We start from the raw sequence: 44569 nt of genomic DNA on the forward strand, positions 1-44569 counted from the left end.
CCGGTGCCAAGCGGGACCGGACGCATGCCGGCGATCCGCTAAACCAGCCCTAAAGAATTTCGGTCTTGGCGATATGGATGCCAAAGCCTTCGAGGCCGACATAGTGGCGTTCGCGCGAGGCGATCAGGTTGATCGAGGAAATGCCCAGATCCTTCAAGATTTGCGCGCCCAGGCCGATCTCGCGCCATTCGCTTTCGCGGCGGCGCGCCTCTTCATGGTCCTCGCGGTCGCCGGCAGCCGGCCGGTTGCGCTCCTGATGGGCGACGCCGACGGAACCTTCGCGCAGATAGACGATGACGCCGCGCCGGCGCTCGCCCATCGATTTCATGATGCCGTCCAGCCTGTGGCCGGTGCCGAAAACGTCAGTCACAACATCCTCGGAATGCAGTCGCACGGGCACCTCCTCGCCGTCGCGGATGTCGCCGAAGACGATCGCCACATGGTGCATGGAATCCCAGGGCAGCGTGTAGGTGAACACCTGCGCCTTGCCGCCGGGCGTATCGATCTCCGAACAGGCGACACGCTCGACCAGCGTTTCCTTACGCTGGCGATAGGCGATGAGGTCGGCGACCGAAATCTGCTTCAAACCGTTCCTTTCTGCGAAGGCCTGCACCTGCAGGCCGCGCATCACGGTGCCGTCATCATTGACCAGCTCAGAAATGACACCGACCGGCGGCAGGCCGGCAAGCTTGCACAAATCGACCGCAGCCTCTGTATGGCCCGAACGCATCAGCACACCGCCTTCGCGCGCAATCAGCGGAAAGATGTGGCCGGGGCGGACGAAATCGGAGGCGCCGACATTGCCGTTGGCAAGGTTGCGCACGGTCAATGTGCGGTCGTCGGCCGAAATGCCCGTCGTGGTGCCGTGCTTGAAATCGACGCTGACGGTGAAGGCGGTGGTGTGGGCCGAGTCATTGTCGGCGACCATCGGCGACAGGTTGAGGCGCTTGGCCTCGTCGCGCGGCATCGGCGTGCAGACGATACCAGAGGTATTGCGGACGATGAACGCCATCTTTTCCGGCGTGCAATGGACGGCGGCGACGATCAGGTCGCCCTCGTTCTCGCGCCCGTCATCGTCCATGACGACGACAATCTCGCCGCGTTCGAAGGCGCGCAGGGCTTCGACGATCTTCTTCTGGTCGTAAGGCATGGACGCTCGCTTCGCTCGCGATAACAGGGGAGTAAGGCAGTAGGGCAGTAGGGCAGTAAGGAAAAGGAAAAAGTTTGGCGTCTCGGCGGGTCACGTAACCTACTGCCCTACTGCCCTACTGCCCTACTGCCTTCCCGTTTGTCCCCGATGACGCAGATAGTGATCGGCGATTGCGCAGGCAACCATCGCCTCGCCGATCGGCACGGCGCGGATGCCGACGCACGGATCGTGCCGGCCCTTAGTCATGATCTCGACGTCGTTGCCGTCCTTGTCGATCGACTTTCGCGGGGTCAGGATCGACGAGGTCGGCTTGACGGCGAAGCGCGCGACGATCGCCTGGCCGGTGGAGATGCCGCCGAGGATGCCGCCGGCATTGTTGGACAGGAAGACCGGCTTGCCGTCATTGCCGATACGCATCTCGTCGGCATTTTCTTCGCCGGTGATGCGGGCGGCCTCGAAGCCGTTGCCGATCTCGACACCCTTGACGGCATTGATCGACATCAAGCCCGAGGCAATGTCCTGGTCGAGCTTGGCGTAGATCGGTGCGCCCAGGCCTGCCGGAACGCCGTCGGCGACGATCTCGATTACCGCGCCGACCGAGGAACCCGCCTTGCGGATGCCGTCAAGATATGCGGTGAAGACGGCGACCGATGCCGGATCGGGCGTGAAGAATGGATTTTCGGCGTCGCCAACGAAATTCCAGTTCCAGTTGGCGCGGTCGATCGATTTTTCCCCCATCGACACCATTGCGCCGCGCACGATCATGCCGGGCACGACCTTGCGGGCCAAGGCTCCGGCCGCGACCCGCGCCGCTGTCTCGCGCGCCGAAGAACGGCCGCCGCCGCGATAGTCGCGCAGGCCGTATTTGGCATCGTAGGTGTAATCGGCATGACCAGGCCGGTACTGGCGGGCGATTTCGCCATAGTCCTTGGAGCGCTGGTCGACATTCTCGATCAGCATCGACACCGGCGTGCCGGTGGTGATCATGGTCTCGCCGTCGTCATCCAGGATGAAGCCGGACAGGATCTTGACCTCGTCGGGTTCGCGACGCTGCGTCACAAAACGCGATTGACCCGGGCGGCGCTTGTCGAGTTCGGCCTGGACCTCGGCGCGCGTGAAGCGGAGGCCGGGCGGACAGCCGTCGACGACGCAGCCGAGCGCTGGGCCATGGCTTTCGCCCCAGGTGGTGACACGGAAAAGATGGCCAAACGTATTGTGAGACATGAAACCAGCCCTGCCGGCACCGAGCCGGCTTAGCGCATGACCCCGAAAATCGGAGCGATTTTCGGGAAGGATCATGCGCAAAAACAAAAGTGCCACAGCGTCGTTTCTGCGTTAGGACGCGCGGCGCCGTAGCTGCGTTCTATTGGCGTTTTCCGCAGCGGTCAAACTGTGATCTGGCGGATTTAGTTTTGACACATTCGGTTGGTTTCTGCTTCCCTCGACCCGTCTGTTGAACACCGTCTGTTGAACACCCGCCGCCACCAAGCCGGCGCAATGATAAGAGGACGATGATGCGTATCCCGATCGGCGCCGTTGCCGCCATGTTGCTGATTTCCACCGCCGCCTTCGCCGGCCAGACCGAAGGCCTGATCAAAGAGATCGACAAGGAGACGTTGACGCTGACACTCGACGACGGCAAATCCTACAAGCTGAACGCCGAAACCGATCTCGAAGCGCTGAAACCCGGCATGGACATCGTGATTGCCTACGACGAGACAAACGGCGAGAACATCATCACCGACATGCAATTGCCGGATAGCGATTCAACCGAATAGACTCATTCAGTCTGGGCGGTGCTGGCTATTCTCGCGAGCAACGCGACCAGTTCCGGCCGCGATGGGTCTCGGTTTACGAAGACGGCTTTCAGGTGATTCCTGGCGGTTTCGTAAGTGACCCCCAAATCATCCGCGACGGTCTTCAACTCTGCGCCCGATGAAACCCGGCAGCCCAGTCTTGCCTCGGCTTGCGGCGTCCGGCTGGACTTAGCCTCTCACGGGGTGAAGCCGCTAAATTCGGACGGCAGGACTGCATTCTCACCAAATTCTAACCTGAATCTCTCGTATCCTTAATAGCGGGTCCTCTATGGTTGCTCCGTGCTGAAACGGCGTCGCGGCAATGTTGCGCCGATCTGCGCGAGCCATCCTGCACGGTGGCCTTCTCTGCCGCGAAGGGGGTATTCTTGAATCCGATCGGTTTCGGGTTCTCAACGCCGATGGACACCGATGGGCATCAGGTCTCGCATTCTTGTATTTCAGCTCATTGTCGTGGGGGCAGTCGTGATTATGGCGGCTATCGTCTACATCACCATTCGCTCGACAACCTACTACACACAGCGCGTGCAATGGGCCAACAACCAACTGGAAGCCGTCACCGCGCTTACGGTCAACGCCAACCGATATTCTGAGCAGATCGCCGAGTTCCTGTTAATTGGCGAACCGGAGCGTCCCGACTACGAGAGCGCCCGCGCCGAACTTGAGGCGGGATTCGAAAAGCTCGCGGAACTGACCAGGGGAGAAGCCGAGTTTCTCCTGGGCAGCAGCAAACAGGAGGAAGGCGGTGACGAGATCTTCCGCATCACGCGGATGCGCACGCTCTACGGAGAAATCGCCAAAGCCACGTCGGACGCAATCAATCTTCGCAACCAGGGGCGCCAGGAGGACGCGGTCAGGATTTTTCGCCGGGACATCGAGAATCGTTTCGACGCCGAGTTCGAAAACATCCTGGAAGCCGCGCGGCGCGACGAAGAGGAGGAGGTTGTGCGAACCGAACTGCAGGCAGAAGCACTGTGGCGACGCCTGACCTGGATGACGGCCGCGCTTGCATTGGCTGCTGTGGTTCTCTGCTTTGTCGCTGCTTTCCTTCTCGCCCGATCATTGATGCGCCCGATCAGCCTGCTGACCGAAGGCACGGAGGCGATCAGTCGTGGCGATCTCGACCACCGGATCGCGTTCGATGGCCGCGACGAACTTGGTGCGCTCGCCAAGCGGTTCAACGAAATGGCCACGCATCAGCAAGACCAGCGCGACCGGCTGCTCAATGCCAAAGCAGAACTCGAGCAGCAAGTTGCCGCACGGACCGCCGAGCTTGCCGCGGCGAACCAGCGGTTGACGGAGCTCGACCGGTTGCGCGTCCAGTTCCTCGCCGACATCAGCCATGAACTGCGCACTCCACTGACGGCGCTTCGCGGTGAAGCGGAAATTCCGCTGCGCCATGGCTCAAAGCCAGAGGCAGTGTACCGCGATGCGCTCGAACGGATTGTCACTCAGAGCCTGGAGATGGGACGCCTCGTCGACGATCTAGTTTTTCTTTCTCGTTCGGAAACCGATACAATACGCTTCGAGCCCCGCCGAACGGACCTCGTTACCATCGTTGCCGATGCGGTCCATGAGGGCGAAATCCTGGGGCGCGCCAAGGGCATCTCGATCAAGGCGGCCTACAGCACCCGTCCGGTCTGGATCACAGCCGACGCGCAGCGGCTCAAACAGGCTCTCGTGATAATTCTGGACAATGCCATAAAATATTCTCCGCGCGATCGCTCGGTGAACTTGAGCATGACCGTTATGGACGGGCATGCAGAGATTGCGATACGCGACAAGGGTTTGGGCATTCCGGCCGAGGAAATACCCAAGGTGTTCGAGCGATTTTACCGTGGCCGAAGCCCAAGGGCGTCGCGCCAACTTGGCAGTGGTCTCGGTCTGGCGATCGCGAAATGGCTCATCGAAAAGCATCGTGGCGAGATTGCGCTCACGAGCGAGGTCGGGTCTTTCACCGAGGTCGTGGTCCGGCTTCCACACGCCGACACAACCGCGTCTGCGGATGCGAACGCAGGTGCCGCCGTAGTCGTTCTGAAAAAGAGGCTGCGTGCAAAAACCGGCTCGGAATAAACAACGACCTCCTTCGTTTCATGGATTACGATTGTTGAGGCGGGAGCTTGGCGGAATGACCACGCCCACCGCGAGGCGGGGAATTCTCTGACTCCCCGCAATACGACCCCGGGGAGAAGGTGGTGTAAATGTCAAGGATTCTGCTGGTAGAGGACGACGATCGCATCGTCGGCTTCATCAAGCGAGGGCTCGAAGCCGAGGGTTACGTTGTCGACGTGACCGACAGTGGCGGGGATGCGCTGGCGATGGTACGGGAGACGCCATATGCGCTGATCGTTCTCGACCGAATGCTTCCAGGAATCGACGGCCTCGAAGTATGTCGCATGCTGCGGCGCGAGCAGCACCAGCATCTTGTCCTGATGCTCACGGCCAGAGACAGCCTGCAGGACAAGGTCGAAGGGCTGAAGGGGGGCGCCGACGACTACCTGACCAAACCTTTCGCCTTCGACGAGCTGATCGCGCGCATGGAGGCGCTGCTTCGCCGCGGCTCCAGCACAGGCACGGACCCAGTCCTCAGGGTTGGCGATCTGGCGCTTGATCCGGTCGGCAAGAAGGTCTGGCGCGGCGAACGCGAGATCAGCCTTACGGCCAAGGAATTCAGGCTTCTCGCGTATCTGATGTCGCACTCCGGCGCTGTGATCAGCAGAACCCGGCTGCTCAACAATGTTTGGGATCTGAGCTTCGACCCGGAAACGAAGGTGGTCGATGTCTACATTCGCTACCTTCGCAGCAAGATCGAAAGCGTGGACGAAAAGCCGCTCATAAAAACCGTGCGGGGCTTCGGCTACGTGATATCGGCCTGAAGCCAGCGGGTCACCTTCGTTTTCAGGAAATAGGCAGTTCTCTCACCAAGCTCTAACCTGATGCTTGCCATAGTCTAATCCTGGCCTTTCCGAAATCTAGCCGGACTCCCACGCTGGTTTAGCGCCGTGGTCATATGCTGCCTTATGAAGATACCGACCCACCCCGAATGCGTGCGGAGGCGGCTGACTTCGCCTGGTCCTCAAGAAACCGGAAACTTCGACGTGATTGAGACTGATCAATTCGGAAAGCAGCTTGTTGCATTTCTTCCGAACCTGCGCCGTTTTGCGATTTCCCTTTGCCGTTCCCGCGATCTTGCCGACGATCTGGTGCAAGCGGCTTGCGAACGCGCGCTTGCCAACACCGAGCGCTTTGAACCTGGAACCCGTTTTGATGCGTGGTTGTTCCGGATCCTGCGAAATTTATGGATTGACCACATCAGAAGGCAGCGCACGGCCGGGCCGCAGGAGGACATCGAGCAACGGCAGGACCTCGTCGGCGCCTGTGGCGAGCGAGATGTCGAAGCACGCTTTACCCTGAACAGCGTTGCCCAGGAGATCACCGATCTGCCGGACGATCAGCGCGAAATCATTCTCCTGGTCTGCGTCGAGGACCTTTCCTACAGGGAGGCGTCCGGCGTTCTCGGGATCCCGATCGGAACGGTGATGAGCCGGCTGGCGCGCGCCAGAAAGAATCTCGCCGAGGCAGTCGGAATAAATCCCGGCTTGCCACGTTCACCGGTCATGAAGGGCGAGAACAGAAATGATCAGACGCGAGTTTGCTGAAGAAACGCTCATGGCCTTTGCAGACGGCGAACTTGACGACGCGACTGCCGCAGCCATCGAGAAAGCCATGCAGCCGGATATCGCCAGCCGGGTCGCGCTGTTCCTAAAAACCCGCATTCAGGTCAAAGAGGCACTAATGCCGGTTCTCGATGAACCCGTTCCCGACCGGCTCAGCCAGTCCGTGCAGCGAATGATCGACGAGGCCAGGCGGCGCAGCGTTCCATCGCACGCCAGCGAGGCCGCGCGTGTCGTTGCCTTCAGGGCGAGGCACAATCAGGCAATGCCGCGCCCCCAGGGATCCTGGATCATGCCGCTGGCTGCTTCGCTGGTTGCAGTCGCTTTTGGGTTCGGCGGATATTTTTTTGGGCTTGGCATCCCAAACCAGCCGCATGGACTTGAGGTGGCAGGGCAGGACAGCCCTCTTTCAGAGGCGCTCGGGCAGGTGGCGTCCGGCGAAGAAACCGTGCTGGCAGGCTCCACCGACAGGATCCGTGCCGTAGCCACGTTTCGCGATGGAACGGGTTCCTTGTGCCGCGAATTCGAAATCGATTCCGCCAACCGCTCGACCGTCATATCCGTGGCGTGCCACTCGGATCATGGTTGGGCGGTGAGTTTTGCCGTCGTTGCGCCCGCACGCGATGGCGGATATGCACCGGCCTCGTCTACGGAAGCGCTCGATTCCTATCTCGCGGCAACCGGAGCGCATGAGCCTCTGTCACGGGAAGACGAGGCGGCGGCATTGAGATCGTTGGGCCCGTAGAAGGCGGGCCCGTGGGCATGCTTTTGGGCGACATGCATTAGAGCCAGGCCAGGCTTCGGCCCTCCAGCCTGAGCAAGCGATCGTGCGGCACATTCAGCCTGGCGGCTTCTTTCTCGGGCATCCCCAGCACCATGCGGAACAGGACGCGCACGACGCCGCCATGGGTCACGCAGACCGTCCGGCGGTCCAGCGCGTCGAACCACGGCTTTACCCGTTCGAGCAGCATTTGATAGCTTTCGGCGCCCTCGCCGGGCGGCAGGAAATTCCACTTGTCGAGGCGCCTCTCCCTGGCCGAGCCGAGATGCCGGGCCTCGAGTTCGGGAAAGGTGAAACCCTGCCAGTCGCCGAAGCTCATTTCGACAAGGCGGGGATCGGAGCGGTAAGCTTGGGGATCGAGTCCCATCGCCATGCGAATGCGTTCCATGGTCTCACGCGTTCGCCGCATCGGGCTGGCGACAAAATCGAAATCTTCGGGGTTTTGAACGAGTTCCGCCAGCCGACGGCCATTGCCGGTCGCCTGCTCGCGGCCGAGCGGGTTGAGATCGGTGTCGGCCTGTCCTTGCAGCCGGGACTCGGCGTTCCACACCGTCTGGCCATGGCGCGCGATGTAGACGAGCGGATACATCAGGTCATCCGGAGAGCGGCCGAGAGCAGGCGGGAGGGTATATTCCAGGCGGGTCTATTCCTTGACCGTCGAAATATCAGGCGCGTCGACCGCCTTCATGCCGACGACATGGTAGCCGGAATCGACATGGTGGATCTCGCCAGTGACGCCGCGTGAAAGGTTTGAAAGGAAATAGACCGCTGAATCGCCGACCTCCTCTTGCGTCACCGTCTGCTTTAGCGGCGAATTGTATTCGTTCCACTTCAAGATGTAGCGAAAATCGCCGATACCGGAGGCTGCCAGCGTCTTGATCGGACCGGCGGAGATGGCGTTGACGCGGATTTTCTTGGCGCCGAGGTCGACGGCCAGATAGCGCACGCTGGCTTCGAGCGCTGCCTTGGCAACACCCATGACGTTGTAGTGCGGCATCACTTTTTCCGCACCGTAATAAGTCAACGTCAGCAGCGAGCCGCCATCGGTCATCAGCGCCTCGGCGCGCTTGGCGATGGTGGTGAAGGAAAACACCGAAATGTCCATCGTGCGCAGGAAATTGTCGCGCGTCGTCTCGACATAGCGGCCTGTCAGCTCGTCCTTGTCGGAAAAGGCGATGGCGTGGACGAGGAAATCGAGCTTGCCCCAACGCTTGGCGATGTCGTCGAATACCGCATCGAGCGTTGTCGGATCGGTCACATCGCAATGGCCGGCGACATGGGCGTTGAGTTCCGCCGCCAGCGGCTCGACGCGCTTCTTGAACGCCTCGCCCTGATAGGTCAGCGCGATTTCGGCGCCATGGTCGACGCAGGCCTTGGCGATGCCATAGGCGATCGACCGATTGTTCGCGACGCCAAGGACAAGCCCGCGCTTGCCGGCCATAATGCCTTGTCCACCCGCCATGTGAGCGCTCTCCGCAAGATTTGGTGCTTCGTGAAGTGGCTATCGCACAGGCACAGAGCCCCTTCAAGCGCTCAAAACGGACAGTGCCCGCCCGGCTGACCTTCCGACCTGAGTATCGATTGCCTGGGCGAAGCGCTTGTGGCGCGCTCAAGCGAGAATTGACGAAAGACGCCACGCCATGTCGTGCAGCAGTTCTGCAAGTGTAGTTGTGCATCGAAGCGGTCACTCGATCCTGAAACGAGGCGCATCTGCCGGCGCGGACGCCAACAGGTCGCGAACAAGTTTCCTTGTCATGAATTCACCGGCGTCTTTCGCATCCGAGATGTCCATGGCGAACGCTCCCGGACCGCCGATCACGCTGGAGTGGAAATATTGCGCAAGTTCCGCATCCTGCGCCAGGACATCCGTTGATGGTAAAACCTTGCGCCAGCGCCGCGTCTTGCGAGGATTCTGTTCCGCCCGCGAAATTGTCGGTTCCGTTGGCGCAGATGTTCATGACCGCGCGATCCGTCGCGTGCGGCGATGACGTCAACAGGAGCGAAGCAAAGTCGATCGCCTCCGACATGTCTGTCAGACGATCGTGCATCGCCGCGGGATCAGCGTCGCCGTCCTGCTCCATATCGCCGCCTCCGTAATGGGTTTGGTCGATGAGCGTCACCGAAGCGAGCGCCTGAGACACGCGCGCGGCGTCCTCGGCCGAGCCGATGACGGTCCAGGGCACCAACAGGTCGAACTTGCCATCGCTTGACCATGTGAAGACGGCGAACCCGATCCGACGCCGCGGGCCGGCGGTGGCGGCGCGCAGGAAGTCGGGGTGGACGAGCGCCCGCACGAGCCCGGCCTGCTGGAGCCATTCCTCATATCGGCCGATCGAGTCCGATACGTCGATTGCTGTGACGACATTGGCGTCGGTACCCGGCACGACCGCGTTGGCCGCTGGCGAAGCGCCGCACAGGAAGACCATCAGTGGCAGGGCGAGGTGAAGGGCGCGCCAGCGGCAAGGTTTCGCCGGCATGGCAGGCTTCGACTTCACCTCCTGGTGTTCTGAACGACGCCGGAACCAGCGCGTTGGAACGGACGGAAACAGGTGCGACAGCATTGGCTCATCCCGGAATGATCCCGGGGGTAACGGGCCGGAGCCAAACTTATTCCTCCTGTTCGCGCGGCCGTTTCCGCAATTCGGTTATGTCCGCTTTGAGAATGGCAGGCTCGGATCCATTGCGTGAAGATCCGCATCACGCCCCAGCCCGCGGTAGAGGATGAACGCACAGCAACAGGCGACGGCAATCGACAGCATCTCGCCGCCGTCTTCCGCGTAGCCAACGAGCTTCGAGCCCGTCAGGAAGTGCAGCATGTCAACCACCACGGCAAAACCCACAAGACACGCGAACAGCAGCAAAAACACCGATCCGAGGGCTTGTTGCCTCGGTCTGCTTTGCCAGAATGACCACAACAGCGGCGCCAGCAGGCCGAGCGCGACCGCCGACCAGGTGATGATTTCCCCGGTGTCGCGAGCCCGCATGCCCGGCAGCGAAACGAGGTCGAATGTCGCTGCCAGCAGCAGGCCGCCGCGCTCATGGAAACGGGTGGCGTCGTCGAGCGTCACAAAACTGAAATCAGGGACCAGGCAAGAAATATATGCTCCCTGGTTCGAAGCCAGACGCCGAACAGAAACAGGGCGCAAAGCGCGGCCTGCCCGTAGTTGAACATCTCGGGCAGCGATCCATCCCTGCTGATGTTGAGACGCGCTGGCAGATCATAGTGTGAAATTCCAACAGATCGAAGCGCCTCGATCGCGAATGGAACGATGATGACGAGGATATTCAGGCATATCACTATCAGCGCGAAAACCCTGCTGAGCCTGTCGTTTCGATACATCGCCCGGATTTCCCCGAACGCATTTTCCAAACTCGATAACGCATGACCCAGCAATCCGACGCGCTCCTTCGTTGCTATTCGTTTGACGGCAATTTCGTTAGTCGACCAAGAGGTCCAGATTGCGGCGGGACGTGCTCCTGGACCGCCCGTCGACGTTCAGCCCGCCCGGCTGAGTTCGGTCCGGCATGGCATGGAAAACGGGGCGGCCGCGGGTTTATTCCGCCCGAGCAAAAGAAAACGCTCTCGGCGACGAGCGATTGACCCGCCTGGCGCAAGCCGGCCACGTTGCGGGCGGGCGTTCGCCATCGAGCGATGTCGCGGAATGCGGCTGAGCCCTGCAGTCGAAAAAGACGGACAGGTGAGAGACAGGAGCGTTTGCGGCGCGCGCCGTTGACGCGCCAGGCTAGCGTTTGTGGTTGCGCATCAACGCTTCGAGATCGCTGTCGCCACCCTCAGGCAGCATCAGCCGCACATGCGCGTAGAGATCGCCGTGACCGCCGACTTTTTCCGGCAGGCCCCTGCCCTTCAGCCGCAGGACCTTGTCCGAGCTCGACCAGGCGGGAACATTGACTGCAACCTTGCCGGTCGGCGTTTCGACCGCCACCTTGGCACCGAGCACGGCATCCGCCAGCGCAATCGGCAGGTCGGCGTGGAGGTCGCGGCCTTCGACACGGTAGCGCGGATGCCGCCGGAAGCGGATCTTGACCAGCGCATCGCCCGGTTGCCCCGGCCCTTGCTCACCCTGTCCTTTCAGCCGGATGGTCTGGCCGTCCTCGACATAGGCTGGAAGCTTGACGGCGACCTTGCGCCCGTCGGGAAACATCGCCGTTACCTTCTCGGCAGTCGCCGCTTCTTCGATGGTGATGTCGAGCGTCACGTTCAGGTCGGCGCCGGACGGCGCCTGCCGGCCGGCACCCATGCCGGCGCCGCGAGAGAAAGTCTCGCCGAAAATCTGGCTGAAGATGTCGCTGCTGCCGTCGAACGGATCGCCGCTCGGACGGCCTGAGCGAAACTCGAAACGCGAGCCGCCCGGCCCTTGCTGCCGGCGAAAACCGGCGAACGGATCGGCGCCGCCGGCGGCGCCCTCGAAGCCTTGAAAGCGCGGCTTGCCCTCGGCATCGATCTCGCCGCGATCGAAAGCCGCACGGTTCTTCTCGTCGCCAACGATCTCGTAAGCCTGGTTGGCCGCGGCAAACCGCTCCTTCGCCTTGGGATCCGGATTCTGGTCCGGATGATACTCCTTGGCGAGTTTGCGGTACGCCGATTTTATGTCCTTGGCCGATGCGTTCTTGGCAACGCCCAGCACCTCATAGGGGTCGCGCATGCTTCCTGTCCCGGAGAAGGAGTGAGTCCACGATTGCCATCTATATGCGCTCGCATAGGAAGAAATTCCAGTAGCGCGGTCATATGATGGCGGAAAATCAGAGCGCTTTGAAGTCCTGCATCCGCCAGGCGCCGGCGCCGGCCAGGCACACCTCACCCTTGAACAGGGCGACGCCGTCGAAGCTTTCGCGTGAGGCGGTGAAGCGGCGGCAAAGCTGGCCGTTGTCCCTGGACTCCACCAGTTCGGTGATCGAGCCGCGCGAACCGGTATCGGAATTCGCCCACGGAACGGCCTGCCCGCCAAGTTCCTGGATATCGGCTGAAGACACCGCGTTGCGGATCGTCGCCTGGTCCGAGGCGCGATCCTGGTCGATCGGCAAGGCAGAGGCAGGCGTGCTGCTGGTCAGGATCGTACGGTCGACCTCCGCCTGCTCCAAACTGAAGCCGCCGGCACCGCAGGCGGCAAGCGGCAAGGCGACCAGCACAATCGCGGCCGCCTTGACCGCAGCCTGGGCCCTGGCCGAAGCAATAAGGCGCCATTGCCTGCTGTCAAAAAGTTGCGCGATGCGCGACAATCGGCAATCTCCCCCGGCCGGCAATAGAATTTGGAAAACTATGAGCGAAACTGAGTTAACAAGCGGTGACTTTGCCGAGGCTGCCGAGCCATTCCGCCTGTTTGCCGCATGGCTTGACGACGCGACGAAGAGCGAGATCAACGATCCCAACAGCGTGGCGCTGGCGACCGTCGACGCCGAGGGCATGCCGAACGTGCGGATGGTGCTGCTCAAGGGGTTCGATGAAAGCGGATTTGTGTTCTACACGAATTTCGAGAGCGCCAAGGGCCGCGAGATTCTTGGCAGCATGAAGGCGGCGATGTGCTTTCACTGGAAATCGCTGCGCCGGCAGGTGCGTGCGCGGGGGCCGGTGGAGATCGTTACCGATGTGGAAGCGGACGCGTATTACGCGACGCGTCCGCGCGGCAGCCGCATCGGGGCATGGGCGTCGAAACAGTCGCGGCCGATGGAGAGCCGTTTCGCACTGGAAAAAGCCGTTGCCGAATACACGGCGCGCCATGCGATCGGCGAGATCCCACGGCCGAAACACTGGTCGGGTTTCCGCATCGTGCCGCAGACCATCGAGTTCTGGCACGACCGGCCTTTCCGGCTGCACGATCGCATTGTCTTCTCGCGCAACGCTGAGGGCGGCTGGGACAAGACAAGGCTTTATCCCTGAGCGGGTGGTCCATCAAGCGGCTTCACCAAGGGGGCCTGGGCAATCCTTGCCGAACCACCTTGGTAAACCGCGCCCAGACCAGCCTCAAGACTCTCCTGCCTCCGCCTTGCGAAGCGCTGCCGCCCGCCGTCCAGCAAAATGGATTTCGGCGTCGGCGTCTTCAACGTCCGGCCGCGTATCCTCGAGCGCCTGCTGAACTTTGCGTCACTGTTGCTGACAAGTTCGAGCGGCAAGGCGCCCTCATTGGCGGTGCGCGTCAACAAGATACGGACGGCACCGGAACCGTGAGCCCCATGTTTTCCAGAACCGCCGTGGCGCGTTCCTTCACCTCAGCGTCAATTCGGGTCTGGACCAGTGCGTGAGACGGCATGGCAGTCTCCTTCTCTCTAGCAGACAATGTGATGCATTTGCATGACACATTCCAGGCTCTTGGTCGGCGCGTCTAGGTCCTCTGCACAGTGGTTTTGACAGGTTGCGCCGATCGGCAGCGACCGTCGACAATTCCTCTCAGCCAATTTCAGTGGCAATCGCAAACCTCTAGGATTGGCTGAAACATCCCTCCCTTCGTCATCCCAGGGCAAAGCTAGGAGCGAAGCGACGCGGCGCAGACCCTGGGATGACGAAGACGTGGTGGGAACTAATAGTCCAGCTATCCCTTCTTCCTGGTCATGAAGGCCATCAAGGCAGCGCGGGCCTCGTCGGATTTGAGCCGCTCGCGAAAATGCTCGCTTTCCTGGCCGATGCGGGCAACGAGGTCTTCACGCGAGGCGCGCATCAAGTCACGCGCGATCTTCAGCGCCTGCGGCGGCTTGGCCGCAACCTGCCCGGCAGCGGCAAGCACGGCGGCTTCGAGTTCGTTCTCCTCGACCACTGCGTAGATCAGTCCGGCGGCTTTCGCCCGCTCGGCCGAAAAGCCTTCGCCGAGGCCAAGCAGCGCGAAGGCGCCTTGCCGGCCGAGAATCTGCGGCGCAAGCAGGCTCGACCCGGCCTCGGGGACCAGTCCGAGATCGACGAAGGGCGTGCGGAATAGTGTGCGCGGCGTGGCGAAGGTCAGGTCGCAGTGCAGGTTGAGCGTGGTGCCGATGCCGACCGCGATGCCGTCGACGCCGGAGATCATCGGCTTTTCCGTCCTGGCAAGCGCCATCAGGAAATCCCAGACTTCGGTGCCGCCCTCGCCGCCGGTGGCGACGACCATGAAATCGGCAAGGTCATTGCCGGACGAGAAGGCGCCTGGAACACCGAGGAAGACATGGACGCGGATCGCCGGATCGGCGTCGCCCTCGGCAAGGGCTTTGGACATTGTTGCATACATGGCCCGCGTCAAGGCGTTCTTCTTGTCCGGACGGTTGATGCGGATGATCTGGATGGCGCCCTGGCGCTCGACGAGGATGTGGTCTGTCACGGGTGATCCTTTGTGAAACGCCGGGCTTTTGTGAAACGTCAACCTGGTGGCTGTCAGGCAGAAATCAGTGTCTGGCCGGCAGTGGCAAGGCTGTCGGCGCCGCCGATGACACGCTCCTTCAGCGCGCCCGCCTCGCCAAGCAGGTTTTCGGCGTAAAAACGGCAAACGGCGATGCGGCTTTGATCGGCAAGCGCGCCGCGCGCCAGATAGGCGCCGCCCGCCGCCAGCGAGATCAGCCGCAGATACGGCGTCGCGCCGGCCAGCGCCGCGTCCGAGCGGCCGTCGGCGAGCAGCCCCTGCAGGAAGCGCGTCGCCTGGCTGAGATCATCGAGCGCCTGGTCGAGGCCATCGGCGGTGCGGCCAAAACCTTGAAGGTTCGAGGTCCGCGCTTGATTGGCGACGGCTTTCAGTTCGGCGATGTAGCCATGCACATGCTCGCCGCCGCCAAGCGGCAGCTTGCGCGCCACCAGGTCTATCGCCTGGATGCCATTGGTGCCTTCGTAGATCGGCGCGATGCGCGCGTCGCGATAAAGTGCTGCCGAACCGGTCTCCTCGATGTATCCCATGCCGCCATGAACCTGCAGCCCGAGCGAGGCGACCTCGACGCCGACATCGGTGGAAAAGGCCTTGGCCAGCGGCGTCAGCAGATTGGCGCGCTCCTGCCAATGGACGGCTTCATCGCCGACGGATACGCGCGCATGGTCGATGGCGTGCGCGCAGCAATAGCTGATGGCGCGCGCAATCTGGGTCAGCGCCTTCATGGTCAGAAGATTGCGCTGCACGTCGGGGTGATGGACGATCGGCGCCATGCCGCTGCCATCATAGCTCGCGGCTTTGCCTTGCCGGCGGTCATTGGCGTAGGCGAGCGCCTTCTGCGTGGCCGTTTCGGCGACCGCAACACCCTGCATCCCGACGGCGAGCCGCGCATTGTTCATCATGGTGAACATGCAGGCGAGGCCCTTGTTTTCCTCGCCGATCAGCCAGCCGATCGCGCCGGGGGCGGTCCCTTCGAAACCGTCGCCATAGATCATGGTGCAGGTCGGCGAGGCGTGGATGCCCAGTTTGTGCTCCAGCCCGGAGCAGAAGACGTCGTTGCGTGCGCCAAGCGCGCCATCGTCGCCGATCAGGAATTTCGGCACCAGGAACAGCGAAAGGCCGCGCGTGCCGGCCGGCGCGTCCGGCAGCCGCGCCAGCACGAGATGGACGATGTTGTCGGTAAGATCGTGCTCGCCATAGGTGATGAAAATCTTCTGGCCGAAGATGCGGTAGGTGCCGTCGCCGGCCGGCTCGGCGCGGGCGCGCAAGGCATTCAGATCCGAGCCCGCCTGCGGCTCGGTCAGGTTCATCGTGCCCGTCCATTCGCCCGAGACGAGCTTTTCCAGGTATTTGGCCTTCAGCGCCGGTGAAGCATGCTTGTCGAGCGCTTCGACCGCGCCCATGGTCAGCGTCGGGCCAATACCGAAGGCCATGGCGGCGGAGTTCCACATTTCGAGCGCGGCGACGCCCAGCATGGTAGGCAGCGCCTGGCCGCCGAATTCCTCCGGCGCGGACAGCGCGTTCCAGCCGCCGTCGATCCAGCGGTGATAAAGTTCCTTCCAGCCGGGCGGCATGGTGACGGCAGCGCCGCTCAGCACCGCGCCTTGTTCATCGCCGATCTTGTAGAGCGGCGCGACCTCTTCGCTGGCAAAGCGGCCGGCTTCCACCAGAATGGCGTCGACGAGATCTTCGCCAAGGTCGCCAAAGGTGCCGGCGTCAAGCGCCGGCTTCAGGCCCGCCACATGCTTTAGCGTGAAGGCGATTTCCTCGACTGGTGCCCGGTACATGCCGCTCCTCCTCCGTCCGGCAGGGAAACTTAATATCCGTGCCGACACAAAACCATTCGCTTTTGGGTCGCCTCCCCGCCTTCTTTTTACGTAAACGTCAAATTTTGTCACGCAGATTTTGCAATTGGAACTGTTCACGCTAAAATCGGCAAAAAGCCGGACAACTCGACCGGCGACAGCTCAAGAATACCGGATCGGACCGCCCGTGCTCGCCAGACCTGACGCTTATCGCTGCATCGAGTGCGGCCTGCCCTATCGAGCGGCAGGTTTTTGGCACCATCGGGGCAAGATCGAGGACGGCGCCGCCTATTGGTCGGATCGCGGCATCCTGTGTTCGCCGCAATGCTCGCTGGCCCATCACCGCAAGCGCCAGGCTGAGGGGACGCTGCCGCAAGCGCCGGCGCCCGACCCGTTCCACCCGCTCGCCCTCCGTTGATGACCAGCAAAGCCATCCCCGGCACGATTGCGGCGGTCGCCGCGAACCGCCGAAAGTATTTCCTTAACCATGGCGGTTCAGGATCAGGCTTTGGCCAGCAAGGATCTGCTGTTTGAAGCCGCCGGCACACCCTCTTCGCCGCCTAGGACTCCTCGCCGTCGCGACCGTGATGGCAATGGCGTTGGCGCCGGCACAAGCCTCGGACTTCTCCGCGCCCTGGAAGAAGACCGACCGGGCGCTGGTGATCGACGCCTACGAATACAATCCCATCGATTGGGCCGAGCTTGCCACCGACAAGCGCATCGTCGGCTTCATCAACAAGGCCTCCGACGGGATGCCACCAGCGTATTTCTGTTTCGGCGACGAGACCGCGACGCGGCTCTGCAAGGCGCTGTGGAAGCGCCATGCGGTGGCACAGGAACTGTTCCAGACGCGCAAGGTGGTGGCCAAGGCGCTCGGCCTGAAATGGGGTGCTTACCATCTCGCCCGCCCGGGCAACCCCGTCGGACAGGCCAACAATTTCATCAATTTCGCGAGACCTGGTCCGGACGACCTGCTCGCCCTCGACATCGAGGATGACGACCCGACGAAATGGATGTCGCTCGAGGATGCAGAGGAGTTCGTGCGACATGTGCATCGGCGGATTGGCCGTTTTCCGGTGCTCTACACCAACGGCAAGACCGCCAAGCACATCGCCGACAACAGGTACAAATACCGGCTGCTGTCGCGGCTGCCGCTCTGGTATGCGCGCTACAAGCCCGACATCGGCGTGCATTTTCCGATGGGCAACTGGCAAGGCTACGCACTCTGGCAGTTTTCGGCAAAAGCCAATTGCGGCCGGTTCCGCTGCCCCTATCGGGTGGCTGGCACGCCGAACGACATCGATGTCAATGTCGCACCGATGGATGCCGCCGCCCTGCGCGCGCAATGGCCGTTCGGCGGCCTGATCGACGCGCAGCCGGATTACCTCGCCTGGATACCGCTGCCTCTCTCGCGGGCGGCCGGCCTTGCCGGCAATGTCACCCTTACCTATGCGACCGTGGCGCCGCCGCCGAGCTTCACCGAAATGGTCGCCATGTTCAGCGCGGGCTGGGCCAAGTTCCGCGGCAGCTTGCAAATGCCTGCCGTAGGGACAGCGCTGCGTCTTCCGCGCCGGATCGCCGACTATCTGGGGTGGCTGCGAAAGGAAAAGCCCTCCGCATCGGCCGTTGAAGCCGCGCCCACCGATCCGGTCAGCACTGCGTCGACCGAGTTGGATCGTCGCCCCCGTTAATCTTGCCTCGCTGATCTTGCCCCCGCTAATCTTGCCCCCGCTAAATCTTGTACGTCAGCGCGCCTGCTCGCGGGCCACGGCCTGCCAGCCGATGTCGCGGCGGCAAAAACCTTGCGGCCAATCGATCCGATCGAGCGCCGCGTAGACTCGTCGCTGCGCCTCGCCGACCGTGCCGCCGGTCGCCGTGACACCGAGCACACGGCCGCCATTGGCGACCAGCGCGCCGCTGTCGATGGCGGTGCCGGCATGAAAGATCTCGACGCCTTCGCCCGCGGCCTGTTCGACGCCGCGGATGACCGAGCCCTTTTCCGGCGTGCCGGGGTAACCCCTTGCCGCCATCACGACGGTGAGCGCCGCCTCGTTGCGCCAGCGCACTGAGGTATGTGCAAGCTGGCCGTCGGCGGCAGCGTTGAGCAGGACCAGGAGATCGTCCTTCAGCCGCATCATCAGCACCTGGCATTCCGGATCGCCGAAACGGGTGTTGTATTCGATCAGCTTCGGCCCATCGCCTGATATCATCAGCCCGGCAAACAGCACGCCGGAAAACGGCGCGCCAAGCTCGGCCATGCCGCGCATGGTCGGCTCGATGATCTCGCGCATGGTGCGGTCGATCATCTCCGGGGTCATCACCGGGGCCGGCGAATAGGCCCCCATGCCGCCGGTGTTCGGACCGACGTCGCCGTCACCGAGGCGCTTGTGGTCCTGCGCGGTGCCGAATGGCAGCGCGGTGACGCCGTCGCACAGGCAAAAGAAGCTCGCCTCCTCGCCGGTGAGAAACTCCTCGACGACCACCTCCGCGCCGGCCTGTCCGAAGGACCCGTCGAAACAGGCATCGAGCGCTGCCAGCGCCTCGGCCAAATTCATGGCGACGGTAACGCCCTTGCCGGCGGCGAGGCCGTCGGCCTTGATGACGATCGGCGCGCCCGTCTTTTCGACATGGGCCCTGGCCGACGCCAGATCGCCGAAGCGGCCATATGCGGCGGTCGGGATGTCGTATTTCGCACAGAGATCCTTGGTGAAACCCTTAGAACCTTCCAGCCGCGCCGCCGCCCTGGACGGGCCGAAGACGCGAATGTTTTCAGCGCGGAGGTCGTCGGCAATGCCGGCGACCAGCGGCCCTTCCGGCCCGACCACGACGAGGTCGATCTTTTCCTCCGTGCAGAACCGGGCCACCGCCGCATGATCGGCAATGTCGAGCGTCACCAGTTCGGCTTCGCGGCCGATGCCGGGGTTGCCGGGCGCCGCGTAGAGCTTGGTCAGCAGCGGCGAGGCCGCGATCTTCCAGGCCAAAGCATGTTCGCGGCCGCCGGAGCCGATCAACAATACGCGCATGCCCAGGTCCCTTGCCATTCCACGATCAGAACTGCGCTATTGCGCCCCGTACGATGGGTCAAGACATTTGGAAGACTTTGAGCGCAATTCCACACGGGAACGTGGAATGGTTCGGCCCGCTTGACGCTTGACGGCGTTCGCCGCTGCTGCCACTTCAGCACAATGGAACCCATCCAGTCGAAAGCAGCCCAGGGCCGCGTCGCCGATGCGCCGAGCGGCCACTGGGTCTACCGCATCCTGCCACGCCTGACATGGCCCTATGCGCAGCTTGCCCGGTGGGACCGGCCGATCGGCTGGCAGTTGCTGCTGTGGCCATGCTGGTGGTCGGCAGCCCTTGCCGCGAGTGCCTATCCACGCCCTACTGATCCCCTGCTCTCGCTGCTGCCGGCGCCATGGTATCTCGTGCTGTTCCTGATCGGGGCCGTCGCCATGCGCGGCGCCGGCTGCACCTACAACGACCTGGTCGACCAGGACATCGACAACCAGGTGGAACGCACGCGCTCGCGGCCGCTGCCGGCGGGAAAGGTCACGCGCCGGCAGGCCTGGGCGTTTCTCTTGATCCAGGCACTGATTGGACTCGCCGTGCTTCTGCAGTTCAACAGCTTTGCCGTCCTGCTCGGCATCTGCTCGCTCGCCGTCGTCGCCATCTACCCGTTCATGAAGCGATTTACCAATTGGCCGCAACTGGTTCTCGGCCTTGCCTTTTCCTGGGGTGCTCTGATGGGATGGGCGGTCGAGTTCGGCGATCTCGATGGCCCGGCCGTCATGCTCTATATCGGCTCGATCCTGTGGGTGATCGGCTACGACACGATCTATGCGCATCAGGACAAGGAAGACGACGCCATCGTCGGCGCGCGCTCGACCGCACGCCTGTTCGGCGACAACACCAAGACCTGGCTCGTCGGGTTTTATGGCGGAGCGCTGGTCTGCTTCGCCATCGCCTTCGCGGCGGCGCAGGCGCCGGTGCCGGCGCTGGCCGGGCTGGTCGCGGCCGGCGCCCATATGGCGCGGCAGATCACCGTGCTCGACATCGACGATCCCGACCAGTGCATGCTTCTGTTCAGGTCGAACAACCAGGTCGGCTGGCTGGTCTTCCTCGGCCTGATCGGCGGTGCGTTGTGGGTGGCGCTGAAGCCGCTGGTGTAGCGGCTTTTTTCCTTCTCCCCTTGTGGGGCCCGAAGGGCGGGCGAGGCCCGTGACTCGCCCCGGGCGGTGGATCGGCGCGTAGCGCCGAGACGGTTGGAGGGTGTTGGAACAAATGAGGCGTTCGCGTTTCCTGGAACACCCCTCATCCGGCCGCGGAGCCTGTCCTCGGGCTTGCCGGAGGCAAGACTCATGGGCGGCCACCTTCTCCCCTGTGGGCCCCCTTGTGGGAGAAGGGAAAGCGCTCGCTCTATTCGTCGCGCGAAATAATTTCCTGGCCGCCGATCACCAGCCTGAGGCCGAGGGCGCCGGCCCTGCGGCGGGCGAGGAAGCGCGGACGACGCATGGTCGAAAGCCGACCCCTGCGACGGTCCTGCGCGGGTAATGTCTTGATGGCGACGCCAAGCGATTCCTCCAGGGTGCGGGCGATGCCGTCGGATTCGATCAGAAGCATCGGCAGACGGTAGGCATCGGCCCAGGCGCGCCAGTCGGCGGCGACATCCTCGAGATCGTCGGCCACCAGCAGCGGCACCGAAAGCATCGGATCATTGTGCAGAAGTTCCAGCGTCACCGTGACATTGCCGTCCGGGTCCTCCATTGCGCGGGCTGCCACGCCACGAAACGCATTGGCGGGCAGAGCGATGAACGCCGGCAGGCCGCTCATCTCCAGCACGCGGCGAATGACGGCGCCACGATGGTCGATGGTGAAGGTAACGTCGCCATAGTCGTCGCGCGTCGCGTAGCTCACCACCTGCGGCAGGCGGAGTGGGTCGAGGCGCATATTGCGCCCAGCCCAGACTGGCTTCAGTCCAGTGTTCATATCGTGCCTTTCCTGTCTCTCCTGAGAGCCGGTCTTCCGGTTCTCCGGGCCGGTTTTTCCAGCCTCGTTGTGGGGAAACATTAGCGCGGGCTTCTTATCGCAGCGCTTAAGAAAGTCGGTTAAATTTTGCTGATCTCGAGGCGATGGTTATCGGAATGCAACCATTCACAAGACGGCGAAAGGATCAGATAACCTTACCGGGATTCATGATGCCGGCCGGGTCGAAGGCCGTCTTCACCCTGCGCATCAGTTCGATCGCCATCGGCGGCGCTGTCGCGATCAATTCATCCCGCTTCAGCTGGCCGATGCCGTGCTCGGCCGAGATCGAGCCGTGAAGGCTGCGCACGACATCGTGCACGGCCTTGTTCATGGCGTGATAGAGCCGGAGAAACGCTTCGTCATCGCCGCCGACCGGCCGGGAGATGTTGTAATGCAGATTGCCGTCGCCCATGTGGCCGAAACACACCTCGCGCGCACCGGGGCTGACCGACTGAACGGCGCCGGCTGCCTTTTCGATGAACTGCGGGATGGCCGCCACCGGCACAGAAATGTCGTGCTTGATCGAGGCGCCTTCGGGCTTCTGCGCCTCGGGCAGCAGCTCGCGGAAATTCCAGAAGGCATCGCCCTGCGCGATGCTCGCCGCAATCACGGCATCGCCGACGATCTCCTGCCCGAGGCCGGCTGAGAGCACCTCCTCGATGAGGGCCTTCGCGTCCTCAGCCGAGCGACCGGAAGAGATCTGCATCAGCACATACCATGGCCAATCCCCGGACAGCGGCCGCACGACGCCTGGCGCGTGCAGCAGCGTAAAATCGTAGGGCCTCTGGCCGATCAGCTCGAAAGCAGTGAGTGCGGCACCGGCGCGATCCATCGCCAGGCTGAACAGGGACAGTGCCGCCTCAGGTGACGATAGGCCGGCAAAGGCCACCTCGCGCCCCTTGGGCTTTGGGAAAAGCTTGAGCACGGCGGCGGTGATGACGCCGAGCGTGCCTTCCGCACCGATGAACAGGTTTTTTAGATCGTAACCGGTGTTGTCCTTCTTCAGCTTGCGCAGATCGTCGAACACCTCACCGGTCGGCAGCACCACCTCGACGCCGAGGCACAGCTCGCGCGCATTGCCATAAGCGAGAACGCCGGTGCCGCCGGCATTGGAAGAGAGATTGCCGCCGATCTGGCAGGAGCCTTGCGCGGCAAGCGACAGCGGAAACAGCCGGTCGGCGGCATCGGCCGCTTCCTGCAGCGTCTGCAGGATGACTCCAGCCTCGACGGTGACCGTGTTGGACAGGACGTCGATCTCGCGGATACGGTTCAGCCGCGACAGTGACAGCACGATCTCGTGGCCGGACGCGTCCGGCACCTGCGCGCCGACCAGCCCGGTGTTGCCGCTTTGCGGCACGACCGGCGTTCCCGTCTCGGTTGCCAGCTGCATTATGCGGCTGACCTCGTCGACGCTGCCGGGCCTCAGCACCAGCGCCGTCCGGCCATGCCACAGACCGCGCCTCTCCGTGAGGTAAGGCGCGATATCCTGCTGGTCGCGAAGCGCATATTTGTCACCGACGATTGCCGCAAAGCGGTCGATGAGGGCGGGGTCGATATCCCTTGAGATGTCGTTCATGGATGGGAAACTATGGTGCTCAATCGATCTTGTCACGAGGGGCGGCGGCACGCGAAAGCCGGTCGTTGATCGCCTCGCCCAGCCCGTCGGAGGGGATCGGCTCGACGGCGATTGTCTTGGCGCCGCTGCGATCGAGATCCTGCATATGGGCAAAGAGGTTGGCCGCGGCCTCGCGCAGGTCGCCGGTCGCTGACAGGTTGCGCAAGGCGGCGGCGCCTTGCCAGCCTTCGGCGCGGCGCGGGCCGAACGCCAGCAAGGCTTCGCCCTTTGCGACTTTTGCGGCGTTGACCCGCACCGCAGCACCCGGCGCGTAATGCGAGGCGAGCATGCCCGGCGCCTCGATGCCCGCCGCGCCGCGCCGCAGCTTCATGCCGGCGGCCGCTTCGATCTCTTCGGCGGCAATGCCGCCCGGCCGCAGCAGCCGCAGCTTTCCGCCCTCTATCTTCACGATTGTCGATTCGACCCCGACCGACGTCGCGCCGCCATCGACCACCAGCTTGATTTTTGGACCGAGATCGGCGGCCACGGCCTCGGCCGTCGTTGCGCTGATCCTGCCTGAGGAATTGGCGCTGGGCGCTGCAAGCGGGCGTCCGAGCCTGGCGATCAGCTGGCCGCCAAAGCCTTTCGGCATGCGCAGCGCGACCGTATCGAGCCCGGCGGTGACCAGCGGATGAATGCCGTTGCCGGGCCGCTGCGGCAGCACCAGCGTCAGCGGTCCCGGCCAGAATGTCTGCGCCAGCCTTTTCGACACGGGATCGAACAGCGCGATGCGCTCAGCCATCGCCAGCTCGGCGACATGGGCGATCAGCGGATTGAAGCGCGGCCGGCCCTTGACCTCGAAGATGCGCGCCACGCCAACGCCATTGGTGGCATCGGCGGCCAGCCCGTAGACGGTTTCGGTCGGAATGGCGACGACATCGCCGCCTTCGAGCAGCGCCAGCGCCCGCTCCATCGCTTCGCCGGCGGCAAGTATCTCAGCCACTCTCATCACCTCACAGATGTGGGTGCGTAATACGGTGACGTTCACGGGGCAAGTCCGGGCGGAAGCGAATTGCCAATCGCTAAAATGCCAGCTTTCCTGGCAAGCCCGCATCAATTCCCGGACGCTATGGTGCCGGCCTGTTGGGCAAGGGGAACTATTATGGTCTGGGTGCGTATTTTGGGGGCGCTTGGCCTCACTCTGGCGGCGGGCACAGCACAGGCTTCGTCCTTCGTTGTTCCCGGTGCACCATCCTCGACCCCGTCCGTCATCAGGCTCGGTGCGCCTGAGCCGGCGAAGGTGGCTGGCAACTCCTCGACGCCATCGATCGTGGCGCTCGGCGAACCAGTGCCCGATGTCACCTATGAAAAAGTTTCTGCGATCCCGAGCCAGCCCGAGCCCAAGCATGATTTCACGCAAAGCCCGATGATCATTCGCGGCGGCATCGTCGGTGACGCCTTCACAAAGCCGGCGCCCAGCCCCGCACCTGCTGCGGCAACTGCTGCCGCAGCACCTGCGGCGGCCACGAAATCCGACAAAAAAACAACGGCAACGAACAGCCCGCCCGAGCCCGCAGCGCCGCAACCAACGCCCATCCCCGAGATCGACCAGGCCAGATAGAAGTTCGCGGGACGCTCGCCTGAACTGCCAAGCCTCAGCCGGCGATCTTCGAGAAATCTGCGACCTGGTCGGTCGCTGCCCGGATGCGCGCCAGCAACGCCAGGCGGTTGGCGCGCACGGCCTGGTCCTCATCATTCACAAGAACACGTTCGAAGAATGAATCAACCGGTTCACGCAACGCGCTAAGCGCCAGCATGGCGGCGGAAAAGTCTTCGTTGTGAATCGCTTGGCCGGCTTCCATCTCGGCCTGGTTCACCGCGGCAAACAGCGATTTCTCGGCATCTTCCCGGAATAGAGCCGGCTCAACATTTTCGGCGATCGTCGTTTTCTTCTTCTCTTCGGCGGCCAGAATGTTGGCCGCGCGCTTGGTGCCGGCAAGCAGGTTCTTGCCGTCCTCGGTGTCGAGGAAGGTGCCAAGGGCTTTGACACGGCGGACGATTTGCAGGAGATCGTCGTTGGACCGCGAAGCCCCCTCATCCGGCCGCGCTGCGGCCACCTTCTCCCCGAGGGGAGAAGAGGTAGCCAACGCCGGTGCCAGCCTCTTCTCCCCAGCGGGGAGAAGGTGGCCCGAAGGGCCGGATGAGGGGGCAGCGCCACCGGCCAACACCGCATCTATCAAATCATGCCGCGCGCCCTGGTCGCGGAGATAGACCTTTAGGCGGTCGTGGAAGAAGGACAGGAGGTCGGCGCTAAAGGGCCGTCCGGATGCAAGATAGTTCGCCATCTGGTAAGCGCGGTCGAAGTGAGATGTCAGCGCAAGCCGGACACGATTCTCGACCAAAATCCTGATCACTCCCAGCGCCGCCCTCCTAAGCGCATAGGGGTCTTTTGACCCGGTCGGTTTTTCGTCAATCGCCCAGAACCCGACCAGCATGTCGAGCTTGTCGGCGAGCGCTACGGCCAAAGATACGGGATCGGTCGGCACGCGGTCGGACGGGCCCTGCGGCTTATAGTGCTCCTCGACGGCGGCGGCGACCGAGGGATGCTCTCCCTGCAGCAGCGCATATTTGCTGCCCATGGCGCCCTGCAATTCCGGGAACTCGCCGACTACCTCGGTGGTGAGGTCGGCCTTGGCCAGGACGGCAGCACGCTCGGCGCGCTCGCGGAGATATTTCTGCTCGACGTCCAGATCGTCGGCGGACAGAAGCTTGCCATCGAAGAAATTCGGCTGCTTCGACAACGTGTCAGCGATCTCGCCAGCCAGCCTCTTGATCCGCTCCACCCGCTCACCCTGCGTGCCGAGCTTGGCGTGGAAGGTGACGCCGAGATGGTCGAGGCGGGCCATGCGCTGGTCGAGCGGCTTCTTGAGATCGAGCCCGAACTTTTCCGCCGATGCCTGCAACTGGTCGAGGTCGGGCAAATCGCCCTGGTCGGTTTTCCAGAAATAGAGCGCGTCGGAAAGGCGGGCGCGTACCACCTTGCCGTTGCCGTGGGCGATCTCCTTGCCGCCGTCGCTGGCCTCGATGTTGGCGGTCAGGACGAAGCGGTTGGAAAGCTCCTCGCCGGCGCCCTGCGGCCGCGTCACAAAACACTTCTGGTTGGCGCGGATCGTCAGCCGGATCACCTCGGCCGGAATGGCGAGAAAGTCCTGCTCGAATTCGCCCATCAGCACGACCGGCCATTCGACCAGGCCTGACACTTCCTCAAGCAGCCCCTCGTCCTCGACAAGGTTGAGCCCGTTGGCGAAAGCGAGATTCCTGGCGTCGGCAAGGATGATCTGCTTGCGCCGGTCGGCGTCGAGCACAACCTTCGCCGCCTCCAGCTTGGCGGCATAGTCGTCAAAACGGCGCACGCCGATGGCGCCCGGCGCATGAAAACGATGGCCGTAGGTGATGTTGCCCGAGCGGATGCCGTCGATCTCGAAATCGACGACCACCGGCTCCTCGGTCTCCGGGCCGAAGGTGCAGAGGATGGACTGCAGCGGCCGCACCCAGCGCAACGATCCCGGTTTCGCCGAGGCCGGCCCCCAGCGCATGGATTTCGGCCATGGAAAGTCGCGGATGATGCCCGGCACCAGTTCGCCGATTATCGTCTCGGCCGCCCGGCCCGGCTTCGAGATATGGGCGACATAGAAGTCGCCCTTCTTCGGATCGGCGTGGACATGCGCCTCGGCGATCGAGGAAAGACCGGCCTTGCGCAGAAAACCCTGGACCGCCTGTTCGGGCGCCTTGGTCGAGGGTCCCTTGATCTCCTCGCTTATGTCCTTCGAGCGCGCGGTCACGCCGCGAATGTCGAGCGCCAGCCGGCGCGGCGTCCAATATTCGCGCGCCGCCTCATAGGTCAGCCCGGCCTCGACCAAACCGTCCGTCATCATCTTCTTCAGGTCGCCCGCCGCCTTGCGCTGCATGCGCGCGGGGATCTCTTCCGAACGGAGTTCTAAAAGCAGGTCGGGCATAAATTGTGCTCACGCGGCGAAATGGTCCAGGCGGCATAGCAACTCGGCTGGTCCCATGCAATCGGCGCATCCACGGACGATTGCCAAAAATATGCCGCTGCCTGTCGGGCCAGAGCGGGACCATCCGTCCTTGGGTCAAAGATCTCCATGAACCGAACGCAGCGCTGAAGCGACCAACGCTCAGGCAGAGAACTATTGGCTGAACGACTATGAAGACGGCATCGACATTCCTGCAGATCCTCGCGCTCAGCGCCTGTTTTGCGGCGCAGGCTCATGGCACGTTCACGATGCCTGGCGTTAGACAGGCGCTGCGGACAATGGCTGGTTCCAGCGGTCAAGGCGTATTGCCAATCAGCGCTTCAGTCGAAATCGCAAACAGCCTCTGGAGCTAGAGCATCGGACCCGGCGGCACGTTCGACTTGTAAGTCGCCGCTAAGCCGCCAGTCCACCTGCCTGCGTCAGCAAAAACGCCTCGCCGCAGGCTTTCGCCAGATTGCGCACCCGCAAGATGTAGCTCTGTCGCTCGGTGACGGAAATCACGCCGCGCGCGTCGAGCAGGTTGAAGACGTGGCTGGCCTTGATGCACTGGTCGTAGGCGGGAAATACCAGACGGTGGTTCCCCTCCCCCTTGAGGGGGTGGCCAGACGCGGGAGGAGTCGCTGGGACCTTGCTTGCGGTGCCTTCTGAGGCGACCCCCTCTGCCCGCTCCGCGGGCATCTCCCCCTCGAGGGGGGAGAGGGGCGCGCCGGCATCGAGCAGCGCCTTGCACTCGGCTTCGGCGTCTTCGAAATGCCGAAGCAGCATCGCGGTGTTGGCGAATTCGAAATTGTGCCGCGAATATTCCTGCTCGGCCTGCAGGAAGACCTCGCCATAGGTCACCTTGTCGGCGCCGTCGCGGCCGTTGAAGTTGAGGTCGTAGACATTGTCGACGCCCTGCACATACATGGCCAGCCGCTCCAGCCCGTAGGTGAGCTCGCCCGCCACCGGCGCGCATTCGATGCCGCAGACCTGCTGGAAATAGGTGAACTGCGACACTTCCATGCCGTCGCACCAGCACTCCCAGCCCAGCCCCCAGGCGCCGAGCGTCGGGCTTTCCCAGTCGTCCTCGACGAAGCGGATGTCATGCAGAAGCGGATCGACACCGATGGCCGCCAGCGAGCCGAGATACAGTTCCTGCAGGTTGGGCGGGTTCGGCTTCAGGATCACCTGGTACTGGTAATAGTGCTGCAGCCGGTTCGGGTTCTCGCCGTAGCGCCCGTCCTTGGGCCGGCGCGAAGGCTGCACATAGGCCGCGTTCCAGCGCTTTGGCCCGAGCGCGCGCAAGGTCGTCGCCGGGTGGAACGTGCCGGCACCGACTTCCATGTCATAGGGCTGGAGAACGACGCAGCCATAGCCCGCCCAGTAGTTATGCAAAGTCAGGATCAGCCCCTGGAACGAGCGGCTGGGATGCATATGGGCTGGGATATCAACTGTCACGGCGCCTCGACGGGAAAGACGGGGATGCGGCCCTCCCTAGAGCGCCCACCGGCAAGCGTCAAGGCAAGGGGCCGGCCGCAGCCAGGGCAATCGGGTGAGTTAACGCGTGACATACAGCGAAACGGCAGGGACGTGGCGGCCTGATCGTGGCCCTTCCTGGGAGTTAGCGATGAGAGCGCCCAGCGATCAGTCCCGCGCTCAGCCGTCGGCGGCTCTCATGTGTGGTATCATCCGGCGGGGCGTCCAGCACCCTCGAGGAGACAAAAGTCGTGGAACCCCAAGGGATGGCTCAGATGTCCTCCGTCGATTCTCTTGCAGCGAGTTTATTGTCGGCGACATTGATGTTCGATCGGGCGTCGTTGCTGGCGCTCGAGGCTTTAGCTGCCGAATCGGACCGTCGGGTCCTGAGACGCGGTGAGGTTCTGGTTCGCGAAGGCGATGCGTCGGACAGGTTTTTCATCGTGCTGTCTGGACGCTTTACGGTACACAAAGGAGATTCGACTGGATCGGTCGCCGAGATCGCGCAGGGTGAACTCATCGGTGAAATCGGTTTCTTCGCGGGACTACCCCGCATGGCCACTGTCCTTGCAGCGCGCGATTCGATCGTCCTTGAAATCGGTCGCAATCATTTCGAGAAGGCGGCCGAGACATTGCCGAGCCTGAGAGAGGCGGTCACGGTATTTCTGGCGCGCCGGTTTGCCACCCAATCTCCCAGTTCGTCGCGTCTCAAGGAACCTGCCAAGATCCGAACGCTTGCGATCATTGCAGCCGGCGGAAGTCGCATCTCACCGGTGTTCATCCAGCACCTGCGGCAGGCGTTCGGCGCGGCCACGCGCGCTCGGTTCGTTTCCCGGCTTGACATCCAAGCGAAGTTCCCAGGTTTTCCGATCGACGACCAGCCGATCCTTAACTGGTTGAACGAACTGGAGGCGGAAGCCCAATTCATCGTTTATGTTGCCGATGAGGAACCTAATGAATGGACCCAAGTCTGCATTCGTCAGGCCGATACCGTCTTGTTGCTGGCCAACGCATCCTGCTCGCCTCGTCTGAACCCATCTGAGGAACTGACGCTATCGGTCCATCCGCCATCGACCAGTCGGCTTGTCCTAATTCACGACACCCGCTCGGCTGCGGTCTCCGGTACCTCTGCATGGCTCGATGAGCGACCCTATGTTGACCAGCATCATCATGTTGCGCTGGACGACGCGTCTGATTTCCAGCGCCTGGTCCGATTCATTTCGGGCAAGGCACTGGGCTTCGTGGCGGCAGGGGGTGGGTCCCTCGGCAGCGCTCATTTGGGCGTCTACAAGGCTTTCGTTGAGGCGGGCGCTTGCTTCGACTATCTCGGCGGGACAAGTTCCGGCGCGGCGATGATGGCCGGCTTCGCAAGAGGCTTGGATGCCGACCAGATCGACCGAGGCACCCACAACATATTTATCAAGAGCCGGGCGTTTCGCCGTCCCACCTTGCCGCATTTCGCGCTTCTGGATCACAAAGCGTTTGATCGGGCCCTTCGGCTGGAATACGGCGACGTTCTGATCGAGGATCTTTGGCTTCCGTTCTTTGCGCTTTCGACCAATCTGAGCAGCCGTCAGCCCCATGTCCACCGTCGTGGAAAGCTCTGGCACGCCGTTCGGGCGTCCGGCTCCATCCCGGGCGTCCTGCCGCCGTTCTTTACGGATGACGGCGATATGCTGGTGGACGGCGCTATCATGAACAATTTGCCGCTGGAGCAGATGAAGGAGCTCAAGACCGGACCCAATGTCATCGTGACCTTCGGGTCGAGTGCACCGCAGAAATACGACATAGACTATGACCGTATCCCCGGAGCTTCCGAACTGGCATTGGCCTTGCTGAACCCTTTCGGTCGTGCCCGCTTGCCTCGGGTTCCCAGCATCCTTCAGGTCATTGACATGAGCATGCTGGCACACCGGCCGCAGGACATTGCCGTCGGCGAAGAGGATATCCTGATCTGTCCGGAGGTTTCCAACACGATCAGCTTCATGGATTGGAGTCGGCATACCGAGTTGTTTTCGGATGCCTACGACCGTACGACCCGATGGATCGAGGAACAGAACGACTCAGGGCTCCGAGCGGTGCTCGGCACGGCTCACGATTATCATGGCTTATAGTCCAGACCCTTAGCGACAGCGGCGACGAGCCCGTATAATCGAATTCAGAAGTATTCAGCCCTTTGGCGCAGTCGTCGGTTCGGGCTTGACCTTCGGGGTTTCCTGCGCCGTGTTGGATTCGATCGGCGACAGGCCCTTCAGCAGTTTCTGCTGCAAGGCGGCGAGCACGCCGGGATCCGGCTTGAGGTCGCGAGCCTGGTTCCACTGGAAGGTGGCTTCCAATTTGCGGCCGACGCGCCAATAGGCATCGCCAAGGTGATCGTTGAGCACCGGATCTTCCGGCTTCAACGAAACGGCACGTTCCAATTCGCGCACGGCATCGTCGAATCGGCCAAGGCGGAAATAGGCCCAGCCCAGCGAATCGACGATGTAGCCGTCGCTCGGCCTGAGCTCGACGGCCTTCTGGATCATCTGAAGGCCTTCCTCGAGGTTCGTGTTCATGTCCACCCAGGAATAGCCAAGATAGTTCAGAACCTGCGGCTGGTCGGGGAACAATTCCAGCGCCTTGCGGAAATTCGGCTCGGCCTTCGGCCACTCCTTCAGTCGCTCATAGGCGATGCCGCGCTGGTAGAAAATGTTCCAATCGGCGCGGGTCGGGGCCTTCAGCATCGCCACCGCCTTGTCGTAGAGACCGGCCGCGGAGCGGAAATCCTCCTTCGAGGCATAGACGCCACCGAGCGCCTGATAAGCGCGCATGTCGTCGGGACGCGCTTCGACGAGGGCCTTCAGATGGGCGATGGCCTCGTCATAGCGGTCGAGATCTGCAAGGTTGAGGCCGAGCTGCAGTTCCGACAGCGTCTTCAGCGGCGAACCGGCCGGGATGCGGCGATAGAAGGCGATGGCGCCCTCGCCGTCCTTCAACTGCTCGGAGACGGCGGCGAGTTGGACGAGGGCCGCGTCGCTGTCGGGCCTCAGTGCCAGGGCGTATTGCAGATAGAGGCGGACGAACGGCTCACCGCCGCCGCGATTGAGCGCGGTGGCGAGATCGAGCAGAATTTCCGAGGCGCCGTCGGACGGGCCGGCAACGAAGGGTTCGATCTTCTCGCCCTTGGTGATCCTGTCGCGAAGCGCCGATATCTCGACCTTGCCGGGTGCAAATGCCTCGGCCTGATCGAGCACGGACAGCGCCTTGTCCTTGTCACCCTTGCGGGCAAGGAAGGAGGCATAGGCCTGCGCGTTGCGCATCCAGGTTTCGGGCGCGGCGGCGCCGGTCGCGGTGTCCTGCAAGGTGGCGGCGTAGATCGCATCCGCCTTTTCGGGCAGGCCCGAGGCATCGGCGATAAGCCCGCGATGGAAGGATTTGAACAGGCCGAACCAGTCCGGGCCCTGCAGCTTTTCGATCGAGGCCATGGCCTCGCCGGGGTCGCCGGCGCCCTGCTTGGCCCAGCCGGTCAAGACGCCGGAGATCAGCCGGTCGAGATCGGATTCGAGCGAAAGCTTGAGCCAGTATTCGGCCTTGGAAAAGTCCTTCTGCTGAAAGGAGCCGACGGCCAGCGCCAGGCGCGAGAACCGCTCGACGTCGGGAACCGTCTTGAGCTTGTCGGCATAGACCAGGGATTCTTCGAAGCGCCCCTGCGCGATCAGCGACAGCATCAGGCTTTGCTGCAACGAGGTGTCACCGGGAGCGAAGGCGAGCGCCTGCTTGTAGTAGGCGATGGCGCTGTCGAGATCATTGTCGCCTTCGGCGACCCGCGCGGCAAGATAGGCCCCCGAGAACGACGTGATATTGACTGGCTCGGTGGTCTCTTTGGCATAGGCGGGCAGACCGGAGACCGCCATGCCCGTCACAATTGCCAGCCCTGTCAGCCAGCGCGCACATCCTTGCCGCATCATATCCCTTTCAGTCGAAGCCATACCCGCGTCAGCGGGATCGCCGTTGACTCGATCTTTTCCACGTTAAGCATGGCCTTTTTGGGGTGAGGCTTCAACCCGGCCCGAATTCACAATCGGGTAATGCTATCAAAAACAACACGGAAAGGCGCCAAATTGCGACCGTCGACCGCGATTTGCCGGCCTGACGCGCTGCCGGCCTGTCCTGCTGCAGCATCGGCGCCGCGATGCCGTAAGCGATCCGTAAGCGGCGTGCGTCGATAGTTTCCGCAGCGGAATGACGCGTGGAACCGTGCAGATGGATGCCGTTGCTTCGCCCAGGAAGATGCCGATGCTGGAAATGCCGCAGGGCCAGCAGGCCTTCGCCATTGTCGATCGAATCTACGAAGCGGCGTTCGCGACCGAGCTGTGGCCGGAGGTATTGGCGGCGGCAGGCGCGATCTCCCGCTCGGCAAACGGCGCGATCTTTGTAGTCAGCGATCATTCGCCGGTCCGCGCCATCACCGAAACGCATCTCCAGCCCTTGCTCGACGAATTCATGAAGCGGGATACTTGGCGGTTTTCCGAGAGCGTGAAGCGCATGTGCGCCGCGCAGCCAGCAAGCTTTGTGCGGGTCGATAATTTCATCACCTGCGAGGAGATCGAGCGCGATCCCGTTCGCAAAAGTGCCACCGCGTTTGGCATCGGGCCGCATCTTTGCACAGCCATCCCCATGCCTGGCGGCGAGCTTGTCCTTTTTGTCTTCCAGCGCTGGCTGAAGGACGGGAGTTATGACCAGGCCGCAATCGATCTGTTGAACGGACTGCGTCCGCACGTCGCACGGGCCGGCCTCGTCGCCGGGCGCCTGGGTCTGGAACGGGCCAGGAGCGCGGTATCCATTCTCCGGGAAATCGGGCTGCCGGCCGCAATCATGAGTGGATCGGGCCGTGTGCTGACGGCCAATCCGCTTTCCGAAGGCATGGCGGACGTCTTCCTTCCCACAGCCCATGGTGGTATGGCGATTGCCGATCAAACTGCAAACGCGCTTTTCCAGCAGGCCATCGCGCAGAACCGGGATAACCGCGTCGTGCGGTCCATCCCGGTTGCGGCCATCAAAGGGCGGCCCGCGCTGGTCATTCAGCTGTTGCCGCTGCGCCGCGCCGCACACGATATTTTTTCGGGTGCAGACGTATTGGTTGTCGCAACCACGGTCAGTACCGGCGCCACTGTTCCGTCGCCCAATGTGCTTTCAGGCCTGTTCGACCTGACGCCGGCGGAAGCCCGGCTCGCCGTCGAGCTGGCCTCCGGCCATTCGGTGCAGGAGGCGGCCATGGAAATTGGCATCGCCGTCAAATCGGCCCGCACCTATCTCGAGCGAATCTTCCGGAAAACCGAAACCAGCCGTCAGAGCGAGCTCGTGGCGCTGCTGAAGAGCGCGTGGTCATTTTCATGACCTCGACAGTTTGCCGGGCGCGCTGACCGTCACGGAGCCCTGCCCTGCTGCTAACCATGCTGCTGCGGAACGTGCATGATTTCACCGCCGCAATGGTTCATCGGGGAAGACCAAAATCACGGGCCGGCACCGTGCCGGCCAAATGGCGGCGATGTCTCTCAGTTCACCCGGCTGATGCAGAAATCGATGACGTCGAGCAGCGCCGATTTCTGCGGCGTCGCTTCAAGCGGCGCCAGCGCGTCGCGGGCGATCTCGCCGAAATGGCCGGCGCGCCCGATGGTGTCGGCGATAGCGCCGTGGCGGGTCATCAATCCGATCGCCTTTTCCAGCCCGGCGTCATCGGTGACATTGTCCTCGATGGCGCGCTTCCAGAAGCTGCGTTCGGCCTTGGTGCCGCGCCGGTAGGCGAGGATCACCGGCAGCGTCACCTTGCCTTCGCGAAAGTCGTCGCCGACATTCTTGCCCAGATCCTTGCTGGTGCCGCCATAATCCAGCGCATCATCGATCAGCTGGAAGGCAAGGCCGAGATTCATGCCATAGGAGCGCAGCGCCGCGCGATCGTTTCGCGTCGCCTGGGCGATGACCGGACCGACCTCGGCGGCGGCCGAGAACAGGGCAGCGGTCTTGGCCTTGATCACCGCGAAATGCTCATCCTCCGTGGTTTCGAGGTTCTTGGCGGCGGCGAGCTGCATCACCTCGCCCTCGGCAATGATCGAGGCGGCGCTGGACAGGATGTCGAGCGCTTCCAGCGAACCGACATCGACCATCATGCGGAAAGCCTGGCCGAGCAGGAAATCGCCGACCAGCACGCTCGCCTGGTTGCCCCAGATCATGCGGGCGGTCTTCTTGCCGCGCCGCATGCCGCTCTCGTCGACGACATCGTCGTGGAGGAGCGTGGCGGTGTGCATGAACTCGACTGATGTGGCGAGCTTGACATGGCCCTCGCCGGAATAGCCGAACATCTGCGCTGAGGCGAGCGTCAGCATCGGCCTCAGCCGCTTGCCACCCGAAGAGATCAGGTGGTTGGCAATCTCCGGGATCATCTCGACGTCGGAACCCGCCTTCGACAGGATCAATTTGTTGACGCGCCCCATATCGGCCGAAGTCAGGTCGATGAGATCCTTAATGGAGGCGGCTTCCCGCTTTCCGTTTTCGATGTTGAGAACGACACCCACGACAAACTCCCGTCTTATGTCACGCGCACGACGGCACCCCGATACCGCCGCAGACTCTAGGGCGCTACCCACAGGCACGGCAAGAGGCGATTTGGCGCGGTCGAGGTGGCGACGGAAGCCAGCCACGTTTACATAGACGCTGCAACCTGCGAGTTTCGTCCTATGATAGAGCTTATCCGCACCAACGACGCCGTGATCATCTCCTTTGTCGAATCGCTGATGCGCGATGCCGGCATCGGCTGTTTCGTCGCCGACCAGAACATGAGCGTGCTCGACGGTTCGATCGGCATCCTGCCCAGGCGCATCATGGTCGAAGCCGACCAGGCCGATGCGGCGCGGCGCATCCTGACGGATGCCGGCATCGCCAACGAGATGCGCCAGAAGTAATGTCCGCGGCGCGCGCCACCCAGGACACGCCGGCCCATACGGTCGATGCTTTCCATCGCGGGCGATTCTGGCTGGTGCAGCCGAAACAGGCAGGCCATCGCGCAGGCATGGACGCCATGATGCTGGCGGCTTCCGTGCCGTCCTCCTTCGCCGGGCGCCTTGCCGATTTCGGCGCGGGTGCTGGCGCCGCAGGCCTGGCCGTGCTGTCGCGCTGTCCTGATGCCGAGGCCGTGCTCATCGAACGGTCTCCGGAAATGGCGGCCTTCGCCGCAACGACGCTTGCCCACCCCGGTAATGCGCATCTCAACGACCGCGCCTCGGTGCTCGCCGCCGACGTCGCGCTGTCGGGCCAGGCACGAACCGCCACCGGGCTTGCCGACAATTCCTTCGATTTCGTCATCATGAACCCGCCCTTCAACGCCGCCGAGGATCGCGCCACGCCCGACCCGCTCAGGAAGGCGGCGCATGTGATGGAGGACGGGCTGTTCGACAGCTGGATCCGAAGCGCGGCTGCCGTGGTCAGGCCGCGCGGCGGTCTTGCCGTGATTGCCAGGCCAGATCAGCTCGGCGCCATCCTCGATGCGATATCAGGCCGCTTCGGCGACGCCGAGATGCTGGCCGTCCACCCCCGCCCCGAGGCAGCGGCGATCCGCATCGTCGTCAGGGCAATCCTCGGCGCACGCGGAAAACTGTCGATCCGCCCGCCGCTGATGCTGCACGCGCAATCCGGTGACGGCCCCACGGAGCGGACCGAGATGATCAACAACGGGATGGCTTCGCTGTTCGGCGACTGAGCCTTTTTGGCCGGCTCCGCGTCGCGGCATTGCCGTTGGCCGGCGAATCCCTACATGCCTGCAAGCCAATTTTGACCGGAGACCCCGTGAAACGCTTCCTGAACCGCCTGCTGCCGAAATCCTGGCGCTCCGACATCGTCACCATTCCCGTCATCCGGCTGCACGGCACCATCATGCCCGGCGGCGGCGCGTTCCGGCCGAGCCTGTCGCTGGCATCCACCGCCGGCCCCATCGAGAAGGCGTTTTCCTTCGACGCGCCCGCGGTCGCCATTTCCATCAATTCGCCGGGCGGCTCGCCGGTGCAGTCGCGGCTGATCTTCAGACGCATCCGCGACCTGGCGACCGAGAAGAACAAAAAGGTCCTGGTCTTCGTCGAGGACGTGGCAGCGTCGGGCGGCTACATGATCGCGGTCGCCGGCGACGAGATCTTTGCCGATCCGTCGTCTATCGTCGGTTCGATCGGCGTGGTGTCGGCCTCGTTCGGCTTTCCCGAGCTGTTGAAGAAGATCGGCGTCGAGCGCCGCGTCCATACGGCCGGCCAGAACAAGGCGGTGCTCGATCCGTTCAAGCCAGAGAAGAAGGAAGATATCGAGCGGCTGAAGGCGCTGCAACTCGAGGTCCACGAGACCTTCATCGACCTCGTCAAGGACCGGCGCGGGGCCAAGCTCAAGGACGACCCGGACCTGTTCACCGGCCTGTTCTGGACCGGCAAGAAGGGACTGGAGCTCGGCCTTGTCGATGCGCTCGGCGATATGCGCAGCGTGCTGAGGGCTCGCTTCGGGCCGAAAACCCAGCTCAAGCTGATCACGGCGCCGCGCGGCCTGTTCGGCCGCTTCGGCTGGTTCGGCTCAAACAGAGGCGGCTTTTCGGCGCCCGAGATCGCCGCTGCTGCCGCAAACGGCGTGATCGATGCGGCGGAAGAGCGCGCGCTGTGGGCGCGCTTCGGGCTTTGAAAAACCGGCGAAAGCGTTTAACTTAAAGCTTGATCGGCCCGACGGGCGCCGCAGTCGGCCTTGCGAGGGAGGAGTTTGACATGCCACAGATCATTTTCTTTATCGCAGTCGGCCTGCTCGCCTATTTCGGCTATCGCTCCTTCGTCAGGGAAGCCGAGCGCGTGACGGCCAAGATACGGCGCACCGAAAAGCAGGCTACCAACGGCACAATGGGCACGCTGGTCAGGGACCCGAAGACCGGCGAATACCGCCTGGCCAAGGACTGACATCATCCCCCTCGTGGCTGAGACAGTGGCTTCCGGCAATAGGGTCCGGGCATTGCATGCGCATGCCAAGATAAATCTCGCGCTGCACGTCACCGGCAGGCGCGCCGACGGCTATCACACGATCGAGAGCCTGGCGGTGTTCACGCGCTTCGGCGACCGGGTTGACATCGAGCTCGCCGACAGCGACGGGTTTTCCGTGTCAGGCCGATATGCCTCCGCAGTCCCGCTCGACGACAGCAATCTGGTCGTGAAAGCGCGCGATGCGCTGCGAAAACAGGGTGGTCCGCGGCATACGCCGCCGGTCGCAATCAGGCTCGAAAAGAACCTGCCGGTCGCATCCGGCGTCGGCGGCGGCTCGAGCGACGCCGCAACGGTGCTGCGCGGGCTGGCTGAGACATGGCGGCTGGACCTCGACGATGCCGACCTGGCGCGGGTCGGCCTCTCGCTGGGCGCCGACGTTCCCATGTGCCTTATGGCAAGGCCGCTGATCGCGTGCGGCGTCGGTGACGAATTGTCGGCCGTGCCGAGCTTTCCCGCACTCGGGCTGGTTCTCGTCAATCCCGGCACTGCCATCGTCACGGCCGATGTGTTCAATGCGCTTCCCCATCGCGACAATGACGGACTGCCGCCGCTGCCGCGCGACCTCGACTTCCACAGCATCCGCAATTGGCTGGAGATCACCCGCAATGATCTCGAGCCTGCGGCACGGGCGATCCAACCGGTTATCGGCAAGGCGCTTTCGGTGCTTAACAAGGCCGGAGCGGGGTTCGCGCGAATGTCCGGTTCCGGTGCGACCTGTTTTGGGCTGTTCGAGACCGGCAATGTCGCCAAGCGGGCCGCAGTCGATATCCGCAGCCGCCATCCCGACTGGTTCGTCGCCGCGACGCGAAGCATGACATCGGAGCCTGACGCATATGGCCAGGATTGACGAGAGCCGTTCCTTCATTCCCGTGCGCATCGCGGTGCTGACCGTTTCCGATACGCGCAGCCCTGCCGACGACAAATCCGGCCAGGTGCTGGCCGACCGCATCGTCGAGGCCGGCCATATTCTCGCCGGCCGCGACATCGTCACCGACGACCGCGAGAAAATCCGCGACAAGGTTCAGAACTGGTCGAGGGACGAAGCGATCGATGTCGTCATCACCACCGGCGGCACCGGTTTTACCGGCCGCGACGTAACGCCGGAGGCGCTGGAGCCGATCTTCGAAAAGCGTATGGACGGCTTTTCCGAAGTGTTCCACCGCATTTCCTACGACAAGATCGGCACGTCGACGATCCAGAGCCGGGCGACCGGCGGCGTCGTCAACGCGACCTTCGTCTTCGTGCTGCCGGGTTCGCCCGGCGCCTGCAAGGACGCCTGGGACGGCATTTTGAAGCCGCAGCTCGACTACCGGCACATGCCCTGCAACTTCGTCGAGATCATGCCGCGCCTGGACGAGCATCTGCGGCGCGGCGGCACCAAGACAAGTTAGCAAGAGCCCACGCATGGCGGATTGGATCAAGCAGAAGCGATCAAACACCTTCGAGGATGATGATCGTGGGCCGGTCGGGCAGCGTCTTCAGTGAGACCGTCAGCGATCGGCCGGCGAGGAATTCCACCGCGAAATCATCGCCCATCCTGCCTGTGAACTCGCTGATCGGGGTCGCATGGCGATGCATCGGCAGGATCATCGAGGAATAGAGCCGCGCGGTGATTTCGGTCATCCGGTCGAGCGACAGCGTCATGCCGCCGTCGATAGGCACCATGAGAATATCGAGACGGCCGATGGCGCCGTAATGCGCATCCTCCAGCCGGTGGTGCAGATGGCCGAGATGGCCGATGCAGAGGCCAGCCACTTCGAAAATGAAGATGGAATTGCCGTCCTTGCCAAGATCGCCGCCATTGCGGATATCCGTCGGCACGTTGCGGATATAGACATCGTCTACGACAAGCGCGTGGCGCGCCGGACCGCCGTCCGGATTCCAGCCGCGCAGCACATATTCGATGCCGGGATCGACATGGTCCGAATAGTGGGTGCGGTGGGCCTTGTTCATAGTCACGACGCGCGGCAGCGGGTCGGCGCCATAGACGCCGGAAAAGTCAGTGGCGATCCTGACGCCGGAGGGTGTCTCGATCACGTAGGTCGAATGGCCGGCATAGGTGATCGTAACGTCGCCGTCGACGAAAGCCTCGGCCAGCCGAGACGTCTGCGCGTTTGGCGCCGTGAAGCTGGCAAAGGTGGCCGACGGCAGCGCTTCAGCGATCGCAACGCATCTCGACGGCGGCGGCTCTTCCTGGGCCGACGCGGCGAACGGCCAGAAAGCCACAGTCAGCAGAACAAAGGCGGACAGGCGGAGCAAGGCTGTCTCCCGTGGCAGGATTGGCGCTCATGCCACGATAGCGCTAGCAATTGTGATGGCTATCATCGGGACAGTCACGTTTTCGCGAGCGCCGGAGGGCTGGTCGTCTGAACCTTATGTCCCGACTTGCGCCACAAATCGCGTGGAATGGGACGTGCCACGGCCCTGCCGCCCCGATGATATCCTCTACTATCAGGGCGTCGGGCGGAAGACGCCGTTCTCGTCGCGCTTGAGCGGCGCGGTTTGCCGGGTAAGCGGCGCACCAGGCGCTTCGGTTACCGAGACGCCCTCGGTCCAGTCGGCGGGTGCAATCGCGATGTAACGCGCGTATCCGCCTGACCCGCCGAGCGGCTTGGCGAAGCCGATTGTGACCAACGCGCCGGCCTCTGGCACCTTGTCGAGATTTGCAACGCCTTCTGCCTGAGTGAAGTCGTTGTGAAGCAGCCAGTGTTCGCCTTCGAGATTGGGCGTGGTGTCGGTGTCGAGCGGTTCATGACCATGAAACAGGATCTTCCGCTCCAGATGCAGGAATTTCAGTGCGTCCAAACTGACGCCTGGAAACGGTTTTTGGTTGAAGCGCGTGGCATCGGACCATTTCTTGTACCAATCCGAACGCACGAAGACGACTGAACCTTCCGGTATGCGGCCGTGCCGCTTTTCCCACTCTTCGATGTCGGCGACCTGGAGGTGATAGCCTTCGTCAGCCTGCACCTTGCCGCTGATGTCGATGACGACGAGCGGCCGCACGGCATAGGTGGCCGGCAGGTCGCTGATCGTTGCGCCGAGCGGATTCCAGTGGGAGGGCGGATCGAGCTGCGTGCCATATTGGTCCGTCGTCAACTCGTAGGCGCTCGCGACAAAGCCATGCTTGTCGTAAGTGAACTCTTCGCCGGCCTTGACGTAGCCCTCGATGTCCTTCCCGGCGACAGCCGCCTTGAACCTGGCGTTGGCGAAGCCCGGCCATACCGGCTGCACCGGCTCGAAGGCATGGGTCAGATCGATGTACTTGGCCGATTTGAGCGTGTTCTCATAAACCGACCAAAGCGACAACTCCTGCGCCACCGCGATCGTTGGCACTGAGCAAGCGGCTGCCAGCAAGGCGATACGAACGAATTTGGATACATTCATCTGCGATCTCCCCGAAATGTCGCCGAGTATCGCGAGTTTCCCGCAGGACGACAAGCATATGCATTCCTCCGACGAATCGCGCCAATGCGGATTCCATCATGTCCGGCCATCACCGCATGCAGGAGTTCGTCGGAACTACCGCAGCAAACGACGCGACCGTCCCTCGCCCGCTTGCCGGCAAAGAAACGACCGTCACTTCACCGGCGCCACCCAGATCTCGGCGTCGAGCCGCTTGGTCGCAAGGCCGCGGGCGATAGCTTCGGCGCTGCGGGCATTTTTCGATAGAGCCGCGGCCTGACGCTTGCTGATCACCAGCCCTTCGGCCAGTGCCCGGTTTCCCGAAAACACCCGCGACAGGAACGGCACGCGGTTGCCGCGCGCCCGCGAGAATCGCGCCGGCATGGTTTGCCTGGCGGTGTGGGCGACGACCTCGTCGATCCAGCCCTCGCCCAACCGCGCGCCCGGCTCCAGCAGCAGCAGCCAGTCGCCCTTGGCCTGCCTGATGCCGGCAGCAATGCCGCCGCTCGCCACATAAAGGCAGCCGGCATGTTCGGCAACGCGGTGCGTCTGGTCGGTCGAGCCGGTGTCGCAGACGATAACGTCGCGCACCACGCCCTCGACCGCGCCGCCGATCAGCGAGGCGAGCGTGCGGGCAAGTCTTTCCTCGTCATTCAGGGTCTGGATGAGAACGCTGAGCATCGTTAGCCGAATAGCGGAAAGCCGGGCGCAGCGCCAGTTCTTGCGTCGCTTCATAAAAATGTTCTTGCTTTGTTCCATCGAATAAAATAGGATTATTTTCATGAACAGAGCGATTCGACAGCCAGCCGACAGTCCCTGGGAGAGGGCGAAAATGGAACAGATCGTGCGTGCCGACATTGCTGCCTTCGGGGCTGGAAGAGCCGAGATGGCCAATGCAATGATCGAGGAGAGTGGCGTCCGTATCCGTCCGGAGCGCAATCGCGGCCGGTCCGCCCGCATCAACCCGTCCGGCCGGTTCGAGCCGGTCAGCCGGCATGTGTTCGACGATGGCTGGAATTCGCTTGAGGAGCTGCCGCCGTTCAAGACCGAGGTGCAGGTCGAGAAGCCGCGCACCATCGTCACCCGCAACGAATCGCCCGACATTTCCTTCGACCGCTCGATCAATCCGTATCGCGGCTGCGAACATGGCTGCGTCTATTGCTTCGCGCGGCCGACGCACAGCTTCATGGGCCTGTCGCCGGGACTGGATTTCGAATCGAAGCTGTTCGCCAAGCCGGATGCGGCGCGGCTGCTCGACAAGGAATTGTCGAAGGACGGCTACCAGCCGCGCACCATTGCCATCGGCACCAACACCGATCCCTATCAGCCGATCGAGAAGCAGTACCGGATCATGCGCGAGATCCTCGAAGTGCTGGAGGCGCGCGGCCACCCGGTCGGCATCGTCACCAAATCCGCGCTGGTGACGCGCGACATCGACATTCTGTCGCGCATGGCCGAACGCGGGCTGGCCAAGGTGGCGCTGTCGGTGACGACGCTCGACCGTATGCTGGCCAGAACGATGGAGCCGCGCGCGTCGACGCCGACCAAGCGGCTGGAGGCGATCAGGCAGCTTTCGGATGCCGGCATTCCGGCCTCGGTCATGGTCGCTCCGATCATCCCCGGCCTGACCGATCAGGAGATGGAACGAATCCTCGATTCGGCACGTGCGGCAGGAGCGCGCGAGGCCGGCTACGTCCTGCTGCGCCTGCCGCTGGAGGTCGCGCCGATCTTCAAGGATTGGCTGCTGCGTCATTATCCGGACCGCTACCGTCACGTCATGTCGCTGATCCGCTCGATGCGCGACGGCAAGGATTACGATTCGGAATGGGGCAAGCGCATGAAAGGCTCCGGCCCCTATGCCTGGCAGATCGGCCGGCGCTTCGAGATTGCCGCCAAACGGCTTGGCCTCAACGCCGAGCGGCGGTCGCTCAGGACCGACCAGTTCGTCGCCGCAGCCAAGGCAACCGAGCAACTGATGCTGCTTTGAAGACATCGTCTGCCGCCGACGCCGGCGGCAGATGAAAAAATCCCGTCCGGCCTGTCCTGTCCCCGGGCTTGCAGACGGTGCCCTCCGGGTCCGGTGCCTCACCCGACCCGGAGGGGCTTGCGGAGAATCGGAGCCGATGCGAACCTCGCCGCAACATGGCTCGCGCGCGTTCTGATTCTCCGCTTCTCTTCGAAATCGTTGAGAGACCCGATTTCTCCTTCGAGACGAAGGCGATGGCCGAAGGCCTGTGGCCGGTGGCGGGAATGGACGAGGCTGGGCGCGGCCCGCTGGCCGGACCGGTCGTCGCGGCAGCGGTAGTGCTCGATCCCGCCAACATTCCCGACGGTCTCGACGATTCCAAGCGCCTCAGCCACCTGCAGCGCGAGGCGCTGTTCCTGAAAATCCTCGGCTCCGCTCTTGCCGTGTCGATGGCGTCGGTCAGCGCGGAAGGCATCGATGGCAGCAATATTCTCAAGGCCAGCCTCGAGGCGATGCGCCGCGCCTTGGTCGGGCTCTCGGTGCAGCCAAAGCTGGCCCTGGCCGACGGCCGCGACGTGCCGCCCGGACTGCCATGCGAAGGCAGAGCGCTGATCAAGGGCGACCAGCGCTCGCAGTCGATCGCCGCCGCCTCGATCGTCGCCAAGGTGATGCGCGACCGCATGATGTGCGGCTGCGGCAGCCATCACGCGCATTACGGTTTCGAGCTCCATATGGGCTACGCCACGCTCCGCCACCGCACGGCGATCGAGGCGCATGGACCGGTGGCGCGGCTGCACCGCGCGTCCTTCGCACCGTTCCGGCTTGGCGGAACCGAAGTGCTCGACGAAGAGAGTTTTTCCGGTCTGGATTGAGCGCTTTCTCCCCCCTTTGAGGGCATATGCGCTAAGATAGCTTCGGCATGGACTGAAATTTGCGCTTTCGTGGTGGTTCACGCCATCGATGTCGCAAGGCATGGAGATTTTGGCGCAGGGTTGCCAAGGGAGGTTGAGCAAAGATCGCTGCGATCAGAGAGGCGACGATCTGGCGGGTAGCGCGCCACAGCAGCGGGCGTCCGTCGCTCAAGGGGGAGAGACACCCAACTCCTGCGAGAGGGGTTCGGTCACAAGCGCGATGAGGAAGTGGGCAAGAATCCAAGGCTTTGCGATCCTTGGGTCTTTGGCGGGAGGCGCGCGCAGTCCGATCAGGCTCTTCAGACGCTTGAAGGCGAGCTCGATGCGCCAGCGCATGCGATAGAGCTTGAGAACTGTGCCGGAGGGAAACTCCTCCTGGTCAAGCGAGGTCACAAGGATAACAAAGCCGGCAGCAATCAGCGTCTCCGGTTGAACCTGCTTGCCCTTGGCCTTGGCTTCCTTGTTGATTTTGCGCCGCGCTTCTTGTGTCGCGGCCTCGGATTTGCGCAAGGCGATCAGGCGCATCTTCAGGGCTCGCCCTTCTTGAGGCCCAGCCAGACAGGCGTTTCGATGACCTCCTCGCGGCAGCTCTTCAGGTGGCCGATGA

General features: G+C 63.0%; 44 protein-coding genes and 1 pseudogene. 20 read left to right on the forward strand and 25 right to left on the reverse strand.

Annotated elements, in window-relative coordinates:
- Positions 1-49: 49 nt before the first annotated feature.
- Both ribB and aroC read right to left on the reverse strand, forming a co-directional pair.
- Positions 50-1150: a 3,4-dihydroxy-2-butanone-4-phosphate synthase gene (gene ribB / locus AC0L18_RS09395; RefSeq protein ID WP_473491784.1), complete on the reverse strand. Its 1101-nt coding sequence runs from the start codon at positions 1148-1150 to the stop codon at positions 50-52.
- A 123-nt stretch (positions 1151-1273) separates the two neighbouring features.
- Positions 1274-2374, reverse strand: a complete 1101-nt coding sequence (aroC, locus tag AC0L18_RS09400) for a chorismate synthase (protein WP_473491786.1) — start codon at positions 2372-2374, stop codon at positions 1274-1276.
- A gap of 290 nt (positions 2375-2664) precedes the next feature.
- Here aroC and AC0L18_RS09405 point away from each other — a divergent pair, with 290 nt between their 5' ends.
- The 5 genes from AC0L18_RS09405 (at position 2665) to AC0L18_RS09425 (ending at position 7383) form a co-directional block, all read left to right on the forward strand.
- Positions 2665-2928 carry a DUF1344 domain-containing protein gene (locus AC0L18_RS09405; protein WP_031254973.1) on the forward strand — a complete coding sequence of 88 codons (264 nt, stop codon included), beginning with the start codon at positions 2665-2667 and terminating at the stop codon, positions 2926-2928.
- Between the two features lie 507 nt (positions 2929-3435).
- Positions 3436-5037 carry a sensor histidine kinase gene (locus AC0L18_RS09410; RefSeq protein ID WP_473491787.1) on the forward strand — a complete coding sequence of 534 codons (1602 nt, stop codon included), beginning with the start codon at positions 3436-3438 and terminating at the stop codon, positions 5035-5037.
- Between the two features lie 128 nt (positions 5038-5165).
- Positions 5166-5840 carry a response regulator transcription factor gene (locus tag AC0L18_RS09415; protein ID WP_023799350.1) on the forward strand — a complete coding sequence of 225 codons (675 nt, stop codon included), beginning with the start codon at positions 5166-5168 and terminating at the stop codon, positions 5838-5840.
- 144 nt (positions 5841-5984) lie between these two features.
- Positions 5985-6623 carry an RNA polymerase sigma factor gene (locus tag AC0L18_RS09420; protein WP_473491789.1) on the forward strand — a complete coding sequence of 213 codons (639 nt, stop codon included), beginning with the start codon at positions 5985-5987 and terminating at the stop codon, positions 6621-6623.
- Positions 6601-7383 carry an anti-sigma factor family protein gene (locus tag AC0L18_RS09425; protein ID WP_473491790.1) on the forward strand — a complete coding sequence of 261 codons (783 nt, stop codon included), beginning with the start codon at positions 6601-6603 and terminating at the stop codon, positions 7381-7383. Before AC0L18_RS09420 ends, AC0L18_RS09425 begins: the two co-directional genes overlap by 23 nt.
- Positions 7384-7420: 37 nt before the next feature.
- Here AC0L18_RS09425 and AC0L18_RS09430 read toward each other — a convergent pair whose 3' ends face one another.
- From AC0L18_RS09430 to AC0L18_RS09465, 8 genes are all read right to left on the reverse strand, one after another.
- On the reverse strand, positions 7421-8008 hold the full coding sequence (locus AC0L18_RS09430) for a histidine phosphatase family protein (RefSeq protein WP_473491792.1): 588 nt from the start codon (positions 8006-8008) through the stop codon (positions 7421-7423).
- Between the two features lie 54 nt (positions 8009-8062).
- Complete coding sequence (gene fabI / locus AC0L18_RS09435) at positions 8063-8881, reverse strand: enoyl-ACP reductase FabI (RefSeq protein WP_128179857.1); 819 nt, start codon at positions 8879-8881, stop codon at positions 8063-8065.
- A gap of 222 nt (positions 8882-9103) precedes the next feature.
- Positions 9104-9211, reverse strand: coding sequence for a hypothetical protein (locus AC0L18_RS09440; protein ID WP_473491793.1), 108 nt, complete (start codon positions 9209-9211; stop codon positions 9104-9106).
- Positions 9180-9896 (reverse strand): DUF1194 domain-containing protein, encoded by a 717-nt coding sequence (locus AC0L18_RS09445; protein ID WP_473491794.1) that lies wholly within the window; start codon positions 9894-9896, stop codon positions 9180-9182. Before AC0L18_RS09445 ends, AC0L18_RS09440 begins: the two co-directional genes overlap by 32 nt.
- 168 nt (positions 9897-10064) lie before the next feature.
- Entirely contained in the window at positions 10065-10487 is a 423-nt protein-coding gene (locus AC0L18_RS09450; RefSeq protein ID WP_473491796.1) for a hypothetical protein, read from the reverse strand.
- Positions 10484-10813 carry a hypothetical protein gene (locus AC0L18_RS09455; RefSeq protein WP_473491797.1) on the reverse strand — a complete coding sequence of 110 codons (330 nt, stop codon included), beginning with the start codon at positions 10811-10813 and terminating at the stop codon, positions 10484-10486. Before AC0L18_RS09455 ends, AC0L18_RS09450 begins: the two co-directional genes overlap by 4 nt.
- Before the next feature lie 349 nt (positions 10814-11162).
- A complete protein-coding gene (locus AC0L18_RS09460) occupies positions 11163-12083 on the reverse strand; it encodes a DnaJ C-terminal domain-containing protein (protein WP_473491799.1) in 921 nt (306 codons plus the stop codon).
- A gap of 97 nt (positions 12084-12180) precedes the next feature.
- Positions 12181-12657, reverse strand: a complete 477-nt coding sequence (locus AC0L18_RS09465; protein WP_473491800.1) for an RT0821/Lpp0805 family surface protein — start codon at positions 12655-12657, stop codon at positions 12181-12183.
- A gap of 40 nt (positions 12658-12697) precedes the next feature.
- On the opposite strand from AC0L18_RS09465, the gene pdxH reads away from it, so the two are divergent.
- Positions 12698-13315, forward strand: coding sequence for a pyridoxamine 5'-phosphate oxidase (gene pdxH / locus AC0L18_RS09470; protein WP_473491802.1), 618 nt, complete (start codon positions 12698-12700; stop codon positions 13313-13315).
- 84 nt (positions 13316-13399) lie between these two features.
- Here pdxH and AC0L18_RS09475 read toward each other — a convergent pair.
- From AC0L18_RS09475 to AC0L18_RS09485, 3 genes and pseudogenes are all read right to left on the reverse strand, one after another.
- Positions 13400-13685: pseudogene (locus tag AC0L18_RS09475) on the reverse strand (type II toxin-antitoxin system RelB/DinJ family antitoxin).
- Positions 13686-13964: 279 nt separating this feature from the next.
- Complete coding sequence (locus tag AC0L18_RS09480; protein ID WP_473491803.1) at positions 13965-14717, reverse strand: crotonase/enoyl-CoA hydratase family protein; 753 nt, start codon at positions 14715-14717, stop codon at positions 13965-13967.
- 53 nt (positions 14718-14770) lie between these two features.
- Positions 14771-16540, reverse strand: coding sequence for an acyl-CoA dehydrogenase (locus AC0L18_RS09485; protein WP_473491805.1), 1770 nt, complete (start codon positions 16538-16540; stop codon positions 14771-14773).
- A gap of 205 nt (positions 16541-16745) precedes the next feature.
- Here AC0L18_RS09485 and AC0L18_RS09490 point away from each other — a divergent pair, with 205 nt between their 5' ends.
- On the forward strand, positions 16746-16976 hold the full coding sequence (locus AC0L18_RS09490) for a hypothetical protein (RefSeq protein WP_128179850.1): 231 nt from the start codon (positions 16746-16748) through the stop codon (positions 16974-16976).
- 169 nt (positions 16977-17145) lie between these two features.
- Positions 17146-18249, forward strand: coding sequence for a glycoside hydrolase family 25 protein (locus AC0L18_RS09495; RefSeq protein WP_473491807.1), 1104 nt, complete (start codon positions 17146-17148; stop codon positions 18247-18249).
- A 54-nt stretch (positions 18250-18303) separates the two neighbouring features.
- Here the strand turns inward: AC0L18_RS09495 and purD are convergent, their stop codons facing one another.
- Positions 18304-19581: a phosphoribosylamine--glycine ligase gene (purD, locus tag AC0L18_RS09500; protein WP_473491809.1), complete on the reverse strand. Its 1278-nt coding sequence runs from the start codon at positions 19579-19581 to the stop codon at positions 18304-18306.
- A gap of 162 nt (positions 19582-19743) precedes the next feature.
- Between purD and ubiA the strand changes: the two genes are divergently transcribed.
- Positions 19744-20727 carry a 4-hydroxybenzoate octaprenyltransferase gene (ubiA, locus tag AC0L18_RS09505; RefSeq protein WP_473491810.1) on the forward strand — a complete coding sequence of 328 codons (984 nt, stop codon included), beginning with the start codon at positions 19744-19746 and terminating at the stop codon, positions 20725-20727.
- Positions 20728-20974: 247 nt separating this feature from the next.
- Here ubiA and AC0L18_RS09510 read toward each other — a convergent pair whose 3' ends face one another.
- The 3 genes from AC0L18_RS09510 to AC0L18_RS09520 form a co-directional block, all read right to left on the reverse strand.
- Positions 20975-21544: a DUF6101 family protein gene (locus AC0L18_RS09510; protein WP_023799370.1), complete on the reverse strand. Its 570-nt coding sequence runs from the start codon at positions 21542-21544 to the stop codon at positions 20975-20977.
- Positions 21545-21728: 184 nt separating this feature from the next.
- Complete coding sequence (locus AC0L18_RS09515) at positions 21729-23159, reverse strand: FAD-binding oxidoreductase (protein WP_473491811.1); 1431 nt, start codon at positions 23157-23159, stop codon at positions 21729-21731.
- 19 nt (positions 23160-23178) lie between these two features.
- On the reverse strand, positions 23179-24141 hold the full coding sequence (locus AC0L18_RS09520; RefSeq protein ID WP_473491812.1) for an L-threonylcarbamoyladenylate synthase: 963 nt from the start codon (positions 24139-24141) through the stop codon (positions 23179-23181).
- 345 nt (positions 24142-24486) lie between these two features.
- Between AC0L18_RS09520 and AC0L18_RS09525 the strand changes: the two genes are divergently transcribed.
- Positions 24487-24759 (forward strand): hypothetical protein, encoded by a 273-nt coding sequence (locus AC0L18_RS09525; protein ID WP_473491813.1) that lies wholly within the window; start codon positions 24487-24489, stop codon positions 24757-24759.
- A 34-nt stretch (positions 24760-24793) separates the two neighbouring features.
- Here the strand turns inward: AC0L18_RS09525 and glyS are convergent, their stop codons facing one another.
- Positions 24794-27154 (reverse strand): glycine--tRNA ligase subunit beta, encoded by a 2361-nt coding sequence (glyS, locus tag AC0L18_RS09530; protein ID WP_473491815.1) that lies wholly within the window; start codon positions 27152-27154, stop codon positions 24794-24796.
- A 432-nt stretch (positions 27155-27586) separates the two neighbouring features.
- Complete coding sequence (locus AC0L18_RS09535) at positions 27587-28630, reverse strand: glycine--tRNA ligase subunit alpha (protein ID WP_473491817.1); 1044 nt, start codon at positions 28628-28630, stop codon at positions 27587-27589.
- Positions 28631-28923: 293 nt separating this feature from the next.
- On the opposite strand from AC0L18_RS09535, the gene AC0L18_RS09540 reads away from it, so the two are divergent.
- Positions 28924-30762 (forward strand): patatin-like phospholipase family protein, encoded by a 1839-nt coding sequence (locus AC0L18_RS09540; protein ID WP_473491819.1) that lies wholly within the window; start codon positions 28924-28926, stop codon positions 30760-30762.
- A gap of 54 nt (positions 30763-30816) precedes the next feature.
- Here AC0L18_RS09540 and AC0L18_RS09545 read toward each other — a convergent pair whose 3' ends face one another.
- The gene (locus tag AC0L18_RS09545) at positions 30817-32592 is read right to left on the reverse strand and encodes a tetratricopeptide repeat protein (protein ID WP_473491856.1); all 1776 of its coding nucleotides are present in this window, start codon (positions 32590-32592) and stop codon (positions 30817-30819) included.
- Positions 32593-32923: 331 nt separating this feature from the next.
- Here AC0L18_RS09545 and AC0L18_RS09550 point away from each other — a divergent pair, with 331 nt between their 5' ends.
- Positions 32924-34024: a helix-turn-helix transcriptional regulator gene (locus AC0L18_RS09550; RefSeq protein ID WP_473491821.1), complete on the forward strand. Its 1101-nt coding sequence runs from the start codon at positions 32924-32926 to the stop codon at positions 34022-34024.
- Between the two features lie 158 nt (positions 34025-34182).
- Here the strand turns inward: AC0L18_RS09550 and AC0L18_RS09555 are convergent, their stop codons facing one another.
- A complete protein-coding gene (locus AC0L18_RS09555; protein WP_077381375.1) occupies positions 34183-35199 on the reverse strand; it encodes a polyprenyl synthetase family protein in 1017 nt (338 codons plus the stop codon).
- 162 nt (positions 35200-35361) lie between these two features.
- Here AC0L18_RS09555 and AC0L18_RS09560 point away from each other — a divergent pair, with 162 nt between their 5' ends.
- The 6 genes from AC0L18_RS09560 (at position 35362) to moaB (ending at position 39071) form a co-directional block, all read left to right on the forward strand.
- Positions 35362-35586 carry a putative signal transducing protein gene (locus tag AC0L18_RS09560; RefSeq protein ID WP_023799382.1) on the forward strand — a complete coding sequence of 75 codons (225 nt, stop codon included), beginning with the start codon at positions 35362-35364 and terminating at the stop codon, positions 35584-35586.
- Positions 35586-36380 carry a tRNA1(Val) (adenine(37)-N6)-methyltransferase gene (locus AC0L18_RS09565; protein ID WP_473491823.1) on the forward strand — a complete coding sequence of 265 codons (795 nt, stop codon included), beginning with the start codon at positions 35586-35588 and terminating at the stop codon, positions 36378-36380. Before AC0L18_RS09560 ends, AC0L18_RS09565 begins: the two co-directional genes overlap by 1 nt.
- Before the next feature lie 86 nt (positions 36381-36466).
- Entirely contained in the window at positions 36467-37333 is an 867-nt protein-coding gene (locus tag AC0L18_RS09570) for a S49 family peptidase (protein WP_473491824.1), read from the forward strand.
- A gap of 80 nt (positions 37334-37413) precedes the next feature.
- On the forward strand, positions 37414-37599 hold the full coding sequence (locus AC0L18_RS09575) for a hypothetical protein (RefSeq protein WP_077381693.1): 186 nt from the start codon (positions 37414-37416) through the stop codon (positions 37597-37599).
- 25 nt (positions 37600-37624) lie between these two features.
- A complete protein-coding gene (locus AC0L18_RS09580; protein ID WP_473491825.1) occupies positions 37625-38527 on the forward strand; it encodes a 4-(cytidine 5'-diphospho)-2-C-methyl-D-erythritol kinase in 903 nt (300 codons plus the stop codon).
- The gene (gene moaB, locus AC0L18_RS09585) at positions 38514-39071 is read left to right on the forward strand and encodes a molybdenum cofactor biosynthesis protein B (RefSeq protein WP_128172011.1); all 558 of its coding nucleotides are present in this window, start codon (positions 38514-38516) and stop codon (positions 39069-39071) included. Before AC0L18_RS09580 ends, moaB begins: the two co-directional genes overlap by 14 nt.
- A 40-nt stretch (positions 39072-39111) precedes the next feature.
- Here moaB and AC0L18_RS09590 read toward each other — a convergent pair whose 3' ends face one another.
- The 3 genes from AC0L18_RS09590 to AC0L18_RS09600 all read right to left on the reverse strand — a co-directional run bounded on the left by AC0L18_RS09590 (position 39112) and on the right by AC0L18_RS09600 (position 41766).
- Positions 39112-39939 carry an MBL fold metallo-hydrolase gene (locus AC0L18_RS09590; RefSeq protein WP_473491826.1) on the reverse strand — a complete coding sequence of 276 codons (828 nt, stop codon included), beginning with the start codon at positions 39937-39939 and terminating at the stop codon, positions 39112-39114.
- 192 nt (positions 39940-40131) lie between these two features.
- Positions 40132-41067 (reverse strand): cyclase family protein, encoded by a 936-nt coding sequence (locus AC0L18_RS09595; protein ID WP_473491828.1) that lies wholly within the window; start codon positions 41065-41067, stop codon positions 40132-40134.
- Between the two features lie 192 nt (positions 41068-41259).
- Entirely contained in the window at positions 41260-41766 is a 507-nt protein-coding gene (locus tag AC0L18_RS09600) for a glycosyltransferase (RefSeq protein ID WP_473491857.1), read from the reverse strand.
- 151 nt (positions 41767-41917) lie between these two features.
- On the opposite strand from AC0L18_RS09600, the gene AC0L18_RS09605 reads away from it, so the two are divergent.
- Both AC0L18_RS09605 and AC0L18_RS09610 read left to right on the forward strand, forming a co-directional pair.
- Entirely contained in the window at positions 41918-43072 is a 1155-nt protein-coding gene (locus AC0L18_RS09605) for a PA0069 family radical SAM protein (protein ID WP_473491829.1), read from the forward strand.
- A 155-nt stretch (positions 43073-43227) separates the two neighbouring features.
- Positions 43228-43923, forward strand: coding sequence for a ribonuclease HII (locus AC0L18_RS09610; protein ID WP_473491831.1), 696 nt, complete (start codon positions 43228-43230; stop codon positions 43921-43923).
- Positions 43924-44130: 207 nt separating this feature from the next.
- Here AC0L18_RS09610 and AC0L18_RS09615 read toward each other — a convergent pair.
- On the reverse strand, positions 44131-44569 hold a 439-nt coding region (locus tag AC0L18_RS09615; protein WP_473491832.1), incomplete at its 5' end, for a transposase.

The organism is Mesorhizobium sp. WSM4819 (assembly GCF_055811215.1).

What these genes read in the sequence shown, in the direction of transcription:
- pdxH (WP_473491802.1), top strand. Translation starts at nt 12,698, where the DNA reads ATGAGCGAAACTGAGTTAACAAGCGGTGACTTTGCCGAGGCTGCCGAG.
- AC0L18_RS09415 (WP_023799350.1), top strand. Translation starts at nt 5,166, where the DNA reads ATGTCAAGGATTCTGCTGGTAGAGGACGACGATCGCATCGTCGGCTTC.
- AC0L18_RS09540 (WP_473491819.1), top strand. Translation starts at nt 28,924, where the DNA reads ATGTCCTCCGTCGATTCTCTTGCAGCGAGTTTATTGTCGGCGACATTG.
- AC0L18_RS09565 (WP_473491823.1), top strand. Translation starts at nt 35,586, where the DNA reads ATGTCCGCGGCGCGCGCCACCCAGGACACGCCGGCCCATACGGTCGAT.
- AC0L18_RS09410 (WP_473491787.1), top strand. Translation starts at nt 3,436, where the DNA reads ATGGCGGCTATCGTCTACATCACCATTCGCTCGACAACCTACTACACA.
- AC0L18_RS09600 (WP_473491857.1), bottom strand. Translation starts at nt 41,766, where the DNA reads ATGCTCAGCGTTCTCATCCAGACCCTGAATGACGAGGAAAGACTTGCC.
- AC0L18_RS09605 (WP_473491829.1), top strand. Translation starts at nt 41,918, where the DNA reads ATGGAACAGATCGTGCGTGCCGACATTGCTGCCTTCGGGGCTGGAAGA.
- AC0L18_RS09445 (WP_473491794.1), bottom strand. Translation starts at nt 9,896, where the DNA reads ATGCCGGCGAAACCTTGCCGCTGGCGCGCCCTTCACCTCGCCCTGCCA.
- purD (WP_473491809.1), bottom strand. Translation starts at nt 19,581, where the DNA reads ATGCGCGTATTGTTGATCGGCTCCGGCGGCCGCGAACATGCTTTGGCC.
- AC0L18_RS09545 (WP_473491856.1), bottom strand. Translation starts at nt 32,592, where the DNA reads ATGCGGCAAGGATGTGCGCGCTGGCTGACAGGGCTGGCAATTGTGACG.
- ribB (WP_473491784.1), bottom strand. Translation starts at nt 1,150, where the DNA reads ATGCCTTACGACCAGAAGAAGATCGTCGAAGCCCTGCGCGCCTTCGAA.
- AC0L18_RS09420 (WP_473491789.1), top strand. Translation starts at nt 5,985, where the DNA reads ATGAAGATACCGACCCACCCCGAATGCGTGCGGAGGCGGCTGACTTCG.
- ubiA (WP_473491810.1), top strand. Translation starts at nt 19,744, where the DNA reads ATGGAACCCATCCAGTCGAAAGCAGCCCAGGGCCGCGTCGCCGATGCG.
- AC0L18_RS09495 (WP_473491807.1), top strand. Translation starts at nt 17,146, where the DNA reads ATGGCAATGGCGTTGGCGCCGGCACAAGCCTCGGACTTCTCCGCGCCC.
- AC0L18_RS09550 (WP_473491821.1), top strand. Translation starts at nt 32,924, where the DNA reads ATGCTGGAAATGCCGCAGGGCCAGCAGGCCTTCGCCATTGTCGATCGA.
- AC0L18_RS09595 (WP_473491828.1), bottom strand. Translation starts at nt 41,067, where the DNA reads ATGAATGTATCCAAATTCGTTCGTATCGCCTTGCTGGCAGCCGCTTGC.
- glyS (WP_473491815.1), bottom strand. Translation starts at nt 27,154, where the DNA reads ATGCCCGACCTGCTTTTAGAACTCCGTTCGGAAGAGATCCCCGCGCGC.
- AC0L18_RS09515 (WP_473491811.1), bottom strand. Translation starts at nt 23,159, where the DNA reads ATGAACGACATCTCAAGGGATATCGACCCCGCCCTCATCGACCGCTTT.
- AC0L18_RS09510 (WP_023799370.1), bottom strand. Translation starts at nt 21,544, where the DNA reads ATGAACACTGGACTGAAGCCAGTCTGGGCTGGGCGCAATATGCGCCTC.
- AC0L18_RS09575 (WP_077381693.1), top strand. Translation starts at nt 37,414, where the DNA reads ATGCCACAGATCATTTTCTTTATCGCAGTCGGCCTGCTCGCCTATTTC.
- aroC (WP_473491786.1), bottom strand. Translation starts at nt 2,374, where the DNA reads ATGTCTCACAATACGTTTGGCCATCTTTTCCGTGTCACCACCTGGGGC.
- AC0L18_RS09440 (WP_473491793.1), bottom strand. Translation starts at nt 9,211, where the DNA reads ATGGACATCTCGGATGCGAAAGACGCCGGTGAATTCATGACAAGGAAA.
- AC0L18_RS09405 (WP_031254973.1), top strand. Translation starts at nt 2,665, where the DNA reads ATGCGTATCCCGATCGGCGCCGTTGCCGCCATGTTGCTGATTTCCACC.
- AC0L18_RS09460 (WP_473491799.1), bottom strand. Translation starts at nt 12,083, where the DNA reads ATGCGCGACCCCTATGAGGTGCTGGGCGTTGCCAAGAACGCATCGGCC.
- AC0L18_RS09425 (WP_473491790.1), top strand. Translation starts at nt 6,601, where the DNA reads ATGATCAGACGCGAGTTTGCTGAAGAAACGCTCATGGCCTTTGCAGAC.
- AC0L18_RS09485 (WP_473491805.1), bottom strand. Translation starts at nt 16,540, where the DNA reads ATGTACCGGGCACCAGTCGAGGAAATCGCCTTCACGCTAAAGCATGTG.
- AC0L18_RS09560 (WP_023799382.1), top strand. Translation starts at nt 35,362, where the DNA reads ATGATAGAGCTTATCCGCACCAACGACGCCGTGATCATCTCCTTTGTC.
- AC0L18_RS09430 (WP_473491792.1), bottom strand. Translation starts at nt 8,008, where the DNA reads ATGTATCCGCTCGTCTACATCGCGCGCCATGGCCAGACGGTGTGGAAC.
- moaB (WP_128172011.1), top strand. Translation starts at nt 38,514, where the DNA reads ATGGCCAGGATTGACGAGAGCCGTTCCTTCATTCCCGTGCGCATCGCG.
- AC0L18_RS09610 (WP_473491831.1), top strand. Translation starts at nt 43,228, where the DNA reads ATGGCTCGCGCGCGTTCTGATTCTCCGCTTCTCTTCGAAATCGTTGAG.
- fabI (WP_128179857.1), bottom strand. Translation starts at nt 8,881, where the DNA reads ATGGCGGGTGGACAAGGCATTATGGCCGGCAAGCGCGGGCTTGTCCTT.